The sequence below is a fragment of the Synechococcus sp. BO 8801 genome, from assembly GCF_002252675.1.
In the GTDB taxonomy this organism is placed as follows: domain Bacteria; phylum Cyanobacteriota; class Cyanobacteriia; order PCC-6307; family Cyanobiaceae; genus Cyanobium.
This window is the reverse complement of record NZ_NQKY01000002.1, coordinates 1-56287: the sequence shown is the minus strand read 5'-3', so window position 1 is coordinate 56287 and position 56287 is coordinate 1. Positions and strand designations below refer to the sequence as shown.

General features: G+C 67.5%; 54 protein-coding genes and 1 tRNA gene (1 of these 55 cut by a window edge). 19 read left to right on the top strand and 36 right to left on the bottom strand.

The features are described from left to right. Positions 1-415, top strand: partial view of a GNAT family N-acetyltransferase gene (locus CJZ86_RS01795; RefSeq protein WP_094584267.1) — the 3' portion only. It extends 50 nt beyond the left edge of the window; only the last 415 of its 465 coding nucleotides appear in the window; the start codon falls outside the window, past its left edge; it ends in the stop codon at positions 413-415. Here CJZ86_RS01795 and CJZ86_RS01790 read toward each other — a convergent pair. Further along, positions 407-478 (bottom strand) — tRNA-Gly (locus tag CJZ86_RS01790). The two genes, CJZ86_RS01795 and CJZ86_RS01790, sit on opposite strands and share 9 nt — an antisense overlap. A gap of 139 nt (positions 479-617) precedes the next feature. Here CJZ86_RS01790 and CJZ86_RS01785 point away from each other — a divergent pair. Further along, on the top strand, positions 618-2006 hold the full coding sequence (locus CJZ86_RS01785) for an exopolysaccharide biosynthesis polyprenyl glycosylphosphotransferase (protein ID WP_233133779.1): 1389 nt from the start codon (positions 618-620) through the stop codon (positions 2004-2006). A 58-nt stretch (positions 2007-2064) separates the two neighbouring features. Continuing rightward, on the top strand, positions 2065-3168 hold the full coding sequence (galE, locus tag CJZ86_RS01780) for a UDP-glucose 4-epimerase GalE (RefSeq protein WP_094584265.1): 1104 nt from the start codon (positions 2065-2067) through the stop codon (positions 3166-3168). On the opposite strand, the gene CJZ86_RS01775 is transcribed toward galE, so the two are convergent. The 24 genes from CJZ86_RS01775 to ribH form a co-directional block, all read right to left on the bottom strand. After that, positions 3150-3968, bottom strand: coding sequence for a glycosyltransferase (locus tag CJZ86_RS01775; RefSeq protein WP_094584264.1), 819 nt, complete (start codon positions 3966-3968; stop codon positions 3150-3152). The genes galE and CJZ86_RS01775 overlap by 19 nt on opposite strands. Continuing rightward, a complete protein-coding gene (locus CJZ86_RS01770) occupies positions 3965-4867 on the bottom strand; it encodes a hypothetical protein (RefSeq protein WP_094584263.1) in 903 nt (300 codons plus the stop codon). Before CJZ86_RS01770 ends, CJZ86_RS01775 begins: the two co-directional genes overlap by 4 nt. After that, the gene (locus CJZ86_RS01765; RefSeq protein ID WP_094584262.1) at positions 4867-5829 is read right to left on the bottom strand and encodes a glycosyltransferase family 4 protein; all 963 of its coding nucleotides are present in this window, start codon (positions 5827-5829) and stop codon (positions 4867-4869) included. Before CJZ86_RS01765 ends, CJZ86_RS01770 begins: the two co-directional genes overlap by 1 nt. Before the next feature lie 15 nt (positions 5830-5844). Beyond that, on the bottom strand, positions 5845-6162 hold the full coding sequence (locus tag CJZ86_RS01760) for a glycosyltransferase (protein ID WP_094584261.1): 318 nt from the start codon (positions 6160-6162) through the stop codon (positions 5845-5847). A 23-nt stretch (positions 6163-6185) separates the two neighbouring features. Then, positions 6186-6932, bottom strand: coding sequence for a class I SAM-dependent methyltransferase (locus CJZ86_RS01755; RefSeq protein WP_094584260.1), 747 nt, complete (start codon positions 6930-6932; stop codon positions 6186-6188). A gap of 30 nt (positions 6933-6962) precedes the next feature. Then, positions 6963-7898 carry an NAD-dependent epimerase/dehydratase family protein gene (locus CJZ86_RS01750; protein ID WP_094584259.1) on the bottom strand — a complete coding sequence of 312 codons (936 nt, stop codon included), beginning with the start codon at positions 7896-7898 and terminating at the stop codon, positions 6963-6965. After that, on the bottom strand, positions 7895-8905 hold the full coding sequence (locus tag CJZ86_RS01745) for a glycosyltransferase family 2 protein (RefSeq protein ID WP_094584258.1): 1011 nt from the start codon (positions 8903-8905) through the stop codon (positions 7895-7897). Before CJZ86_RS01745 ends, CJZ86_RS01750 begins: the two co-directional genes overlap by 4 nt. Before the next feature lie 9 nt (positions 8906-8914). Continuing rightward, complete coding sequence (locus tag CJZ86_RS01740; RefSeq protein WP_143594009.1) at positions 8915-10456, bottom strand: O-methyltransferase; 1542 nt, start codon at positions 10454-10456, stop codon at positions 8915-8917. Positions 10457-10608: 152 nt separating this feature from the next. Further along, positions 10609-11502: a glycosyltransferase family 2 protein gene (locus tag CJZ86_RS01735; RefSeq protein WP_094584256.1), complete on the bottom strand. Its 894-nt coding sequence runs from the start codon at positions 11500-11502 to the stop codon at positions 10609-10611. Positions 11503-11583: 81 nt separating this feature from the next. Further along, on the bottom strand, positions 11584-12795 hold the full coding sequence (locus tag CJZ86_RS01730; RefSeq protein ID WP_143594008.1) for a class I SAM-dependent methyltransferase: 1212 nt from the start codon (positions 12793-12795) through the stop codon (positions 11584-11586). Continuing rightward, complete coding sequence (locus tag CJZ86_RS01725; protein WP_233133778.1) at positions 12746-13399, bottom strand: phytanoyl-CoA dioxygenase family protein; 654 nt, start codon at positions 13397-13399, stop codon at positions 12746-12748. Before CJZ86_RS01725 ends, CJZ86_RS01730 begins: the two co-directional genes overlap by 50 nt. A 170-nt stretch (positions 13400-13569) precedes the next feature. Further along, positions 13570-14265 (bottom strand): WbqC family protein, encoded by a 696-nt coding sequence (locus CJZ86_RS01720; protein WP_233133777.1) that lies wholly within the window; start codon positions 14263-14265, stop codon positions 13570-13572. A 23-nt stretch (positions 14266-14288) separates the two neighbouring features. After that, positions 14289-14789 carry a GNAT family N-acetyltransferase gene (locus tag CJZ86_RS01715; RefSeq protein WP_094584252.1) on the bottom strand — a complete coding sequence of 167 codons (501 nt, stop codon included), beginning with the start codon at positions 14787-14789 and terminating at the stop codon, positions 14289-14291. Continuing rightward, entirely contained in the window at positions 14786-15532 is a 747-nt protein-coding gene (locus tag CJZ86_RS01710) for a cephalosporin hydroxylase family protein (protein WP_094584251.1), read from the bottom strand. Before CJZ86_RS01710 ends, CJZ86_RS01715 begins: the two co-directional genes overlap by 4 nt. Positions 15533-15591: 59 nt before the next feature. Next, positions 15592-16716 carry a DegT/DnrJ/EryC1/StrS family aminotransferase gene (locus CJZ86_RS01705; protein WP_094584250.1) on the bottom strand — a complete coding sequence of 375 codons (1125 nt, stop codon included), beginning with the start codon at positions 16714-16716 and terminating at the stop codon, positions 15592-15594. Positions 16717-16719: 3 nt separating this feature from the next. Continuing rightward, positions 16720-17961 (bottom strand): class I SAM-dependent methyltransferase, encoded by a 1242-nt coding sequence (locus tag CJZ86_RS01700; RefSeq protein ID WP_094584249.1) that lies wholly within the window; start codon positions 17959-17961, stop codon positions 16720-16722. Then, positions 17958-18506: a dTDP-4-dehydrorhamnose 3,5-epimerase family protein gene (locus CJZ86_RS01695; protein ID WP_094584248.1), complete on the bottom strand. Its 549-nt coding sequence runs from the start codon at positions 18504-18506 to the stop codon at positions 17958-17960. The genes CJZ86_RS01700 and CJZ86_RS01695 overlap by 4 nt, the downstream gene beginning before the upstream one ends. Position 18507: 1 nt before the next feature. Continuing rightward, positions 18508-19494, bottom strand: a complete 987-nt coding sequence (locus tag CJZ86_RS01690) for a class I SAM-dependent methyltransferase (protein ID WP_158219481.1) — start codon at positions 19492-19494, stop codon at positions 18508-18510. A gap of 66 nt (positions 19495-19560) precedes the next feature. After that, complete coding sequence (locus tag CJZ86_RS01685) at positions 19561-20667, bottom strand: ABC transporter ATP-binding protein (RefSeq protein WP_233133776.1); 1107 nt, start codon at positions 20665-20667, stop codon at positions 19561-19563. Positions 20668-20816: 149 nt separating this feature from the next. After that, the gene (locus CJZ86_RS01680; protein ID WP_094584245.1) at positions 20817-21635 is read right to left on the bottom strand and encodes an ABC transporter permease; all 819 of its coding nucleotides are present in this window, start codon (positions 21633-21635) and stop codon (positions 20817-20819) included. Positions 21636-21687: 52 nt separating this feature from the next. Then, positions 21688-21876, bottom strand: a complete 189-nt coding sequence (gene psbZ / locus CJZ86_RS01675) for a photosystem II reaction center protein PsbZ (protein ID WP_094584244.1) — start codon at positions 21874-21876, stop codon at positions 21688-21690. 86 nt (positions 21877-21962) lie between these two features. Further along, positions 21963-22562 carry a dTDP-4-dehydrorhamnose 3,5-epimerase gene (gene rfbC, locus CJZ86_RS01670; RefSeq protein ID WP_094584243.1) on the bottom strand — a complete coding sequence of 200 codons (600 nt, stop codon included), beginning with the start codon at positions 22560-22562 and terminating at the stop codon, positions 21963-21965. After that, positions 22559-23467: a glucose-1-phosphate thymidylyltransferase RfbA gene (gene rfbA, locus CJZ86_RS01665; RefSeq protein ID WP_094584242.1), complete on the bottom strand. Its 909-nt coding sequence runs from the start codon at positions 23465-23467 to the stop codon at positions 22559-22561. The genes rfbC and rfbA overlap by 4 nt, the downstream gene beginning before the upstream one ends. Beyond that, positions 23464-23952, bottom strand: coding sequence for a 6,7-dimethyl-8-ribityllumazine synthase (ribH, locus tag CJZ86_RS01660; protein ID WP_094584241.1), 489 nt, complete (start codon positions 23950-23952; stop codon positions 23464-23466). The genes rfbA and ribH overlap by 4 nt, the downstream gene beginning before the upstream one ends. Positions 23953-24062: 110 nt before the next feature. On the opposite strand from ribH, the gene mutS reads away from it, so the two are divergent. Beyond that, positions 24063-26891 (top strand): DNA mismatch repair protein MutS, encoded by a 2829-nt coding sequence (gene mutS, locus CJZ86_RS01655; protein WP_094584240.1) that lies wholly within the window; start codon positions 24063-24065, stop codon positions 26889-26891. Here the strand turns inward: mutS and CJZ86_RS01650 are convergent. Then, positions 26867-27529 (bottom strand): precorrin-8X methylmutase, encoded by a 663-nt coding sequence (locus CJZ86_RS01650; RefSeq protein WP_094584239.1) that lies wholly within the window; start codon positions 27527-27529, stop codon positions 26867-26869. The two genes, mutS and CJZ86_RS01650, sit on opposite strands and share 25 nt — an antisense overlap. Positions 27530-27661: 132 nt before the next feature. On the opposite strand from CJZ86_RS01650, the gene CJZ86_RS01645 reads away from it, so the two are divergent. The 7 genes from CJZ86_RS01645 (at position 27662) to mscL (ending at position 35462) form a co-directional block, all read left to right on the top strand. After that, positions 27662-28336 (top strand): type II toxin-antitoxin system prevent-host-death family antitoxin, encoded by a 675-nt coding sequence (locus CJZ86_RS01645; protein ID WP_158219480.1) that lies wholly within the window; start codon positions 27662-27664, stop codon positions 28334-28336. After that, positions 28336-29346, top strand: coding sequence for a DNA polymerase III subunit delta (gene holA, locus CJZ86_RS01640; protein WP_094584237.1), 1011 nt, complete (start codon positions 28336-28338; stop codon positions 29344-29346). Before CJZ86_RS01645 ends, holA begins: the two co-directional genes overlap by 1 nt. 28 nt (positions 29347-29374) lie before the next feature. Then, entirely contained in the window at positions 29375-31186 is a 1812-nt protein-coding gene (locus tag CJZ86_RS01635) for an aspartate kinase (RefSeq protein WP_094584236.1), read from the top strand. A 26-nt stretch (positions 31187-31212) separates the two neighbouring features. Further along, a complete protein-coding gene (locus CJZ86_RS01630) occupies positions 31213-33060 on the top strand; it encodes an MBL fold metallo-hydrolase (RefSeq protein ID WP_094584235.1) in 1848 nt (615 codons plus the stop codon). Then, positions 33033-34190, top strand: coding sequence for a PQQ-dependent sugar dehydrogenase (locus CJZ86_RS01625; protein ID WP_094584234.1), 1158 nt, complete (start codon positions 33033-33035; stop codon positions 34188-34190). The genes CJZ86_RS01630 and CJZ86_RS01625 overlap by 28 nt, the downstream gene beginning before the upstream one ends. A 61-nt stretch (positions 34191-34251) precedes the next feature. Beyond that, on the top strand, positions 34252-35037 hold the full coding sequence (locus CJZ86_RS01620) for an EAL domain-containing protein (RefSeq protein WP_158219479.1): 786 nt from the start codon (positions 34252-34254) through the stop codon (positions 35035-35037). Between the two features lie 32 nt (positions 35038-35069). Beyond that, positions 35070-35462, top strand: coding sequence for a large conductance mechanosensitive channel protein MscL (mscL, locus tag CJZ86_RS01615; protein WP_094584232.1), 393 nt, complete (start codon positions 35070-35072; stop codon positions 35460-35462). A gap of 21 nt (positions 35463-35483) precedes the next feature. Here mscL and uvrB read toward each other — a convergent pair whose 3' ends face one another. Genes uvrB through CJZ86_RS01600 form a run of 3 tightly spaced genes read right to left on the bottom strand, consistent with a single transcriptional unit; the run spans position 35484 to position 38765 of the window. Beyond that, on the bottom strand, positions 35484-37493 hold the full coding sequence (uvrB, locus tag CJZ86_RS01610; RefSeq protein WP_094584231.1) for an excinuclease ABC subunit UvrB: 2010 nt from the start codon (positions 37491-37493) through the stop codon (positions 35484-35486). Between the two features lie 51 nt (positions 37494-37544). Further along, positions 37545-37967 carry a phage holin family protein gene (locus CJZ86_RS01605; RefSeq protein ID WP_094584230.1) on the bottom strand — a complete coding sequence of 141 codons (423 nt, stop codon included), beginning with the start codon at positions 37965-37967 and terminating at the stop codon, positions 37545-37547. A gap of 27 nt (positions 37968-37994) precedes the next feature. Then, positions 37995-38765, bottom strand: a complete 771-nt coding sequence (locus CJZ86_RS01600) for a DUF561 domain-containing protein (protein WP_094584229.1) — start codon at positions 38763-38765, stop codon at positions 37995-37997. Positions 38766-38788: 23 nt separating this feature from the next. Between CJZ86_RS01600 and tilS the strand changes: the two genes are divergently transcribed. Together tilS and CJZ86_RS01590 are read left to right on the top strand one after the other, a co-directional pair. Continuing rightward, positions 38789-39820, top strand: coding sequence for a tRNA lysidine(34) synthetase TilS (gene tilS, locus CJZ86_RS01595; protein WP_233133775.1), 1032 nt, complete (start codon positions 38789-38791; stop codon positions 39818-39820). Then, positions 39813-40559, top strand: a complete 747-nt coding sequence (locus CJZ86_RS01590; RefSeq protein WP_094584228.1) for a hypothetical protein — start codon at positions 39813-39815, stop codon at positions 40557-40559. Before tilS ends, CJZ86_RS01590 begins: the two co-directional genes overlap by 8 nt. Positions 40560-40633: 74 nt before the next feature. On the opposite strand, the gene CJZ86_RS01585 is transcribed toward CJZ86_RS01590, so the two are convergent. The 3 genes from CJZ86_RS01585 to CJZ86_RS01575 form a co-directional block, all read right to left on the bottom strand. After that, on the bottom strand, positions 40634-42511 hold the full coding sequence (locus tag CJZ86_RS01585; protein ID WP_233133774.1) for a ribonuclease J: 1878 nt from the start codon (positions 42509-42511) through the stop codon (positions 40634-40636). A 72-nt stretch (positions 42512-42583) separates the two neighbouring features. Continuing rightward, entirely contained in the window at positions 42584-43513 is a 930-nt protein-coding gene (dapA, locus tag CJZ86_RS01580; RefSeq protein WP_094584227.1) for a 4-hydroxy-tetrahydrodipicolinate synthase, read from the bottom strand. After that, positions 43510-44592 carry an aspartate-semialdehyde dehydrogenase gene (locus CJZ86_RS01575; RefSeq protein ID WP_094584226.1) on the bottom strand — a complete coding sequence of 361 codons (1083 nt, stop codon included), beginning with the start codon at positions 44590-44592 and terminating at the stop codon, positions 43510-43512. Before CJZ86_RS01575 ends, dapA begins: the two co-directional genes overlap by 4 nt. A gap of 264 nt (positions 44593-44856) precedes the next feature. Here CJZ86_RS01575 and tig point away from each other — a divergent pair, with 264 nt between their 5' ends. From tig to CJZ86_RS01545, 6 genes are all read left to right on the top strand, one after another. Further along, the gene (tig, locus tag CJZ86_RS01570) at positions 44857-46311 is read left to right on the top strand and encodes a trigger factor (RefSeq protein ID WP_094584225.1); all 1455 of its coding nucleotides are present in this window, start codon (positions 44857-44859) and stop codon (positions 46309-46311) included. Positions 46312-46452: 141 nt separating this feature from the next. Beyond that, positions 46453-47094 carry an ATP-dependent Clp endopeptidase proteolytic subunit ClpP gene (gene clpP / locus CJZ86_RS01565; protein WP_094584457.1) on the top strand — a complete coding sequence of 214 codons (642 nt, stop codon included), beginning with the start codon at positions 46453-46455 and terminating at the stop codon, positions 47092-47094. Positions 47095-47202: 108 nt separating this feature from the next. Further along, positions 47203-48576, top strand: coding sequence for an ATP-dependent protease ATP-binding subunit ClpX (gene clpX, locus CJZ86_RS01560; protein WP_094584224.1), 1374 nt, complete (start codon positions 47203-47205; stop codon positions 48574-48576). A 3-nt stretch (positions 48577-48579) separates the two neighbouring features. Next, positions 48580-49563: a glycosyltransferase family protein gene (locus CJZ86_RS01555; RefSeq protein WP_094584223.1), complete on the top strand. Its 984-nt coding sequence runs from the start codon at positions 48580-48582 to the stop codon at positions 49561-49563. An 83-nt stretch (positions 49564-49646) separates the two neighbouring features. Further along, a complete protein-coding gene (locus CJZ86_RS01550) occupies positions 49647-50381 on the top strand; it encodes a lecithin retinol acyltransferase family protein (RefSeq protein ID WP_094584222.1) in 735 nt (244 codons plus the stop codon). Positions 50382-50408: 27 nt separating this feature from the next. Beyond that, on the top strand, positions 50409-52226 hold the full coding sequence (locus CJZ86_RS01545; RefSeq protein ID WP_094584221.1) for a DNA polymerase III subunit gamma/tau: 1818 nt from the start codon (positions 50409-50411) through the stop codon (positions 52224-52226). Between the two features lie 250 nt (positions 52227-52476). Here the strand turns inward: CJZ86_RS01545 and CJZ86_RS01540 are convergent, their stop codons facing one another. From CJZ86_RS01540 to CJZ86_RS01525, 4 genes are all read right to left on the bottom strand, one after another. Further along, positions 52477-52758, bottom strand: coding sequence for a hypothetical protein (locus tag CJZ86_RS01540; protein ID WP_094584220.1), 282 nt, complete (start codon positions 52756-52758; stop codon positions 52477-52479). Positions 52759-52782: 24 nt separating this feature from the next. Next, positions 52783-53211 carry a sulfotransferase family 2 domain-containing protein gene (locus CJZ86_RS17580; RefSeq protein WP_094584219.1) on the bottom strand — a complete coding sequence of 143 codons (429 nt, stop codon included), beginning with the start codon at positions 53209-53211 and terminating at the stop codon, positions 52783-52785. A 213-nt stretch (positions 53212-53424) separates the two neighbouring features. After that, entirely contained in the window at positions 53425-54873 is a 1449-nt protein-coding gene (locus CJZ86_RS01530) for a glycosyltransferase family 2 protein (protein WP_233133772.1), read from the bottom strand. Between the two features lie 13 nt (positions 54874-54886). Then, a partial coding sequence (locus CJZ86_RS01525) for a SpoIID/LytB domain-containing protein (protein ID WP_094584218.1) occupies positions 54887-56287 on the bottom strand: 1401 nt, incomplete at its 5' end.

Sequence of the window (56287 nt, the reverse complement as noted above, 5' to 3'; positions counted from 1 at the left end):
GCTGGTCCGCCACGGCCGGCTGAAGCTGCGCCTGCGCTGGCGGATGGCGGCTCTCCGCACCCTGCTCGATGGCCACAGCTTCTGGGCCACCGGCCGCCGGCCCGCCCAGCTGGGGCGGATGCTCGGCGGCAGCCAGGTGGTGGTGAGCGCCTGGCAGGCGGGAACCCTGGTGGGCTTCGGCCGTGCCACCAGTGACGGGGTGTTCCGCGCCGTGTTGTGGGACGTGGTGGTGGCCGAGGACCAGCAGGGCCGGGGGGTCGGCCGGCGGATCGTCGAGACGCTGCTGGCCAGCCCGGAGGTGGCGGCGGCCGAGCGGGTCTACCTGATGACCACCACAGGCGAGGGCTTCTACGAGAAGCTGGGCTTCAGCCGGGTGGACAGCCAGCGGCTGATGCTGAAACAGACAAGCGGATGAAGAGATTCGAACTCTCGACCCTCTCCTTGGCAAGGAGATGCTCTACCACTGAGCTACATCCGCAGTTCGGCCCCTTGGCCGGATCGAAGCATGCCCCATGGGGGGCCCCTCGGTCAAATGGGGACGCCGGGCGCGGATCCGGCGGCCGGGGAAGGGCGGCGACAGCGCCCATAAAGTCGGGCGGTGGCGGTGGCGGCAAGGCATGTGGTGGCGGACTCCCTGGCTGAGACAGCGACGGCTGCTGCTGGGGCTGGCCCTGTTCGACACCCTGCTGCTGCTGGGGACCTACAACAGCCTGTTCCTGCAGCGGTTCGACCGCTGGGCCGGCATCACCGGCTCGATCGTGGGCCTGACCCTGCTCTGGGTGGGAACGTCCTACCTGCTGGGGCGCTACTCCAAGCCTGACCAGGGCCAGCGGGATTCCCAGCGGCGACGGCTGGGCGCGACCGCCGTGGTCGCCCTGCTGGTGCTCGCCGTCGTCGTCGTGGGTCTCAACTGGGGCCTGAAGGTGGAGGATCCGCGGACGTTCCGGAACTTCATCCTCCCCCTGCTGGCGGCGGTCACGCTGGCCTCGGGAACGGCGCAGCTGGTCGTCACCCGGCTGCTGAGCCGCCGCCAGGCCTGGCTGCTGGTGGGGGAGACGGCGGAACTGACGGTGGTGCGGCGCGAGCTCGAACGGGACGGCGGCCACACCCAGCTGGATCTCCACTACTACGACTGCCGTGCCCTGGAGCCGGCGTTCGAGACCATCCTGCTGACGGTGGACGGCATCGCCGTGAGCGAGGCGGCCGAACTGAGTGACGTCCTGCTGCAGAAACTGCTGGCGCGGCGCGAACGGGGCGCCAGTGTCTGCAGCCTCGTCATCTGGGCCGAGCACCACCTCCAGCGGGTCCCGCCGGAGCTGTTCTCGAGCCGCTGGCTGCTGCAGGCCGACGGCTTCGAACTGCAGCCCAACCGTTGGGGATGGCGGCTCAAACGCATGGGGGACGTGGTCGTCGCCAGCCTGCTGTTGATCATCACGGCGCCGGTGCTGCTGGTCTCCGCCCTGGCGATCCGTCTCGAGGGTGGCGGGGGGATCCTCTACCGCCAGGTCAGGACAGGTCTCTACGGGGAGGCCATCGAAGTCTGGAAGCTGAGGACCATGTGCGAGGAAGCGGAGGCACGGGGTGCCCGCTGGGCCTGCCGCGACGACCCCCGCGTCACGCGGGTGGGAAAGCTGCTGAGACGGCTGCGCATCGATGAACTTCCCCAGCTGATTGCCGTGCTGAAGGGTGAAATGAGCCTGATCGGCCCGAGGCCGGAGCGTCCCGAAATCGAAGACACGCTGGAGCAACAGATCCAGCACTATCGCGTGCGCCACTGGGTGCGTCCCGGACTTAGCGGATGGGCGCAGGTTTGCTATCCCTATGGCGCCAGCATCGAGGACAGCAGGATGAAACTCAGCTACGACCTCTATTACCTGCGCAATGCCAGTCTGATGCTGGACACACTGATCCTGATCAAGACGATTCGCCTGCTCGTCAGAGCCAGGGGCGCCCAGCCGGATGTGCACCCCCGGGGCTCCATGGCCCGGTTCAAGGCTCTTCCTTGAGTCTCACGGGATGGACGGCCCCTAACCGCGTAGGATCACCAACCCTTGGTCATGGTCCTTGGCGACTGTACTGATCACTGGAGGGGCTGGCTTCATTGGCAGTCACACCTGTCTGGTGATGATCGGTGCCGGCCACGACGTGGTTGTCATCGACAACCTGCATAACAGCAGCGTCGAAGCGCTCCACCGGGTGGCGGAACTCTGCCAGCTCAGCCCCTGCCGGCACGCTGTTGATCAGGACGGCGTGCATCAGGCCTGGGAAACCGCCACGGGTGATCGCCTGCTGCGCTTCATCAACGGTGACATCCGAAGCCCGGAGGCCCTCGATGGGGCGTTCCGCGCCAGCGGCGGCGGGGACGTGGCGGCCGTGCTGCATTTCGCCGGCCTCAAGGCCGTGGGTGACTCGATCCAGGAGCCGCTGAGCTACTGGCACGTGAACGTCGAAGGCACCCGCTGCCTGCTCGAGGCGATGCGGCGCCACGGCTGCCGGACGATCGTTTTCAGCAGCACCGCCGCGCTCTACGGCTGCCCGCAGGAGCTGCCGATCCCTGAGAGCGCCTGTGTCCAGCCGGCGAATCCCTACGGACAGACCAAGGCGGCGGTGGAGCGGATGCTGGCCGACACGGCCGCCAGCGAACCGGGTTGGCGGATGGCCAGGCTGCGCTACTTCAACCCCGTGGGAGCGCACCCCAGCGGACGCATCGGCGAAGACCCCAACGGGGTGCCCTCCAACCTGTTCCCCCTGATCACCCAGGTGGCCATGGGACTCCGGTCCCACGTGCAGATCTTCGGCTCCGACTGGCCCACACCCGATGGCACCGGCATCCGTGACTTCATCCATGTGATGGATCTGGCCGAGGGCCACAGGCAGGCCCTGGATCTGCTCCTGACGACGGACGAACAGATCCTCACCCTGAATCTCGGCAGCGGTCAGGGACACTCCGTGCTCGAAATGATCGAGGCCTTCGAGCGGATCAACGGCGCTCCGGTGGCCTACGAATTCGCGCCCCGCAGGCCCGGCGATGTGGCGGAGAGTGTGGCCGATTCAACCGCGGCGCAGCAGCTGCTGGGCTGGTCCACCACCCGCAATCTGGAGGACATCTGCCGTGATGGCTGGGCCTGGCGACAGCAGAACCGGCACGGTTACCGCAGCCGGAGGTAGAGCCATTTCTGCAGGACCGCCGGCAGGAGGCGCAGGCCGAAGGCCGCCATGGCCCACAGCAGGTTGGGCGCTGAAAACAACCGCAGCTCCCGCATCGCCCGGATCCGCACATGCAGGTCGGCCCAGGCCTGCCGCCAGCCACCACGGCGCCCGAAGAACCCGGAATCCCGCTGGAAGTTCAGCAGCGGTTCCGCCAGGTTCGCGAACACGAAACCCGATCCCGCCGCCGAGATCCAGAGGTGATAGTCCTCGGTGCGTTTCACATCCTCCCGGTACCGCAGGCCGGATTCAAAGACACGGCGCCGCAGCATCACCGTGGGGTGGTTCAGGGGGTTGCTGCGCGGCAAGGTGGCCACAATCGCCCGGTGGCTCAGGGGCATGCGCTTGAGCTGCAGATAGGCGCCGTGCTCATCGACCTCGTGGCAGGCCGTGCCAAGGATGTCGACCTGCCGGTGCTCCGCCAGGAACCGGCGCTGGCGCTCCATCCTTCCGGGAAGGGATTCGTCGTCGGCATCCATCCGCGCGATCAGGCCGATAGCGGGGTCGCGCAGCACCTCCTCCACCAGCTGGTTGAGGCCGTGGGCCAGCCCCCGTCCCTCGGCGGCCTCCCGGAGCACCAGCCGGGCGGGGGCGGCGGCGGCACGGAACAGCTCTGGATCGCTGAGGGTCCCCCCATCCACCCGCAGGTAGAGGACATCGCCGGGGGCCAGGCTGGCGGCCGTGCTGCGGATGGCCCGCAGGGCCAGGGCCGCAGGGGTGTCCCCCTTCATGCAGAGCAGGGTCGCGATGGGCGCGGTCACAGCGCCGAAGCGGACTGCAGGGGAAGCTCGATCTCCTCGTGGGCGGCCCGGGGAACGAAATCCTTCAGGGCCGCCACATCCACCCGCTGCCCCGCGAGGAAGCGTTCGAGCAGGGCCTCGCTGGAGTAGTCATCCGAGGCGCCGGCCCGGTTGTCGAGGATCGTCTGCACCTTGTTGATGGGTGCGCAGAAGGCCACCGACTGCTCGAAGCAGAGCAGGTCAGGCTTGCCCAGGGCGAAGAGGGAACTGGAGGAGGAGAGCACCTGTTCCAGGCGGTTGGGGTTGGTGTAGGGGAGCGTCCGCAGCAGGCCGATCAGATCGGCGAGGCGGTAGACGGAACTGGACACCTCGACCGGGTAGCCGAAGTCGCCGGTCTGGCCCACCCAGCGAAAGCGCAGACCCGAAGCCACCGGCTGGAAATCCGGCAGCGGCTGGGCACAGTTCATCGAATAGCAGCGCGTGGTGTTGCGGCCGACGCGCAGGGAGAAGCCGATGACGGAGGGCTGCTGCTCCAGGGCCTCCACGATCGATCCCAGCGAAAAGGGCCGCACGAAGATGTTGTCATCGACGAGAAACAGCAGCTGGTCACAGCGCGGACGCCAGGAGCGCAGCCGCAGCCGATCCAGGATCCGGCGCCAGCGGGACGGGGCCGGTGGTTGCCGCAGGCAGGCCAGCAGATCGTGGCGAAAGGAGCGCTCCTCCACCCAGTCGATCAGGAGCCGGCCCTGGAACTCCGCCCGCAGCTGGGCGTACCCGCGGGAGAACGGCTCAGAGCTGGCCCGGTAGAGCACCGTGATCGGCGTCTGCGCCGCCTCCCGGCAGTGCAGGGCGAACGAGGCCAGGGTCGCCTGCAGCTGCAGCGGCCGATCCTTGGAGAAGATCAGGGTGAGGAGGCGCATCAGAGCTGGGGGGGAGCCGGGAACTGGTCGTGGATCGCCTCACCATCCAGAAGGGAGCGGTACAGCCGTTCGTACTGGTCGGCGATCCGCTCCCAGGTGAAGTGGGCCTGCCAGGCCCGGTGGGCGGAGTCGGCCATCCGGCGGCGGCCGGGAGCATCGGCCACCAGGGCCTCCAGCCGCTGGGTTCCGGCGGCCACATCGGCCCGCACACTGCCTTCCCGGTCGTCACTGCGCTCGCCGGGCAGCAGCTCGCCTCCCCCGGTCCAGGCGATGATCTCGGCCGCATTACCCACCGGCGTGACCAGGAACGGCGTGTGGGAGGCGGCCGCTTCGAACAGCACCAGGGGGGAGCACTCGATCCAGGAGGGGAACAGCAGCAGGTCGGCCTCGAGGAAGGCGCTCACCGTGTCCTCGCGGGAGAGGGCATGGCCGAGGACCTGGCGGCCGGCCGCCGCGTTGCGACGCCGGTTGAGGCGCTTCATCACCTGCAGCTGGGTGGGGAAGGCGAGGGCCCGGAGCCCCTTGCCCCGCAGCAGGTGGTAAAGGCCCCGGGCCAGCTGCCGCGGCGTCAGGGAACGGGCCAGGGACTGGGAGAAATCCGGGCTGACCAGCAGCAGGGTGGCCTGGCGCAGCTGGGAGCGGGAGAAGATCTCGAGGGCCTCGGCCTGCCCCTTGGCCACCGACAGGTAGCCGGAGACATGCAGGATCAGGAGATCGTCTTCGGGGATGCCGAGCCGGGCCCGCAGGGCGGGATCCCGGGGACGGACGAACTCCTCCGCCGCCGCCCCGTTGGGAATGATGGCGATGCGATCGACACCCTCACGGCGGGCGAAATCGATGTCGCGGTAGGAGTCCGAAAGAAAGACACAGGTGTCATAGCTGCGCATCCATTCGCCCATGGCGGCGAAGTAGCCGGCGAAGGTGGGGTCGCCCAGGGCGGAGAACCCTGTGGGGACAAACACCTTGCGGGCCTTCAGCTAGGGCAGCAGCGGCAGCATCAGATCGGTGGCCCACTGCTGCGCCGCGAAATTGACGATGACGTCGGCATCGGAGCCGAGCAGGTAACGCTGGTAGCCGGAGACATCCCCCCAGACCCCCACCGCACTCTTCCCCTGCACATCGAAGCCCCTGACCTTCACCCCCTCGATGCTGTCGCCGGTGCGGGCCGGGTCGGAGCGGGTGGCGACGGTGACGTCGTGGCCCCGGGCCACCAGCCGCTCGGAGATCTGCCGCACCACCTCCGACATGCCATGGCGGGCCGGCAGATAGGACTCGACCGTATGGAGGATCTTCATGGGCCGGCGGGGCTGGGGCGAACCTACGCCGCTGCCGGGGCGGTGGAGTAAAGCAGGGTCATGCCCGGCAGGCTGAGCCCGGAATGCACCGCCTGGAAGCGGCCGGGGTAAGCGGCCAGGGACTCCTCGACGGCCTGGCGGGGCCCGACGTTGTAGCCGGACTGGGGGGACTGGAGGAAGGTGTCGTGCAGCAGCAGCACCGGGTCGGGGACGGCCGCCAGGATCCCGTCGATCTCACGCCTGACGCTGGCGTGGCTGTGGTCGCCATCGAGGAAGAAGAGGGGAGAAGGGGGACGCCCCGCCCGCTCCCAGAGGCCCAGGGAGGTGGTCAGGCCGTCTCCCTGGTGCAGCTGGACACCCTCCAGGCCACGCACCATGGCGCCCCGCTGGGCGTGGGGGTGTTCCACGTGGTCGACATCGTCGGGGAGATCGCAGGAATGGATGGTGGTGGGGATATGGAAATACTGGGCGATTTCATGGAAGATCCGCGCCGATTTGCCGATGTTGGTGCCCCATTCGAAGATCAGGGAGGGCTGGAAGCGACACACCGTCGCCGTCATCAGCATCAGTTCCTGGAGGGGGAAGGGATGGACGCCGACGACGGGAACCAGGGTGCGGGCCACGAACGCGGAGGTGACCCAGCCGTCCACCTCAAACTCCCCACAGGCAGGATTGCGGGAGGGATTGGCGGTGCTGAGGAAGGGATCCAGGGATGTCGAACGTTCGGCGGAGGACCCACGCAGATCCAGCAGCCGAGTAAGGAGTCCCATGGTTGTGAATCGGGCGGGCAGGGGGAGTCCTCAGATGGTGGAGGACGCCATCAGGGCATGATCCCACATCTCTGCGAGACCACGCTGGAGAGATACATCCGGACGCCATCCGCAGGCGGAGCAAAGCTTCCGGGCATCCAGCACATTGGCCTCCACATCGAATCGCCGTGAGGGCAGATGGCGAACCTGGATGGTGTGTCCGGCCGCCTCGGCCAACGGGCGAAGCAGGGCGATCACATCGAGATTGCTGGCGCCGATGCCGGTGCCCAGGTTATAGATTTCACCATCTTTCCCGAAGTCCAGGGCCGCAAGAATGCCGCTGGCCACATCACTGACGTGAATGTAGTCGCGGATGGTTCCGGCATCACCATAGATCTCGATCTCGCGTCGCGAAATGATGGCGTCGATGGCTGCGGCGAGGAAACCCTGGCCGGTCCGGGAACGCTGCTGGACGCCGTAGGCATTGGCCGGCCGCACCACCACCACCGGCAGGTCGCGAGTGTGATGGAACATCAGGGCGTAGTGATCGATGGTCAGCTTGGTGATGCCGTAGGGGCTGATGGGGGCCGTCGGGTGGGATTCCGGAATCGGCAGGGTGCAAGGGGGGCCGTAGACCGTGCCCCCGGAGGAAACGAGCAGCAGACGGCGGACCCCCACGGCCATCGCCTCCTCAAGCAAGCCGACGCTGCCGGGCAGATTGGCGAGCAGATCGAAGACGGGGTCGCCGTAGCTGGTCTTGGGGACGGTGGCATAGGCCAGGTCGATCACTTCACAGCCCGGCTCGAGGATCTCCCGCATCTGGGCCCGGTTACCGAGATCGGCACAGCGATAAGCGCAAGCCAGGGCGGCCGTGTGGGCACCTGGGGGACGCCGTCCCACGACGGTCACCTCCCGGCCGGAGGCGATCAGAGCCTGGCTGACCAGGGAACCGATGAACCCGGCACCGCCGATGACGATGGTCTTCATTGGGGCCCCCTGAGCCGTTGCGCCAGGCGCCAGAGGCGCTTGGCGAGAGCCCGGAAGGGTCCCGACCTGTGCAGGAGGTCATAGGCCGGTGACTCCCGCACCATCCAGCCGGCCTGCATCGCCTGGACGCGGGCCAGCGCATCCTGGCGCAGGGACGCGGCGAGGGACTCGGCCGCCGAGGCCTGAATGGCGCCCAGGAGGATGGACTGCATCCGGGAGAAATCGGGACGGGTGGAAACCTCCTCCACCCCCCCGTGGGTGAGGGCCGCGATGGCCCGGATATCGGGATCGTCAGCGGAAAGGCCCGAGGCGGCCGCAAGGTTCTCTGAACAGATCGTGATCAGGCGACGGCGGAATGGGGCCGGACCGACGCGCGACATGCTGCCGGGGATCTCCCTGTAGGCGAGCAGAACCTCGCCGAGGTTGGCGATCCCTCCCGCACGGGCAAGGCGTGACCAGAGCTCGAAGTCCTCCGGAGGCTGCCGCTCCGGGTCCGTCGTGTAACCACCGACTTGGGCAAGTGCGGTCCGGCGCAGCATGACGGAGCTGTGGACGAACGGGTTGTTGAACAACATCAGATACCGAAGCTCCGCTTCATCGACCGGATGGCGGTGGAAGCGATTGACGGCACGGTCAATCTCCATGATCTGTGCCCAGGTACCGAGCAACACACAATCAGGATGGGCCTCCATGAAGTCGACCTGTTGACCCAGACGCTCGGGGTAGGAGAGGTCGTCCTGGTCCTGGCGAGCGATGTACTTGCCGGTGGCAAGACCAATGCCTCGATTGAGTGTGGCGGCCAGCCCGCAATTCTCTTGCTGGATGATCCTGATCCGCTGATCCCTGAAGCCAGCCATCACCTCAGAAGATCGGTCCGTGGACCCATCGTCAATGATGATGAACTCGAAGTCACAGAAGGTCTGGGAAAGGATGCTATCGATAGCGTCGGCTAGATAACGCTCGCAGTTATAGACAGGAAGCAGGACGGAAACGAGGGGATCAGCCAATGTCCTACCTCAGAGCACGATGCGGATGACGTCGTCCTTCACGGAGAAATCAGCCTTAGGATAGGCCCCGTGGACATAATCCCTGAGCGAGGAGAGCGTGGGGTAATCGTGGGTGCCATCAAAGTTGCGGGCATCATCGATCAGCACGACATGGCCGGGAACCGGATGGTTGAGGATGGCTTCCATCTCTGCAGACACGGGTGTTTCACGCTCGCCGAGTGCCGTATTTCCAGCCGAGTAATGGCCGTCAAGCCAGAAGAGCGTAGGAACCTTCAAGCCATCAAGAATGTCGGGAAGAACCTCGGAGCTGTCCCCTTCGATAATGGAGACATGGGGGAACTCTCGGAGGCGCTGCTGGGCCCGCGCACAGAGCTCAGAGCTGAGCTCGATGGAAATGATGGTCTTAAAGCGCTTGCGCAGAGAAAAGACCATGTCACCAAGATAGGTTCCTGTTTCCACCAGCGTTGAAAGTCGGTAGCGAGAGGCATAGCTGGTCAGCAGCTTCTGCTTGTAGAGATGGGGTGGCGGGACCGGACTGCCCGAGTGCCGCCAGGCCCTGATCAGTTCGCGGTCCATCGCCCGCCGCTGCAGGGCCTGAACGAGGCGCCCAACCAGCCGATACGGGGGCAGGGCCGTCACAAGGGACACGATGTGATCCGAGGACATGGTGATCGTCCGGGACAAGGTGGCCATCACACGGTCCTTGAGGCTGCGGCGCCGCAGGGTCGACTCCAGCACCAGGCTGACGGGCTGCAAATCCTCAACCGGAAGGATCGTCTCACCGGCCGCAGCGAGGAGATTCTGCCTCAACCTCTCCCACCAATAGGCAAAAGAGGCCAGCGGCAAAGGACGCGAGTAGACAGGCTTGGTCGCCAGAAACGTTCGGCCGTCATAGGCGTTGATGACATAACACAACTGGCTCCTGTCAAAACCAGTGCACAGGTCGAGCTCAGGGATGCCGAGGGCGGCAAAGTCATCCCGATGTACATAGATGCAATTGGTGGCCGTGCAAGCTGCCAGTCCATAGCCCTTCTCCCTGGCCAGGCGCGTCAATGCGGCTGCGGAGGCGCCGAAATACTCCCCCTGTCGCTGCACAAGATCAAGCTCAGGCGGGATCGTTGGATTGTATTCAACGACAACGACCCTGGGTCTATACGTGGTCAGGGATGACCAGACATGATAATCGTCGCCATCAATATCAATCGACAGAAGATCCACACCATCAGGGGACACCCCCTCCCTGCTCAGCAGTCTGTCCAAGGTGTTGGGACCAGTGGCCGCGACGAACGCATGGACAGCTGTCACCGAGGGAAAGCTGGTGATTGACTGCTCAAGTTGCAGGAATCGCTCACGGTCACCTTCGATGAGCACGGCAGACCAACCCGACTCGTGCCAAAGCGCCCACGTGTTGCTCAGATGCTTGCCGTCCCAGGCACCAAATTCCACACACCTCCTTGATCGAGGCTCGATACGCCGAAAGATCTCTGCGAGAATGCCATCCTCGCCATTCTGGGAAACGATATTGCTTGCGTGCTGATCCAGTAGCGCCATGTATTCCGCTGGGGGCTTCCTATAGCTGATGTTACTACCTCCGCTGCCAGCCTCCGTCTGCATGAGATTCCTCAGGGATGACGGACACCATGTGAATCCTGTTGCGTGTTCAGGCACCAGGAGGCATGAAACAGAAGGAACTGATCCACCGTTCAATGAACCGTGAGATCCTGCTTCAGCCAGCGGAGAGACAGCGGCAACAGGCGGTAGAGAAACTTCACGATCAACGACGGACTGGAACCGGGCGCCAGTACCATAATTCGCAAATAGGTTGCGAAGTATTGCAGGTGGCTCATCGCCAATCCCCACTGGCGCCGAGGGCGATGGGTTATGGGAACGGCTTGATCGACAACGGCAGGCACGGGAGCTGGAAACGGAATGCCTACCGAATACAGCTTGTCAGGGACAAGGCTGAATGACCATCGCGATAGAACGTCGCACACGAAAAGCATGTCAGCCCCCCATGCTTTCGAATGAAAGTAACTGTCGACGGAGTCGTCAATCAAAGCCTCGCGTCGGAAAAGTCCGTAAATCAGGTTGGCCTTGCCTCGTTCAGGAGCCTGAAGGGCATAAGAAGAAACACGGCCGGGACCGGTGTCGCGAAGAAAGTCCTCATAGGCCTGATAGAACGAACCATAGGAAAGGCATGCTGTTCCATCGGGGTAGCGAACATCAAAGTCGCAGAAAGCCAAGCCGCAGGAAGAATTTCTCAGCAAAGCCTGCAACAGCTTTTCGATAAATGATGGGTGCCATTCATCATCATCTGCTGCCCACATAAAAAAAGAGCCCTTGGCCTTACGCAGAACAAAAACAAAATTCGCACTTGGGCCGATATTCGAATCTTGGCGGAAATACCTGATGCGCGGGTCTTGCTGCGACTTTGCCAACACAAGCCGTGAAACACTGGGATCGGGAGAGGCATTGTCTGAGACAACAATATCAAGGTTTTGATAAGACTGTGCGCGAATCATGGCGAGAGATCGCTCAAGCTCTTGAGGCCTGTTGTACGTCGGCATTCCAACAGTCACCAAAGGAGTCTGGTTCATTTAGACGGCGACGACAGAGTCAGTCCAGACATCACAGAAAGACCTCAGCAATGGCGTTGCAGCCGTGATCACCACCCACGGTCATTGATCAGCTAGATAGTGGATCTTTGCGGCTGGCGGCTTCCAGGTCTCTGCATCCGCGAGGATGGCTCTGGCATGGAGTGGATTCAGGCCAGGATAGATCCTCCGAATCGAGTCAGGGCAATCCTCAGGCGCAAGGACAGCAACACCGAGATAGTCCTGGCCTTGGAGGTACTTGTTTCGATCCAGAAAGCAGAGCGGTTTCTGATGAAGCCGCGAGGTGATCAATGCACCGTAAAAGCCAGCACCATAAATCGCTGTCGGTACATGTGCCTCAACGTGCTGATCAGCGTCAAGGGAACCCAGAGCCTTGGACCAGAAAGCCAGAGCATCAATGGCTTGAGTGATGTCTGAACCAACATCAGTCCGTAGACCACCACTGGACGAGGCAGAAACCACCGCTCGCTCCGCAATGACAACGTAGGCACCACGGAACAGCTCACGGGAGAGCGTATGCGCGACAAGGCCAGCAAGCTCACATGTCCGCATCAGGCTCGAGGCCGTGAAATGGTTGACATGATCCACCACCAGAAAGTCACCCGTGTTGCTCAGAGGATCGGGAACCGTGAAAAACACCGTGCCACCAGGAGCCAACAATTCAGCAAGACACTTCAGTGTTCCGATGGGATCGACAACATGCTCAAGCACAAAATGGGCCGTGACGAGGTCAAAGCGACCTTGCCACTCTGCAGGAAGACAATGGGTTGCCTGTTCGGACGCGGGGACCCAGCCCTGCCAGAAGCCGATGTAATCATCACTGACATCAAAGATGGATGGACGCAGATCGGGCCTTGACTCCAGGAAGGTCCGCAGAGTTGTTCCTTTTGCGGCACCAAAGTCGAGTACCCGTGCATTCAGGGGCAGACCAATGGCCCCCAGCATCTCGGCTTGCCGCTGTGTACGAAAGACAGGCTGGCCGTCACGGACCTCATAGAGTTGGTCGTGTTGATCCGATTGCAACGAAATACGATACTGCGTGTCATAGAACTCTTGAATCTTTGGCAAGTCTGGAGATTGTCCATGACCACAGATTCGACAGATATAGGTCTGGGTGGGAATCACGAGATGGGTGGAGATCGAAGTGATCGCTGGCGCAGCGGCAGAGTAGTCAGGGGGCGAGAGAGTTGCGCCACAAATACGACACTGGGTCATCATATTGCTTTCAGATCGCGACTTCTGCTTGATCAAGAATAGCACGGAAGTCTTGGCCACCCGCAAACGAGCCCTTCCAGCTGATCTTCACTCCTAATGGATTCGCAAAGTTGAAGTAACGGAATTGGATCGACCATCGAGGATAGGCATCGACATTCTCGCCGGACTGATGCAGTGTGAGAAAGTCCATCAGCAGCAGATCTCCGGGTTCCGTAAGCGGAGATTGACGCTGGTACTTTGCCAGCCGATCCTCCTCACCGACAAGGCGAAGGGCGTAGGCCCCCTGCTGAGCAGAGTCCGACGCTGTATGGACAGGAACGATGCCTTCACGATGGGATCCGATACAGACCTCTACCGGGCCCAGCGATGGTCGGATCGAGACAAGGGGTGTCCAATAGACAATGCCATCAAGACTGCGCAACTGGGCAGGAAACTCCTGATGCCAAGGAGCACGGAATGTGGACTCACCTGGACAATCGATGCGAATGCCATAGCCGCCAGCAGCCAGTCCGGGTATGGATCCTGAGCGAAGTTCACGAAACAAGCATGAATTCCGCATGTCGCTGACAAGCTGCATGAACTCCGGGATCTGCTTGACCGCGTCATACACTTCTCCGCCGTAGGCACGATCACGCCGGATCAGGGCCATGAACCCCTCGGTCATGGCGAGATCAGCAGTCTGCGTGGGGGCGTCAACCTGGTACTTGAAACACAAGAGTTCTATGATGACTCTGATTCCTTCAAGAATCGGGGCGACTTGGATTGATTGATCGTAGAACCCCTTGAGGAGCAGAATTCCACTATCCCGAAACGCGTCTATCTCCAGGTCCGTGACTAACGACATTCCAATCTCCTTAGATGCTCTCTCCAACCGACAGTGGCTGGGCGAAGATGCTGCAAGGCAACCGAGGGATCGACGGAAGAATAGAGGTCGAGATTGGCAACGTAAGGTGTAAAGAAGACATCACCCTGATCCCACGGAACTGGATCATAAACCATATACTCCACCCCAATGGACGCAGCCTCAAAAGCCTCATGGCAAAGGTAAGCAGCGGCTCCATGACCCGTTACGTAACGCGTTCCTCCAACCGCCTGCACCAAGCTGAGCACACGGTTCCAGGAGGTGCCCTCCACACCCATGGCTGAGGATCTCATCCTCCTGGCTGGCAAAATTCCCCAGCGCTCGCAGGGAATCTCAGCGCTGGCAATCAGCCGACCAACCACGGACCCGGGGACCATCGTCTCATCGAAGAGCTTGAGGGCCTGCTGCCGATAGGGTCGGACCCTCAAGCTCTGTGACAGCAGGGCGCGATGGGCCAGAAACAACTCCTCCCCCGGCAGCCCCAGATCCATGATCCGTGGAAACGATGCGCCACGCACCAAAGGGATTGTCATCCACTTGGTCGTCTGACCATATCTGACCTGCACTCGATTCGTAAACGAGCCCTTGGAGAACTGAGCATCATCCAGCCAGATCAGAACATCCGCCAAAGCCATCTGGGCCATGAAGCCGACCCAGGGGTAGTACATGGGCTGACTGATGACAACCGTAGTCATACGGTCTCCAGAAGCATCTCCATCATCGTGACATCATGGTAGTGATTCCCATCATAATAATGCTGCTTGAGATGGCCAACCATCCGATACCCAATCGAGGCGTAAAGGTGTAGGGCGATCTGATTATCCGTCCTCACCTGCAGCATCAGCTTGCGAAGGCCCAGATGGTCTCTCGCCTCTTCCGCCAAGGCCACCATGGCGCGGCGGCCCCAGCCAGATCCTTGCCAACGGGGATGCAGGGCAATGCCCACCCAGGCGTACCGATCCAGACCATGGCGGTCCGTCAATTGCACAAAGCCCGCGGTGCTACGGCCATCCAGCTCGATCACCCGAAACCAGCCCATGGTTTCTCTTCGGCTGACCCAGGCCTGGACATCGACCGTCGCCTCAGGGTCAGGATGGGCCAGAAGCCGATGCTGCAAGGGGATGTCCGTGCGCAGCTCCCTGAGGACCTCTTCATCGGCGTGGGGGATATACCGACGCAATTGAAGGGTCATGATCGGCAGCGCAGGTAGCCACCGGGGGATGAGGAAAGGACGAGCTTTCCATTCAGGACCGGATCCGGCTCGAAGCGATCCTGCTCCTGCAGGTAGTCCCGTAAGGCCGACAGAGGTTCGTCTCCCTTGTACCAGATTTTGGAGCGCTTCTTCGGCGCCTGGTCCTCCTCCACATGGCCCACCAAGGTGTCGGCAACCACCAGATAGCATCCCTTGGTCACCATTGGGCCATAGGCGCGGCACTCCTCAAGAACATGCTGGCGGCTGTGATCGCTGTCAAGCACCACCATCACTCGTGCCCCTTCAGGGATCAGACGACGCACCTGCTCAAGGGTTGGGATGTCAACCGATCCACCCTCAATCAGATCCACCCTGTGGGCCAGTGGATGGCTCTGAATCGCCTCGCGATTGTGCGGTCGAATGTCGATATCCACTCCGATGACCCTGCCATTGCCAAGGATCTCCAGGATCGAGGCCATGAACAGGACCGACCCACCCCTGGCGACTCCGGTCTCAATAATGATGTCGGGCTTGCTGTTCCAGATCACTTCCTGTGTGGCGAGGACATCGGCTGGCATCTGGATGATCGGGACACCCATCCACGTCCAGAGATAGGAGTAGTCGTAACGATCAAGTTCGGTGATCAGCGCAAGCGAATGGGAGAACGCCTCATGATCCTGTCCTAAAGCCAGGCAGTTTTGCTCTCTGGACTGCTCAAACTGCTGTCGGTCATCAGTCGTCATGGGGTCAGAGTCGGTGATAAGGAGAACAAAAATGCAGAACAGGTGATTGGCGGATCCCCCTATCCCGTCAGGTGCTGTTGCACGAGTTGATGAATACGCTCTGCGTCCTGCTGGGAAAAACCAGAGTAACTAGGCAGATTAATACTTCTCATATGGATTGTCTCGGAAAGAAAAGGCTGAGAAGAGGCCTTTCGCCCAGGAACAGACGTGGAACTTAGAGGCCAGAAAAAGACACGACCATCAATTCCATGCTCCTGAAACTGCTTCAGCAGTTGATCCCGGTCAAAGGCCACCGAAGGATCCACCACCATGGTCGGCATCCAGTAACCATTGACCACGTGGGACGGCTCCGGGTTCATCTTGACAGGGAGAGATGAAAAGAGCTTGTGGTAGCGGGAGAACGTCTGACGCTTCTCATTGATGAGTTCATCAATTCGCTCTAGTTGCGCACAACCTATGGCAGCCTGGATGTTACTCATCTTGTACTTGAATCCCACCCGCTCAGGCCAGAACTGCCTGGTTTCACCTTTGGCACGGCCATGGTTGGACAAGGTGAGCACCTGTTCGTAGAGCTGGCTATCGTTGGTGACGAACATGCCACCTTCCCCGGTGGTCAGTGTCTTGGTGCCATGAAAGGAAAAAACACCGAAACGGCCCAGGCTTCCTGCCCGCCTGCCATGCCACTGGGAGCCAATCGCTTCTGCGGCATCTTCGATCACAGGGATGCCATAGCGCTCACCGATCTCCAGAAGCCGATCCATGGCGCAGAGGTTGCCGTACAGGTGAACCGCCACAATCGCCTTGGTTCTTGCCGTAATCCCCGCTTCCACCTGATCTGGGTCAAGGCACCAGGTATCGGCAAGAATGTCGACGAAGACCGGCTGGGCCCCCAGATGGACGATGGGCGCGGCCGTGGCCACCCAGTTGGTGTCCGCCATGATGACTTCGTCTCCAGGGCCGATCCCAAGGGCGTGCAAGCCCATGTGCAGCGCTCCCGTACAGCTGCTCGTAGCAAGGGCATGGCCGACGCCGAGGTGCTGACGAAAAGCCTCCTCAAAACGGACGATATAGTCGTAGCAATGCTCACCCCAACCATTGCGGGCAGCATCCGTGGCGTAGGCCACCTCCAGCTCCGTGATTGACGGCCTTGTGTAGGGAATCCTGGGGGGGGAGAAGTCGTCCATGACTCAGATGGCCGAGAGGATGGGGATCGCCACCTTCACGGGTACGTCGATCCTGCCTCTGAGCTGGGCCTTCACTTCGCCCGCCAGGTTCCATGGAAGCACAAGGAGCTCATCAGGCTGCCGCTCCAGAAGATCATCAACATCAATGATGGGAATGTGGCTTCCTGGCAGCCATTTTCCAATCTTGCTGGGGGCCAGATCGGCCACCGCTTCCAGCAGGTCGCTGCGGATCCCGGCGAAATTCAGCAGGGTATTTCCCTTGGCCGCGGCACCATAGGCAAGCACCCGCTTCCCGGACCGGCGGGCAGCCAGCAGATACTCCATCAGCGCAAACTTGGCTTCCAAGGCGCGCTTCTGGCAGCGGTCGTAAGCCTCCAGGGACGTGAGCCCGGCCGTGGACTCCTCCGCAAGGACCCCCTCCACAGCCTGCCGTTCCCGCGGCGTCTGGGCAGCAGCCGCAGGATCTCCGCTACGGGCAAGCCATACCCTCAGGCTGCCGCCGTGGGTGGTGATCTGCTCGGCGTCGAGCACCATCAGCCCGGCATCCTCCGCCATTCGCTGCAGAGTCGTAAGGCTCAGGTAGCTGTAGTGCTCGTGATAGATCGTGTCGAACTGGTTGCCGTCAAGCAATCGCAACAAGTGGGGAAACTCCACAGAGGCCACACCAGATGGCTTGAGAACACGGGAGATTGCCGCCAGGAAGTCATTGATATCTGGGACATGAGCCAGCACGTTGTTGGCCACTAACAGATCGGCCCTGTAACCCTGGGACACCAGCTCGGCGGCAAAATCTCCACCGAAGAATCTCTCGAGTGTGTCGATACCTTTGCTTCTCGCAGCCTCCGCCGTAGCGCGGGTTGGCTCGATGCCGAGGCACGGAATCCCTTGCGCCTTCACGTACTGGAGCAGATAGCCATCGTTGCTGGCCACCTCCACAACCAGACTGCCTGGACCGAGCGAAAGTCGATCGACGGCCGCCTTGACGAACCGCTCAGCATGCTGACACCAGGTGATCGAAGTGCTGGAGAAGTAGGCATAATCCGCGGTGAACAACTCATCGGCTGGTGCATGCATGGGCAGCTGCACGAGCCAGCAGTTCGAGCACACATACACGCGCAGGGGAAAGGTGACTTCCGGCAGACTCAGCTTCGCCTCGCACAGGTAGGCATTGCTGGGCGGCTGATGGCCGAGGTCAATGACTTCATGCTCCAGTGGAGTCCCGCAGTGTCGGCAGTGGTGGGTCACGGCAGGCTCTCCAGCAGGGGCAGCGACCGGTCACGCTCACTCAAGTCCCTGGGCTGCATCGGCCAGTCAATGCCGAGTTGGGGATCGTCCCATCGCACACCGGTCTCCTCCGAAGGGCGATAGGGAGCTCCGTGAAGGTAAAGCAAGGTGCTGTCAGGCTCCAGCACCTGAAACCCATGGGCACAGCCCGTAGGGATCAGCAGTGAGTTCCCGGCTTCGGCGCTGAGGTCCACCGCCACCCAGTGGCCACGCGTGGCGGAGCCCGGCCGCAGGTCAACGGCCACGTCCCAGACACGCCCCACCACGCAGGTGACCAATCGGACCTCCGGAGGCGCCCCCCGTTGGAGATGCAGGCCTCGAAGCGTTCCGGGGCTTGGGTTGTGGCTGAGATTGACCTGCTCGATCGGCCGATCCCCTCCCCAGAGCTGGCTCCAGTCCTCTCGCCGGAAGACATTCAGGAAGCGGCCACGGTGATCGCCATGCGGCCGGCGGCTGATCTCCACCACACCCTCGAGGGCCGTGGCGCGGTGGCTGGTCTCGGCCATCTCAGGCGAGAGCGGGCCGACGCAGCACGGTGAAGGCGTCGAGATCCTCCAGACCCCAGCCATCGGCGATGCCACTGAGGCGCTGAAACGCCACGTCCAGACCGGCCTCCTCTGCAAACCCTCGCATCCGCTCGGCGGTCATGTCGCTGCGGTTGCCGGGATTGTGGGCCCAGTCGCTGTTAGGAGCCACCGTCCCGTAGTTGGAGTGGTGCAGGAACGCACTGCCACCGGGCCGCAGGACGCGCGCAATCTCATGGACATAGGCCCGCACCACGGACGAATCGAAATGAACCATGGAATCAAAGGTATAGACAAGCGACTGGGAACTCGAATCGACCATTGAGAGGGAATCGCCATCGGTAACGAAGTAGCGGAATTTGCAGCCGTCACGCTGCTCACCGAACCGCTCCCTGCAGGCCTCGATGCAATTGGGATTCACATCAATGAGCGTGATCGATCCAGCCAGGCTACGTAAATGCTCTGTATTGCGGCCATGGCCCGGAGCAAGCTCAAGTACGTCAGTGAAGTCAAGATCCTTGATGATGGGCCAGATCACTCCTTCCCACTGCTTCTGGATGTAAGGCTCAGCGTCTCGGTAATAGTTGCCTTCTGCATGGGCGTCACGACACTGGGCAATGGTTTTGAGACGAATCATCTCAAGTGCCACATCACCGCAGACGGAAGCCGCATCCTCCTGATCCAGCCGCTTGGAAGCCTGCAGAAGATCAGCAGCCATTCGATTCTGAAGCTCCTCCTGGAAGCAGAGAACCACGCCACGACGTGTCAGATCATGGGACAGAACCTGTTCGCGGAGGCTGTCGGGAAAGTCAGCCTTGACGAGCCCGATGAGATCAAGCCAGGGCACCAACCGGCCCGGACTTTTCTGGACCCGCTCGATGGCCTGCCTCCTGGAGGACGGAGGACGACTGGCCGACGCTGCGGCGATACGACCCAACTTCCTCCGGATCCTGGCCACCAGCGAACGCATCGAAATCCGATCCACGTCAGAACTCCATTCTCCCATGACATCTGCCCGGGTGCCAGACAGGAGCCATCAGCGCATGCTCCAGTCCAGCTGCGGCCTGACAGCCCCAGGGACTTTATGCACGGCCCCATGGCGGGCTTCATCATGAAGATCCTCGATCACCTCAAAGCAGAACTGATCCTGAACATGGAAATGACAACACTGGGGTATCGGAGTGGTAGCAGCGAAATTGACAGAATAGGTTCCTTCATTGAGAAATCTTGCCGGCAACCAGACCGTCGCTTGGTGGCGTCCCGATGAGGCGGGAGGCTGGGGAAGGGGACTGCTGATGAAGGCACACTGACCCGCCGTGAAAAAATGGAAGTTCGGGATCACCGGTCCCGTGGAAGGATCCAGGAGCTCGTAGGTCATCTCGATGCCGACCTCCCTGTCGATATGGGCATAGCTGACACTTTCACCGGACCGGTCCACCATCCGTGCTCCGACCATGCGGCAAAACCTGTCGCCGGGCGGATCCGCCGTGAGATCGAGAAGCGAGCCTGCCGTTTCCTCGCTGCTGGCGAAATAGGAGGCCGTCACGGACTCCGTGGGGCCGATCTGGGTGACCCTGCCATTCTCCAGCAACATGCACGTATCGCAGAGACTGTTGACCGTGCTGAGGCTGTGGCTGACAAAGAGAACCGTTCGACCCTGGCCGGTGACATCCTTCATCTTGCCGAGGCACTTCTTCTGAAACTGAAGATCACCCACGGCCAGCACTTCATCGATGATCAGGATGTCCGGCTCCAGGTGGGCGGCAACGGCGAACGCCAGACGAACATACATGCCACTGGAATAGCGCTTCACCGGGGTATCGATGAAGCGGTGCACCTCGGCGAAATCAACGATCGCATCGAAGACCTGATCAATCTGCCGGCGTCGCATTCCCAGCAGCGTGCCATTGAGATAGATGTTCTCGCGGCCGCTGAGCTCGGGGTGAAAACCGGTACCCACTTCCAGCAGGGAGCCCACCCGGCCGCGGATCTCGGCCATGCCGGTGGTGGGCTCCGTGATCCGGGACAGGATCTTCAGCAGGGTGCTCTTGCCCGCCCCGTTCCGGCCGATCACACCAAAGACCTTCCCCCGGGGAACCTCGAAATCCACATCCCGCAAGGCCCAGAAGATCTCGCTGCTCATCCGCTGCCGCGGCCCCTTGCCCTGCCAGGGCCAACGACGCCGGGAGCCACCCTCGGCGGCCTCGACTGGGGGTTCCGCCAGGCCCAGATGGTCAATCTTGTAGGACTTGCCTAGGGAGCGAACGGTGACGGCAATATCTGAAGTCGCAGTCATACGATATCGGCGAAGCCCCTTTCAATCTTCTGGAACACGGCCATGCCGATCGCCAGGGAAGCGACCAGCCCCGACAGCATGCTCGCCATCATGGTGACGGTGATCGGCACACCGCCGAGCACCGACCAGCGAAATCCTTCAATCAGCCCCACCGTTGGATTGAGCGAATACAGAAATTGCCAGCGCTCAGGGATCAACGAAGAGGAATAGACGATCGGTGTCAGATAGTTCCAGGCCTGCAGGGCAAACGGCACCGCATAACCGAAGTCCCGATGATAGACATTCAGCGAGGCCACGATCAGCGTCAGCCCCAGGCCCATCAGGAACGCCGCCAGCAGAAAGAAGGGGGCGGCCAGCAGATGCCAGCCCAGGCCGATGCCGAAAAGCGCCAGCAGCACCACCAGGACCCCAAGGCTGACCAGGCCATCCACAACCACCGACCCCATCGAGGCCAGAGGAATGATCAGACGGGGGAAATAGATCTTGGAAAGCAGACCGGAATTGGCCACCAAGCTGGTGCCGGCCCTGCCGATCGAGTTGCTGAACAGCCCCCAGGGAATCAGGCCCGTGAACACCATCAGCAGATAGGGCTGACCATTGCTGGGCAATCGGGCGAAGTTGCCGAACAGCACGGCAAAGATCACGGCCGGCACCAGCGGCTGCAGGATCACCCAGACCGCTCCTAGGCTCGTCTGCTTATAGCGCAGCTTGATATCGCGAAGAGCCAGGAAATACAGGAGATCGCGATACTCAACGATCTCCTTCCACTCGAAGAATGAAAAGCGGCGCCTGGGCTGAATGCGAGTGACGCTCATATTGCGGGACTGGGTGATCAGGGGAGGCTGTCACGCCGTCACCCTGTCGACCTCAGACCACCAGCAGGCTCATGCCCCAGTTGACCAGCACCAGGGCCACCCAGGCGGCGCCGCCGATCAGGATCAGGCGGTTGGAGCGGCCGCTGTCCTCGGTGCTCGCGTAGAGCACCGGCACCGCCACGATCAGGGCGAAGGACATCACCACCAGGGCCAGAACGGTGAGGGTATTGAGGATCTGCATGGGGCAGGAAGGCTCGGGGCCGGATCAGGCAGCGTTGGGGATCCTGCCATGCAGCGCGGGACCCTGCCCGCCGCCGGAGCCATCCTTCACACGTTGTCGGGCGCGAACAGATCCCCGGCGGCGGCCAGGGCCCCCAGACCGGGGGCGGCGGCGTCCTTGGGGGCCAGCAGGGGCTGGTGGGGCGCCGGCAGCTCCCCCAGGGGCCAGTCGATGCCGATGGCCGGGTCGTTCCAGGCCAGGGAGCGCTCGCACTCCCGGCTCCAGTAGCCGGCGGTCTTGTACTGCACCTCGGCCACCGGGCTCAGGGTCAGGAAGCCATGGGCGAAGCCCACCGGCACCCAGAGCTGGTGCTGGTTCTCGGCGCTGAGCCGCTCGCCCACCCACTGGCCCAGGGTGGGGGAGTCCCGGCGCAGGTCGACGGCCACATCGAAGACCTCCCCGACGGTGCAGCGCACGAGCTTGCCCTGGGGGTGCGGCGCCCGCTGGAAATGCAGGCCCCGCAGCACCCCCTGCACGGAGCGGGAGTGGTTGTCCTGCACGAACTCAGGGGCGTCGGCGTCCTCCTTGCCGAGGGCCTCGGCGAAGCGGCGCCGGTTCCAGCTCTCGCTGAACCAGCCGCGCTCATCGGCGTAGACCGCCGGGGTGAGCAGCAGGGGGCCGTCGATGGCCAGGAACTGAACGTTCATCGTTGGGGCTCCAGGGCCTGGTGGTCGCTGGCGGCCTCCTGCAGCAGGCGCAGCAGGTAGTCGCCGTAGCCGGATTTCTTCAGGGGCAGGGCCAGCCGCTCCAGCTGGCCGTGGTCGATCCAGCCCAGGCGCCAGGCCACTTCCTCCGGGCAGCCCACCTTGAGGCCCTGGCGCTTTTCAAGGGTGCGGATGTAGCTGGCGGCCTCGTGCAGGGAATCGGGTGTGCCGGTGTCCAGCCAGGCCATGCCGCGGCCCATCAGCTCCACCCGCAGCAGGCCCTCATCGAGGTAGAGCTGGTTGAGGTCGGTGATCTCCAGCTCGCCCCGCGGCGAGGGACGCACCTGCCGGGCCCGCTCCACCACCGTGTGGTCGTAGAAGTACAGGCCCGTGACCGCATAGCGGCTGCGCGGCTGGGGCGGCTTCTCCTCGATGCTCAGCACCCGGCCATCGCCGCTGAACTCCACCACCCCGTAGCGCTCCGGATCGCTCACCGGGTAGGCGAACACGGTGGCCCCGGGCCGCTCGCCATTGGCCCCCTGCAGCTGGGGGATCAGGTCGTGGCCATGGAACAGGTTGTCCCCCAGCACCAGGGCCGCCGGTGCGCCGTCGAGGAACTCGGCGCCGATCAGGAACGCCTGGGCCAGCCCATCGGGGCTGGGCTGCACCGCATAGCGGATCTCCATGCCCCAGCCAGATCCGTCTCCGAGCAACCGCTCAAAGGCCGGCTGGTCGGTGGGGGTGGTGATCACCAGCACCTCGCGGATGCCCGCCAGCATCAGGGTGCTGAGCGGGTAGTAGATCATCGGCTTGTCGTACACCGGCACCAGCTGCTTGCTGACGGCGGTGGTGAGGGGGGCCAGGCGCGTGCCGCTGCCCCCCGCCAGGATCAGTCCCTTGCGGTTCATGGCGTCGGCTGCGGCAGTGCGGCCATCAGGCTGCCCATCTCCAGGGCCTGGAGGCCGTAGCTCCAGCCCAGGTTGCTCTTGATGCCGGCCCGCTCGAGGGCCTGCTGCAGGGTGTCGGTGGTGAGCACCCCGAAGATCACCGGCACGCCGGTGTCGCGGGCCACGGCGGCCACCCCCTTGCTCACCTCGGCCACCACCACGTCGAAGTGGGGGGTGTCGCCCCGGATCACCGCCCCCAGGGTGATGACCACCTGGTAGCGACCGCTGGCGGCCAGCCGCTGGGCCACCAGGGGAATCTCGAAGCTGCCCGGCACCCAGGCCACGTCGAGCTGGGTGCTCTCGGGGCTGACGTCGATGCCGTGGCGGGAGAGGGAATCGAGGCAGCCGCTGAGCAGCTTGCCGGTCACCAGATCGTTGAAGCGGGCGATCACCAGGCCGATCCGCAGACCGGCGACATCGGTGAAGCGACCTTCGAAAACCGTCAAGGGGTCAGACCATGAAGAAGCTCATGCCCCAGTTGAGCAGCACCAGGGCCACCCAGGCCAGCCCCCCGACCCGATCCCCTTACGATCGGGACGCTCCTGACGGCGGACCCATGGCCAGGGAAGTCCAGCAGCAGCTCACGCTCGCGGACGATCCGGCCCTGCAGGGGGACCTGTTCGGGGGCACGCCCGAGCCCACCGTGCTGGCGCCGGAGTCGGCTTCAGCGTCGGAGTCGGATGGGGACGCCCCGGACGACCAGGCCCTGCTGGCCGACGCCAGCGCCCGGCCCCGCCCCCGACGGCAGCGGCCAGCGGCCACGGCCACCGGCACCGAGGGCGACGGCGAGCAGGCCGGTGACCCGGGCGGTGGCGACGCCAGCGGCGCCCCGACGCCGCCCGGCGACGCCGACCCGGAGCCCGATGGCGACCTGCCCCGCTGGCACCACCATTCCCTGGTGGACCCGGAGGCGCTCACGCCGGTGCTGCGGCACTACGTGGAGCTGAAGGCGGCCCATCCGGACCGGGTGCTGCTCTACCGCCTCGGCGACTTCTACGAGTTCTTCTTCGAGGACGCGATCCTGCTCTCGCGTCTGCTCGAGCTCACCCTCACCGGCAAGGACGCCGGCAAGGCCCTGGGCCGGGTGCCGATGGCGGGCATCCCCCACCACGCCGCCGAGCGCTACTGCGCCGACCTGGTGCGCCGCGGCCTCAGCGTGGCCCTCTGCGACCAGCTGGAGGCCACCCCCGCCAAGGGGGCCCTGCTGCGCCGCGGCATCACCCGGGTGCTCACCCCCGGCACGGTGCTGGAGGAGGGCATGCTGGCGGCCCGCCGCAACAACTGGCTCTGCGCCGTGGTCCTCGACGGGGACGGCAGCGCAGCGGGCCGCTGGGGTCTGGCCGTCGCCGACGTCAGCACCGGCGAGTTCCGGGTGACCGAGCGCACGGGCAGCGGCAGCCTGCATCAGGAGCTGCTGCAGCTGGAGCCCGCCGAGGTGGTGTGGCCCGGCCCGGCGGAGGCGCCCGCCTGGTGCCCCGAGGGTCTGCGGCTCACCCCCCTGGCCCGCACCCCCTTCGACGCCACCGAAGCCGACGCCCTGCTGCGCCGCCGCTTCCGCCTGGCCAGCCTCGATGGCCTGGGGCTGGGGGAGGCGCCCCTGGCGCTGCGGGCCGCCGGGGGCCTGCTGGCCTACCTGGACACCACCCAGGCCGAACCTGCGGCCATCCCGCTGGAGATGCCCCGGCTCTGGCACGCCGGCGACCAGCTGGTGCTCGACGCCCAGACCCGCCGCAACCTGGAGCTCACCCGCACCCAGCTGGGCGGCGCCCTGCAGGGCTCCCTGCTCTGGGCCCTCGACCGCACCGCCACCGCCATGGGGGGCCGCTGCCTGCGCCGCTGGATCGAGGCCCCCCTGGTGGATCGCGCCGCGATCCTGGAGCGGCAGGAGGCGGTGAGTGAGCTGGTGGAGCAGCGGCCCCTGCGGCTGGGGCTGCGCCGGCTGCTGCGCCCCATGGGGGATCTGGAGCGGCTGGCGGGGCGGGCCGGCGCCGGCAGTGCCTCCGCCCGCGACCTGGTGTCCCTGGCCGACGGCCTCGAGCGGCTGCCCCGCCTGGCGGCCCTGGTGGCCCCCTGCCGCAGCGGCCCCCTGGCGGCCCTGAAAGGTCCCTGGCCCGAGCTGGCCGCCCTGGCCGAGGAGGTGCGCCACCACCTGGTCGACACGCCGCCCCTGTCGCTGAGTGAAGGCGGGCTGCTCCATGACGGGGTCGATCCCGTGCTCGACGGCCTGCGCAACCAGCTCGACGACCAGGAGGCCTGGCTCTCCCGGCAGGAGGCGATCGAACGGCGGGCCAGCGGCAACCCCAACCTGCGCCTCCAGTACCACCGCACCTTCGGCTACTTCCTGGCCGTGAGCCGTGCCCGGGCCGCGGCCGTTCCGGACCACTGGATCCGCCGCCAGACCCTGGCCAACGAGGAGCGCTTCGTCACCCCGGAGCTCAAGGGACGCGAGGGCAGGATCCTGCAGCTGCGGGCCCGGGCCTGCCAGCGGGAATACGACCTCTTCTGCGACCTGCGCCGCCGGGTGGGGGAGGCGGCCGGGCCGGTGCGGGCGGCCGCCCGGCGGGTGGCGGAACTCGATGCCCTGGCCTCCCTGGCGGAGGTGGCGGCCACCGGCGGCTACTGCCGGCCCGAACTCAGCGAGGGCCGCGAGCTGGTGATCGAGGCGGGGCGCCATCCGGTGGTGGAGCAGCTGCTGGTCGATGCGTCCTTCACCGCCAACGACCTGCAGCTGGGGTCTCCGGAGGCCGACGGAGCACCGGCGCCGGACCTGATCGTGCTCACGGGCCCCAATGCCAGCGGCAAGAGCTGCTATCTGCGCCAGAGCGGCCTGCTGCAGCTGATGGCCCAGATCGGCAGCTGGATCCCGGCCCGCTCCGCCCGCCTCGGCATCGCCGACCGCATCTTCACCCGGGTGGGGGCGGTGGACGACCTGGCCAGCGGCCAGTCCACCTTCATGGTGGAGATGGCCGAGACCGCCAACATCCTTCACCACGCCAGCCCCCGCTCCCTGGTGCTGCTCGACGAGATCGGCCGGGGCACGGCCACCTTCGACGGCCTCTCGATCGCCTGGGCCGTGGCGGAACACCTGGCCGAGGGCATCGGCGCCCGCACGATCTTCGCCACCCACTACCACGAGCTCAACGAGCTCGCCGAGCTGCTGCCCAACGTCGGCAACGCCCAGGTGCTGGTGGAGGAGACCGGCAACGACCTGGTGTTCCTGCACCGGGTCTGCCGGGGAGGCGCCAGCCGCAGCTACGGCATCGAGGCGGCCCGGCTGGCGGGCGTTCCCGCCTCAGTGGTGCTGCGGGCCCGCCAGGTGCTGGGCCGCATCGAGGCCAACAGCCATGTGGCGGTGGGACTTCAGGGGGGACCCAGAGCGGCCTGATCCAGCCAGGCCCGCCGCAGCAGGGCATTGGCGGCGGCGCCCACCAGTCCGGCGCCGCCCTTGCTGCCCTCCAGGCGGATCTGGGGGAGGGCACTGGCGGCGAGATGGCGCTTGCTCTCGGCCACCCCCACGAACCCCACCGGCATGCCGATCACCAGGGCCGGGGCGGCGATGGTTCCGGCCTCCACCAGCTCCAGCAGCCGCTCCAGGGCCGTGGGGGCGCTGCCCACCAGCACCACCGCGCCCGGGTGCTCCACCAAGGCCCGCTCCATGCCCGCCGCCGCCCGGGTGCCGCCGGCGGGGGCGACGGCGGGGGCCCAGGCCAGCACGGAAAGGACCGGATTGGCGAAGGTGCGCCGGGCCATGGGCGCCACGGCCGCCGCGGCCATCGCCGTGTCGGTGAGGATCGGCGCGCCGGCCGCCAGGGCGTTGAGGCCGGCGGCGCAGGCCCCCGGCCCAATACGCAGATCCGGCGCCAGGGCCAGGTCGCCGCTGCTGTGGACCAGGCGCTCGAGCACCTCCTGCTCCACCCCCTCCAGGCCGGTGGGCCCCAGCCAGGCGCGGATGCGGCGCACACTCTCCCGGAAGATCGGATGGTCGAGGGAGGCCTCGAAGCTTTTGCTCGCCTGGCGCGGCATGGGGGCACCGGGACGGTAAGCGGCGAGGCTACGAGATGCGCCCTGGCCGTACTCCCGGTGGGCGGGGGCCTCTGCCGAGCCAAATCAAAACCTGTACATTGTGTACAGAACTCGAATTCGGCCGCCAACACCATGGACACCCTCGGCGTCCTGGAGGCCAGGAAGCGTTTCCCCGAGCTGCTTGATCGTGCCCACGGGGGCGAGGAGACCCTGATCTCGCGCCACGGCCACCCGGTGGCGGCCCTGGTGCCGCTCTGGCGTCGCCACCGTCCCCAGCGGCAGGCCCTGATCGCCCTCAACGGCAGCGGCCGCGACTGCTGGCCGGACCCGCTCCCGCCGAGCCAACCTTGGCCGCCCCAGCCCCTCAAAGGCGCCGGCGCACTGGCCCTCGGATCGGCCGTGGCCATCGACGCCACGGTGCTGATTCCCTGGCTGCGCGGCGATGCCTCCAGCCGCCGGCACGAGCCCCTGATCGCCGCGATCGCCGCCGGCCACTGGCGCGGGGTCCTGAGCATGGCCACCCTGAGGACGCTGGTGGAGGGGCCGCTGCTCCGGGGGGACGAGACCCTGGCGGCCCGCTACGAAGCCGTGTTCAGCGATCCTGCGGCCTGGACCCTGGTGAGCCTCACGCCCCAGGTCGCCCTGGCGGCGGCACGCCTGCAGCGGCCCGGCACCGGGCCGGCCCTGGGGCCCGATGGCGCCCTGGAGCTGGCCTCGGCCCTGCATGGCGGGGCCACGGCGATGATCAGCCGGGACCCCCGCCTGCTCGCCTCCCTGCCCCTGCCGGCGGGGCCGCCCCTGCCCTGATGCCGATCCACCTCTACTGGGGCGACGACGAGGCCGCCCGCCAACGGGCCCTGGCGGACCGGATCGAGGCCCTGGTGGATCCCGCCTGGGCTTCGATCAACCTCAGCCGGCTGGATGGGGCCGATGCCGTCCAGGCGGCCCGGGCCCTCGAGGAGGCCCGCACCTCCCCCTTCGGCGCCGGGGCCCGGGTGGTGGTGCTGCAGCGCAGCCCCTTCTGCCAGGCCTGCCCGGCGGAGCTGGCGGCCCAGCTGGAGGCCTCAGTCGCGCTGATCCCGGACGACTGCCACCTGTTCCTGGTCAGCGACGGCAAGCCCGACGCCCGGCTGCGCACCACCAAGCGCCTGCGGACCCTGGCCGAGGAGCAGTCCTTCACCCTGCCGCCGATCTGGGATGGGGCCGGTCAGATCGAACGGGTGGAGAGCGCCGCCCGGGCCCGGGGCCTGACCCTGGCGCCGGCGGCGGCCGAGGCCCTGGCCGAGGCGATCGGCAGCGACGGGATGCGGCTCGCCAGCGAGCTGGAGAAGCTGGCGCTCCACGCCGGCGGCGGTGGCAGCGGCCGTGGTGGGCCGATCACCGCCGAGGCGGTGGCCGCCCTGATCGGCGGCCAGGTCACCAGCAGCCTGGCCGTGGGCGACGCCCTGCTGGCCCAGCACCCGGCCGAGGCGATCGCCCTGGTGGAGGCCCTGCTGGAGGTGGGCGAGCCCGCCCTGCGCATCGTGGCGGCCCTGGCCAGCCAGATCCGGGGCTGGCTGTGGGTGTGCCTGCTGGAGCGCAGCGGCGAGCAGGACGTGGCCGTGATCGCCAAAGCGGCGGGGATCGGCAATCCCAAGCGGATCTACGTGATGCGCAAGCAGATCCGCGGCCGCAGCCCCGAGCAACTGCTGGCCCTGCTGCGCCGCCTGCTCGACGTGGAGGCCGCCCTCAAGCGCGGCGCCGACCCCGGCGACGCCTTCCGGGACGGCTTCCTGCTGGCCGCCCTGGCGCAGCCCGGGAGCGCCCCGCGTCGATAATCGGCCCGGATGCGCCGGCAACGCGGGAATGGCCCTGTTGATTCAGAAGTTCGGGGGGACCTCGGTGGCGGACACCGAGCGGATCCGGGCGGTCGCCCGCCGCATCGCCGCCAGCCGCGAGGAGGGCCACGAGCTGGTGGTGGTCGTGTCGGCCATGGGTCACACCACCGACCAGCTGACCGGCATGGCCGCCAGCCTCTGCAGCGATCCCCCCCGCCGGGAGATGGACATGCTGCTGGCCACGGGCGAGCAGGTGTCGATCGCCCTGCTGTCGATGGCCCTCCATGCCGAAGGCGTGCCCGCCGTCTCGATGACCGGCACCCAGGCCGGGATCATCACCGAATCGGCCCATGGCCGGGCCCGGATCCTGGAGGTGCGCACCGAACGGCTGCGCCGCCTGCTGGAGGACGGCCATGTGGTGGTGGTGGCCGGCTTCCAGGGCACCAGCAGCGGCCACGCCGGCACCCCGGAGATCACCACCCTGGGCCGCGGCGGTTCCGACACCTCCGCGGTGGCGCTGGCGGCCGCCCTCGGCGCCGACGGCTGCGAGATCTACACCGACGTGCCCGGGGTGCTGACCACCGACCCCCGCAAGGTGAGCGATGCCCAGCTGATGGACAGCGTCAGCTGCGACGAGATGCTGGAACTGGCCAGCCTTGGAGCCGCGGTGCTCCACCCCCGGGCCGTGGAGATCGCCCGCAACTACGGGGTGCCCCTGACGGTTCGCTCCAGCTGGAGCCAGGCCCCCGGCACCCGGCTGACCAGCGGTCCGGCCCGGCCGATCGGCAGTGAGGGGCTGGAGCTGGGCCGGCCCGTCGACGGGGCGGAGCTCGAGGCCGACCAGGCCGTGCTGGCCCTCTCCCACGTGCCCGACCGACCGGGGGTGGCCGCCACCCTGTTCGAGGCCCTCGGCGGCGCCGGTCTGAACGTGGACCTGATCGTCCAGGCGATCCACGAGGGCGCCAGCAACGACATCGCCTTCACCCTGGCGGCGTCGGAGATGGAGCGCGCCCACCAGGTGTGCCAGGAGGTGCTGGCGGCCATGGGGGCCGATGGGGCCATGCTCTCGGCCGAGGCGGGCATGGCCAAGCTGAGCATCGCCGGGGCCGGCATCCTGGGCCGCCCGGGCGTGGCGGCCCGCCTGTTCGACACCATGGCCCGCCTCGGCATCAATCTGCGCCTGATCGCCACCAGCGAGGTGAAGGTGAGCTGCGTGGTGGATGGCCAGCTGGGCGCCCGGGCCCTGCGGGCCGCCGGCGAGGCCTTCGAGCTCGCCGACCAGCAGCTCCGCCACGATCCGCCCCCCTGCCACCTGGGGGATCCGGCGGTGCGGGGCGTGGCCCTCGACCGCGACCAGGTGCAGGTGTCGGTGCGGCGGGTGCCCGACCGGCCGGGGGCGGCCGCGGCCATCTGCCGGGCCCTGGCCGATGCGGGCATCAGCCTCGACGCCATCGTGCAGTCGGAGCGCACCCACGGCGGGCCGGAGGACCGGCGGCGGGACATGAGCTTCACCCTGCGGCGCGACGACCGGCCGGGGGCCGAGCGGGCCCTGGCCCCGATCCTGCGCCAGTGGGACGGCGCCTGCTTCGAAGAAGGCCCGGCCATCGCCAGGGTCAGCGCCGTGGGAGCCGGGATGGCCTGCACCGCCGGCACGGCGGCGCGGATGTTCCGTTCCCTGGCCGATGCGGGCATCAACATCTCCCTGATCGCCACCAGCGAGATCCGCACCAGCTGCGTGGTGGCGGAGGCCGATGGGGTGCGCGCCCTGCAGGCGGTGCACCAGGCCTTCGGCCTCGGTGGCGCGACTCGGCATGCGGCCCAGGGGACAGAAGCTCCCTAGGCTTGGGGCCGCGCCAGGGTCGGGGCATGTTGGTTCGGTTCTGGGGAACCCGCGGTTCGATCGCCAAGCCCGGCCCGGACACCTTCCGCTTCGGCGGCAACACCTCCTGCGTCGAGGTCCGCTCCGACGCCGGCACCCTGCTGGTGATCGACTGCGGCACCGGCGCCCACGGCCTGGGGCAGGCCCTGATGCAGGAGCGGCCCGACGGCATCGAAGGCTCGCTGCTGATCAGCCACACCCACTGGGACCACATCCAGGGCTTTCCCTTCTTCGCCCCCTTCTTCGCCCCTGGCCACACCTGGGACGTCTTCGGCCCCAGCGGCCTCTCGGGAAGCCTGCGCAGCGTGCTCTCCGGCCAGATGCAGCACGCCTACTTCCCCGTCACCCTCGAGCAGTTCGCCGCCACGATCCGCTACCACGACCTGCACGAGGGCACCTTCCGGATCGGGGACGTGACGATCACGACCCACCTGCTCAACCATCCCGCCCTCACCCTGGCCTACCGGCTCCAGGCGGACGGGGCCACGGTCATCTACTGCTGCGACCACGAACCCCACGCGCCCGAACTGGCCAGCGGCATCGGTCCGCTCTCCGGCCAGGACCTGCACTACGCCGAGTTCATCGAGGGGGCCGACCTGGTGATCCACGACGCCCAGTACACGGCCCTGGAGTTCCCGGCCAAGCTCGGCTGGGGCCACAGCTCGGTGGAGTACGCGGTGCGCATCTGCGAGGAGGCCGGGGTGGCCCGGCTGGTGCTCACCCACCACGACCCGCTGCGCAACGACGCGACCATCGACCTGATCCTGGCTGGTGTGCGCGCCGATCTGGCCGAGCGGGGCGCCCCCCTCGAGGTGCTGGCGGCTTCGGAGGGCCTGGTGCTGCGCACCACCCCCCGCACACCCGAGGCCGCAGCCGGCGCGCCTTCGGCCGAAGCTGGGGCCGAAACGGGGGAGGCGCCCGGACCCGGGGCCCTCAGTGGCGATCCCGGCGGCCCCCCGGCCCTGGTCTGGGTGACGGACAGGGATCTGGAGGCGGCCCTCACCACCGCCCTGCGGCTCGAAGGTCTGCCCTTCCATGTGGCCGGCGGCGAAGCCGATCTGGAGCAGCGTCTCGAGCGCGACGGGGCGTCCCTGCTGCTGCTGGAGCAGGCACTCCCCGTCCGCGATGGCCCCGGGCTGGTCCGCCGGCTGCGGGAGTCCGCGGCGACGGGGCTGGCCGAGACCCCGGTCGTGATGCTGGCGGCCGTGGAGGAGCAGGCCCGCTACGACGATCCCCTGGTCAGCGAGTGGCTGGTGCTGCCCGTCTCCGAGAGCTTCCTGCGGGCCCGGCTGCGGGCCTGGAGCCTGCGCACCCCCTGCCGCTGGGAGCGGGCCCGGCCGCCGCAGGACGAGGAACGGCGCCTGCGGCGGCTGGCGGAGCTGGGCCTGCTTGACACAGAACGGGAGGAGCGCTTCGACCGGCTGACCCGGATCGCCGCAGCCGCCTTCGATGTGCCGATCGCCCTGATCAGCCTGATCGATGCCGAGCGGCAGTGGTTCAAGTCCTGCCATGGCCTGGCCACCTGCCAGACCTCCCGCGATCTGGCCTTCTGCGCCCATGCGATCCTCCAGCGCTCGGACCTGCTGGTGGCGGACACCTGGCTCGACGAGCGCTTCGCCGAGAATCCCCTGGTGCTGGGGGAACCCCGGATCCGCTTCTACGCCGGCTCGCCCCTGATCCTCGAGGACGGCACCTGCCTGGGCACGCTGTGCCTGATCGACACCCGCCCGCGTCAGCTCAGCGGCGCCGAGCTCTCCCTGCTCCACGACCTGCGCGATCTGGTGCTTCTGGAGCTGTCCCCCCAGCCATGGCCCGTCGCCGTCCACCATTCCTGAACGGGCTCGCCGGGGTCCTGCTGCTGCCGGCCCTGGCCAGCTGCCAGCCCGCAGCCGTCTCCGCCCCGGTGCGCAGTGTGCCGGTGGTGGGCGGCCTCGAGCACCCCTGGGCCGTGGCCTGGCTGCCGGGCGGCGACCTGCTGATCACGGAGCGGCCGGGCCGGCTGCGCCTGGTGCGGGGCGGTGTGCTGCAGGCCGAGCCGATCCGCGGCGTGCCGGAGGTGCTGGCCGCCGGCCAGGGGGGCCTGCTGGACGTGGCCGTCCATCCCGACTTCGCCACCAACCGCTGGATCTATCTCACCTATGCGGCCGGCAGCGCCGAGGCCAACCACACCCGGCTGGCCCGGGCCCGCTTCGACGGCCGCGCCCTCAGCGATGTGCAGGTGCTGTACGCGGTGCCGCAGCGCAAGAGCGGCGCCCAGCACTTCGGCTCCCGCCTGCTCTGGCTCCCGGATGGCACCCTGCTGCTGGCCATCGGGGACGGGGGCAATCCTCCGATCGAACTGGAGGGGCAGCCGATCCGCACCCAGGCCCAGAACCCGGGCAGCGCCCTGGGCAAGGTGCTGCGCCTGAACGCGGACGGCAGCGCCGCCAGGGGCACCCCCTTCGCCGCCAAGCCTGGTGCCCTGCCGGGACTCTGGAGCCTCGGGCACCGCAACATCCAGGGGCTGGCCCTCGATCAGCGAACGGGCCGGGTCTGGGCCAGCGAACACGGCGCCCGCGATGGCGACGAGCTCAACCGGATCGAGGCCGGCGTGAACTACGGCTGGCCGCGGGTAACCCACAGCCGCGAGTACTTCGGCCCGCCGATCGCACCGGCCACCAGCGCCCCGGGCCTGCGGGATCCGGTTCTCGTCTGGACGCCCGCCATCGCCCCCTCCGGCCTGGCGGTCTACGACGGCGATCGCTATCCGGGCTGGCGCGGTGATCTCTTCGCCGGCGGACTGGTGTCGCGGCAGGTGCATCGGCTGCGCCTGGATCCGGAGGGATCGGTGACACCCCAGCAGGAGATTCCGATCGGCGCCCGGGTGCGGGACGTGCGCCAGGGACCGGATGGATTCCTTTATGTGCTCACCGACGGGGCCGGCGATGGCCAGCTGCTGCGCCTGGAACCCATCGGAGCTCCCTGATGTCTGGATTAGGGTTCAATCTCTTTCGAACCATCACCTTTCCCATGGGACGGAGATTCTCATGATCCGACCCGAGGAGATCGCGGAGGGCCTGGCGAAGGGTGAGTTTTTTCTCGAGTATCTGCCGATCCTGTCCCTCCCGGATCTCCGCTGCATCGGAGCCGAAGCCCTGATCCGCTGGCGGCGGGCCGATGGCTCTCTGGTGATGCCCGGAGAGTTCATCCCGTCCCTGGAGTCCACCCCCGCCGCGGGTGTGCTCACCTACTGGGTGATCGAGACTGCGGCGGCGGAACTCAAGGACTGGTTACGGCGCCATGCCGACGTGCATCTCAGTCTCAACGTTCCACCGGAGATCACCGGACGGGGCGGGGTCTATTACGCCGCGATGAAATCCGGCCTGGCCGACATGATTCCCCAGCTGATTCTGGAGGTCACCGAGCGGGGGCTTCCCGATGCCCTGGGCCTGGCGGGCATGTTCCAGGCCCAGCAACTCGGCATCAAGATGGCGCTCGATGACGTCAGCCTGCTGCGGGGCGCCAATCTCGCCATCCTCGGCCGTTGCCCCTTCGACATCATCAAGGTGGATCGCGAGATGCTGGCCATGATCACCCCGGAGACGCCCAATCCTGAGTGGCTGGACGGACTCACCGCCCTGATCCGCTCGTCCCGGCTGATGGTCATCGCCGAAGGGGTCGAGACGGACCAGCAACTCCAGGTGCTGATGCAGGCGGGGGTCCAGGCCGCCCAGGGCTTCCTCCTGTCCCCTCCGATCTCCGCCGCCGCCCTGATCGGCTTCCATCAGCGAACCAATGGTCCGCAGGACGCCGACGGGGACCTCCAGCCGTGAAGTAGGAAGGACGACATTCACGCAAGAATCCCATGGCCCGGCGCGCCGCCACCTCCTTTCTGAGCGACTTCAAGGCGTTCATCAACAAGGGCAATGTGGTCGATCTTGCGGTGGCCGTCGTCATCGGTGGTGCCTTCGGCAAGGTGGTGGATGCCATCGTCAGCCTGGTGATGACCAACCTGCTGGAGCCGGCCCTGAAGGCGGCGCAGGTGGATTCGATCAGTGCCTGGCCCGCCGGCACGGTGATCGTGGCCCTGATCAACTTCCTGGTGATCGCCTTCGTGGTGTTCCTGATCGTGCGGGCCATCGAGGCGATGAAACGCCAGGAGGAGATCAAGGCCGCCGATGCCGGGCCCGATCCCCAGGCCGAACTGGCGGCCGCCGCCAACCGCCTGGCCGAAGCCCTGGATCGGCGGGCGCTCTAGGCCGCAGCGGCGGTGGGTGCCCTAGGCCGCGGGCCGGCCCACCAGCTTGTGGCGCAGGTTCTTGATCCGGTCCCTCAGGTTGGCGGCCTCCTCGAACTCCAGGCTCTTGGCCGCCGCCTTCATCTTGTCCTCCAGCTGGGTGATCAGCTCGGGCAGGGCATCGAGGGGCACCTCGTTCTGCTCGGCCTGCTCGGCCGCCACCTCCAGCTGGTCGTCGGTGAGCCGGCGGGAGAGCTCCAGGAAGGAGAGGATCGCATTGCCCGCCCGCTTGCCGGCGGGGGTGGGGGTGATGCCGTGGCGTTCGTTGTAGGCGTGCTGGATGACCCGGCGCCGCTCGGTCTCGGAGATCGCCTTGGCCATCGAGTCGGTGAGGTTGTCGGCGTAGAGCAGCGCCACCCCGTCGATGTGGCGCGCCGCCCGGCCGATGGTCTGGATCAGGGAGCGCTCCGCCCGCAGGAAGCCCTCCTTGTCGGCATCGAGGATCGCCACCAGGGACACCTCGGGCAGGTCGAGGCCCTCCCGCAGCAGGTTGACGCCCACGAGCACGTCGTAGGCGCCATTGCGCAGGTCCTGGATGATCTCGATCCGCTCGATCGAATGGATCTCCGAGTGCAGATAGCGCACCCGCACCCCGTTCTCGGCCAGGTAGTCGGTGAGGTCCTCGGCCATGCGCTTGGTGAGGGTGGTGACCAGCACCCGCTCCTGCCGATCCGCCCGCACCCGGATCTCGCCGAGCAGGTCGTCCACCTGACCCTCCGAGGGGCGCACCTCCACGATCGGATCGAGAACGCCGGTGGGGCGGATCACCTGCTCCACCACCTGGCCCTTGCTCTGGGCCAGCTCCCAGGCCCCGGGGGTGGCCGAGACGAAGATGGTCTGGCGGGCCTTTTCCCAGAACTCGTCCCCCTTCAGGGGCCGGTTGTCGGCGGCGCTGGGCAGCCGGAAACCGTGCTCGATCAGCACCTGCTTGCGGCTCTGGTCGCCGTTGTACATGGCCTGCAACTGGGAGCAGGTGACGTGGCTCTCATCCACCACCAGCAGCCAGTCGTCGGGGAAGTAGTCGATCAGGCATTCGGGCGGCGTACCGGCCTCCCGGCCCGCCAGATGCCGGGCGTAGTTCTCCACCCCGTTGCAGTAACCCACCTGCTCCAGCATCTCCAGGTCGTAGGTGGTGCGCTGCTCGAGTCGCTGGGCCTCCAGCAGACGCCCCTGGCCGTTGAGCAGCTCGAGCCGTTCGCGCAGTTCGGCCCGGATCGCCTGGATCGCCCCCTGCAGCCGCTCCTTGGGGGTCACGAAGTGCTTGGCCGGGTAGATGTTGATCGTCTCCAGGCTCTGGAGGATCTCGCCGGTGGTGGGATCGACGTAACGGATCGCCTCCACCTCATCACCGAACAGCTCGATCCGCACCAGCCGGTCCTCGTAGGCCGGGCCGATCTCCAGCACGTCGCCCCGCACCCGGAAGCGGCCGCGGCTGATCTCGATGTCGTTGCGGGAGTACTGGTTGTTGACCAGATCCCGCAGGGAGCCGCGCAGATCCAGCTTGTCGCCCACCTCGAACTTCACGGCGGCCTTGAGGTATTCCGAGGGGATGCCGAGGCCGTAGATGCAGCTGATCGAGGCCACCACGATCACATCGCGGCGCTCGAACAGCGACCGGGTGGCCGAGTGCCGCAGCATGTCGATCTCCTCGTTGATCGAGGCGGTCTTGGCGATGTAGGTGTCCGAGACGGGAACGTAGGCCTCGGGCTGGTAGTAGTCGTAGTAGGAGATGAAGTATTCGACGGCATTGTTGGGGAAGAATTCCCGCAGCTCGTTGCAGAGCTGGGCCGCCAGGGTCTTGTTGTGGGCCAGCACCAGGGTGGGACGCCCCGTACGGGCGATCACGTTGGCGATCGAGAAGGTCTTGCCGGTGCCGGTGGCGCCGAGGAGGGTCTGGAAGCGTTCGCCCCCGTCGACGCCTTTCACCATCGCCTCGATGGCGGCGGGTTGGTCGCCCTTTGGTTCGTAGGGCGCGTGAAGCTGGAATGGCATCGGACCATTCTGGCGGTCACGAACGGGGAACGGCCCGGCAGGGAAAACCGGTCAGCCCACCCCGGAGGCCGCCGCCATCGCCCGGGTCAGGGGCACATCCAGGCCCATCCAGCCCAGCACCACGCTGCTCAGCACGCTGTAGGCCAGGGCCCCGAGGATGGCGCTGATCAGACCGTTGTGAAGCCGGAACCCCTTGATCAGCCAGGCGGCCAGGCTGAACAGGATGATCGTGATCAGCCAGTTGAACAGGAACGACACCGGGCTGATCAGGCCCCCCAGGGAGGAGACGAACCAGACCGGCCCCAGCAGGAGCTTCAGGGGGAGGATCAGCAGGGTGCCCAGCAGGGCGATGACAATGGCCGACAGCAGGGCGGCGGAAAAGCTCGCCAGCTCCACCCCCACGGGCAGTCGCGCCACCAGCAGCAGAATGAGGGCCCGGATCGGCCATTGAAGGAGCCAGGTGAGGGAGCCCATGGGGAGCGATGCCGCAACCCTTTCACCTTACTGAGGCTGTTCGCTTTGAACCATCGACGCCACGGGCAGGGCCTCCCGCAGGGCACGCACCACCGCCACCATGGCGAGCTCATCGTCGAGGCGGTTGACGGCGGAGCCCACGCCCACACCGGCGGCACCGGCGGCCAGGGCCATCGGCACCGTGACAGCGGAAAGCCCGGAGGCGCACAGCACCGGCACATCCACCGCCCGGCTGATGGCATGGGCGGCCGCCAGGGTCGGGGCGGCCTTCTCGATCAGGCCCAGGGCACCGGCGCTGAGAGGACGGGCGCTGGTCCCGCCCTCCGTCTGGATCAGATCGGCGCCGGCGGCCACCAGCTCCACCGCCAGCCGCTCCTGCTCGTCGAGGGGCAGGGTGTGGGGCACGGTGACCGAGAGCACGGTCTCCGGCAGCAGCGCCCGGGTGCGACGGGTGAGCGCGAGCACTTCGTCGGCACCGAAGATCCGCCCCTGGGGATAGAAGCTGTCGTAGTTGCCGATCTCCACCATGGCGGCACCGGCCTCGACGGCGGGCGGGAACAGGGCGGGATCCACGGCCGAGACGCAGACCGGCAGACCCGGTGCCAGCGCCACGGCCAGGCGGACGAGGGTGGGGTCACAGGCCAGATCCACCAGGTCGGCGCCGCCGGCGGCGGCGGCCCGGACCACCCGCTGCACCCGGGCCGCGTCGAAGTTGTCGAGGCCGGCGATGACCTTCAGCGCCCGCCCCTGACGGATCGCCTGCTGCAGGGCGGTGGGCAGGCTGGAAAGGCGGGTCATCGGCGGACGGAAGGACGCATGCTGTGATTCTCCCACCCGACCCCTGCCAGGGCCGGCGGCCCTGGGGAAGCGACCAGGCGCGCCTGCACCGGCACCTGCTGCGCCAGCCCGCCCTGCTGCCGGCGGGGGGGTCGCTGCTGCTGGCCGTGTCCGGCGGGCAGGACTCCATGGCCCTCACCACCCTCCTGCTGGACCTCCAGCCCCTGCACGGCTGGCGGCTGCAGCTGTGGCACGGCGATCACGGCTGGCGCCCCGACGCGGCCCAGCAGGCCGGGGAACTGACCCGGTGGGCCCGGAGCCAGGGACTGGACCTGAGGCTCGACCGGGCCGATCCGGTGCCCGGCAGCGAGGCCGCAGCCCGGGACTGGCGCTACGGCTGCCTGGCCGCGGCGGCCCTCCAGGGGAACTGCACCCATGTGGTGACGGGCCACACCGCCAGCGACCGGGCCGAGACCGTGCTGCTCAACCTCGCCCGCGGCAGCCACCTGCGGGGCCTGGCCAGCCTGGGGGCCAGCCGGCCCCTGGAAGCGGCCTCCAGCCCCCTGCAGCTGGCCCGACCGCTGCTGATCTTCGACCGCAGCGACACCGGCCGCCTCTGCCGGGAGCGGAGCCTGCCCGTCTGGACGGACAGCAGCAACGCGGATCTGCGCTTCGCCCGCAACCGGCTGCGCGCCGACGTCATGCCGGTGCTGGAGGCCCTCCATCCCGGGGCCAGTCGGCGGATCAGCGCCCAGGCGGAGCGCCTGGAGGCGCAGTTCGCGGCCGAGACGGAACTGCTGGACCTGGCCCTGGCGGGACTGCAGCAGGGAGAGGACACCGCTCGGTTGCCGCGCCGACGCCTGGCCAGCCTGGCCCCGGCCAGCCAGCGACGGCTGCTGCACCACTGGCTGCGGCGGCACCTGGGGCGGGATCCGGGAGCCAGAGGCCTCGAAACCCTGGTGGACCGGCTGGCCCGCGGGCGGAATCCGGGCCGGCTGGATCTGGCCGAAGGATGGCAACTGCACTGGGATCACAGCACACTGTGGGTCCGCCCACCCGACCCGCTCCATGGCTGAGACCAGCGCCAACGACGCCGCCCAGCGCTATGCGGTGATCGAGCAGGCCTACTCCAGGGAGAAGTGGGGCACGGTGGTGGGCGATGGGGGGGAGCTGCTGCAGGAACTGCAGCAATCGGACAACCCCCAGCTCACCGGGCTGAAGCTGCGGCTGCAGCTGCTGCTGGGCCACACCCAGCTCTACGGCTACGGGGACAAGGCCACCGCCGCCGGGTACTACGGAACCGTGGCCGAGCAGAACAGCGAGGCCGCCCTCACCAGGATCGCCGAGCAGGGTCTCAAACAGTGCGCCATCGAGGAGGCCGCCGCCGCCCCGACCACGGGGCCAGCGGCGGCTGGCAGCGCCGCGCCCTCCCCCGGTTTCCTCGCCGAGGGGGCCACAGCCCCGGCGGCAACCGCTCAGGCGGTCACCGGCCCGGCGGCCCCCTGGCTGACCAAGACGGGGGCCGCAACCGCGGCAGCGGCAGCCGCGTCCCCGGCCGCCGATCTGGAGTCGGCACCCGCAGAGGAGGGCCCGGATGCGGCGACGGCCGCGACGCCGGCGGCCCCCTGGAGCGAGCCCTCGCTGATCCCGGAGGTGGTGGAGGAGCCCGAGCTGATCGAGCTGCACCAGGCGGACCCGACCCTGGCCGACGACGTGGAACTGAGCTGGCAGGAGTCCAGCCCAGCCACGGCTGCGCCGATGAACAAGGAGGACGAGGAGCTGCTCAGCGGCCTGATGCTGGTCAGGGTCCGCTGAGCCTGCCCCCGGGCGATCAGCCCGCCGCCGCGGCCGAGCGGCGGCGACGGACGCGGCCGGTGGGTTCCGGCTCTTCAACGGGGGCCTTGCTGGCCGCCGCCACGGGGGCCGGCGCTGCGACGGTGGCCGTGGCCGTGGCGGCCGCCGCGGGGCGCCGGCCGGGTGTCTGGCTCGGCATCGGCCCGACCCTTGTAGGCCGGGGTGCCGGCGGGGGCGGGCTGCACCAGGCAGATGATCAGCGGGTCCACCTGCAGCTCGCGGCGCAGGCGGCGCTGCAGGCCCACCTCCACTTCCCGCTGCACGCCCACCCAGTCGACATCGGGGGCCTTGCCACCGGTGTTGCGGGCCAGCTGGTTCCAGCGGTTCTCCAGCACCCAGGTGATCTCCCGCTCGGCCCAGACCGAGAGCTTGCGGGCATCGGCGGCCGTGACCACACCGCGCAGGTTCACCCGCGGCGGCGCCGCCATCACACCGTCGGTGGTGATCACCGCCAGCAGGGTGATGACGCCGTCCTCGGCCAGCTGCTGGCGCTCCTTGAGCACCCGGGCATCGACGATGCCGTTGCGGGAGGCGTCGAGCAGCTCGATGCCGGCCTTCACCGGCTCACCCTTGTTGATGGAGTCAGGGGTGAGCTCGACCACGTCGCCGTTGTCGATGATCAGGATGTGATCGGCCGGGATCCCCATCGACTGGGCCGTCTTGGAATGGCAGACGAGCATGCGGTGCTCGCCATGCACGGGCACGAAGAACTTCGGCTTGGCCAGCGCCAGCATCAGCTTGTGGTCCTCCTGGCAGCCGTGGCCGGAGACGTGGATGCCCTCGCCCTTGCCGTAGACAACCTTGGCCCCCATCATCATCAGTCGGTCGATGGTGTTCACCACCGAGATGGTGTTACCGGGGATCGGGCTGGCCGAGAAGATGATCGTGTCGCTGGACTTCACCTGCACCTGGGGATGCTCACCGCGGGAGATGCGGCTGAGGGCCGCCAGCGGTTCGCCCTGGCTGCCGGTCATCAGCAGCAGGGTTTCGCGGTCGGGCAGGTCACGGATCTGCTTGATGGGAACGAACAGATCATCGGGGGCGCGCATGTAGCCGAGCTCCCGGGCCTTGGCGATCACGTTGAGCATCGAGCGGCCCAGCAGCCCCACCTTGCGGCCGTTCTTCATCGCCAGTTCCAGGATCATCGACACACGATGAATCGAGCTGGCGAAGGTGGTGATGATCACCCGGCCTTCGGCCTGGCTGATGTGGCGATCCAGGTTCGGGAACACGGCCCGCTCCGGCGGCGTGAAACCGGGGATCTCGGCGTTGGTGGAATCGCTGAACAGGCACAGCACCCCCTGCTCGCCGTAATGGGCCAGGCGCTGCAGGTCGAAGGCCTCGCCATCGACGGGGGTATGGTCGAACTTGAAGTCACCGGTGAAGATGACGACGCCGGCGGGGGTGGTGATGGCCAGCGTGAAGCTGTCGGCCATCGAGTGGGTGTTGCGGATGAACTCCACCTTGAAGTGCTGGCCCACATGCACCACATCCCGTGGGCCCACCGTCTGGATGGTGGTGCGGTCGGTGACGCCCGCCTCCTCCATCTTCCCCTGCAGCATCGACATGGCCAGCCGGGGGCCGTAGATGATGGGGATGTTGAAGTTCTTGAGGTGGTGCGGGATGCCGCCGATGTGATCTTCGTGGCCGTGGGTGACCACCATACCGCGGATGCGCCTCTGGTTCTCGCGCAGGTAGCTGGTGTCGGGCATCACCACGTTGACGCCATGCATGCCATCGCTGGGGAAGGCGAGACCGGCATCAACGAGCATCAGCTCATCGCCGTATTCGAAGACGCAGGTGTTCTTGCCGATCTCGTGCAGGCCGCCCAGGGGGATGACGCGCAGGCCCTGGTGCTTGGCTTTGGCGCCGTTGCCGGAGCGGACGATGGGATTGACGTTCTGACTGGACATGTAGTTAGGGACTCGGGGGTGGCGATGGAAAGGAACGGGAAGCGGAGATGACTCTGGACATCAGCCTTGGCGTCAGGTGGGACGCAGGGCAGCCAGGATCGAGGAAAGGCGCTGTCGCACGGCGGTATCGGCGGAAAGCAGGGGAAGTCGGGGGGCACCCACCGGCCAGCCGCAGATCTCCAGGGCGGCTTTGACGGGGATGGGGTTGGTGGTGCAGAAGAGCGCCCTGCACAGGGGCAGCAGCTGCTGGTGCTCGTCAAGGGCGGCGGCGACGTCGCCGCTCAGGAAGGCCTGGACCATGGCCCGGATCCGGGGACCCACCAGGTGGCTGGCCACGCTGACCACGCCCACCGCACCCACCGCCAGCATCGGCAGGGTGAGGGCGTCGTCGCCGCTGTAGATCGCCAGGCGATCGCCGCAGAGCTCCCGCAGCCGGCTGACCTCCTCGGTGGTGCCGCTGGCGGCCTTGAAGCCCACCACGTTGGCCTCGTCGAGCAGGCGGGCCGTGGTGTCCGGGGCCAGGCTGCAGCCGGTGCGGCCGGGGATGTTGTAAAGCATCAGGGGCAGCTCCGGGGCGGCCTGGGCCACGGCGCGGAAATGGGCTTCCAGTCCCTCCTGGGGGGGCTTGTTGTAGTAGGGCACCACCACCAGGGCGCCGTCGGCGCCCAGGGCGGCAGCCTCGCCGGTGGCTTCCACCGCCTCCGCGGTGCAGTTGCTGCCGCTGCCGGCCAGCAGGGTGGCGCGACTCCCCACCGCCCCCTTCACGGCGGCGAAGAGCTCATGCTGCTCCTGCCAGGTGAGGGTGGGGGACTCGCCGGTGGTGCCGCACAGCACCAGGCCATCGGAGCCGTGGCGGACCAGATGGTCCGCCAGCCGGGCCGCCAGCTCCAGATCGACGGCCCCGTCCGGCTGGAAGGGGGTCACCATGGCGGTGAGCACCCGCCCGAAGGGGGCCTCGGGGGAGGGAGCCGTGCTGGGCGCCTGCAGGGTGGCCGTGCTCAAGCGCCACCTCCGGCGGCGGCATCGGCCGCGGCGGGGTCCCGCAGCAGTTCGGCGATCTGGATGGCATTGAGGGCGGCTCCCTTGCGGATCTGGTCACCGCAGAGCCACAACTCCAGGGCACAGGGATCGCTGAGGTCCTGGCGGATGCGGCCCACGGCCACCGGATCGCGGCCGGTGACATCGGTGGGCATGGGGAAGCGGTTGGTCTCGAAGTTCTCGATCAGCTCGACCCCGGGGGCGACCGCCAGCAGCTCACGGGCCTCCGCCACGGGGAAGGGCTCCTCAAACTCGATGTTGACGGCCTCGGAATGGGCCCGCAGGACCGGCACCCGCACGCAGGTGGCCGTCAGGCGCAGATCGGGGAGACCCATGATCTTGCGGGTCTCGTGGAGCATCTTGAGCTCCTCCTCGCAGTAGCCGCTGGGCCGCAGGGGCGAGTTGTGCAGGAAGAGGTTGAAGGCCAGCGAATGGGGCAGCACCGTGCTCACCGGCTCGCCCCCCGCCAGCACGGTGCGGCTCAGGTCGCGCAGTTCCTCCATGGCCCGGGCGCCGGCACCGCTGGCCGACTGGTAGGTGCTGACCACCACCCGGCGGATCGGCCGCCGGGCCGCCAGGGGGGCCAGGGCCAGGGTCAGCAGGATGGTGGTGCAGTTGGGATTGGCGATGATCCCGCCGTGGGCGAAGGCGGCCTGGGGATTCACCTCGGGCACCACCAGGGGCACGGCCGGATCCATCCGGAAGGCACTGGAGTTGTCGATCACCACCGCGCCGGCGGCCACGGCCACCGGCGCCCACTGCCGGGACACCGAACCGCCAGCGGAGGCCAGCACCAGGTCGATGCCCTCGAAGGCGTCGGCACCGACCGGCTGCACCCGCAGGCGCTCGCCCCGCCAGTCCAGGTCCTGGCCCGCCGAGCGCGGCGAGGCCAGCGGCAGCAGCTCCGCCACCGGAAAACCACGCTCCTGCAGCAGGACCAGAAGCTCCTGGCCCACGGCTCCGGTGGCGCCAAGGATGGCGATGCGCAACGGCCTCGAGGGCAGGTGGCGCGGAGGGGAGGGGAGGGTCGCTGAGACGGTCAACGGGGGGAAACGGGACGGGTGGCGGGAGAGGGCCTGCTGACTGGAGACGGGGCCCGGAAGGAAACCCTGGGAGGGGATCGGGAAACGGATGGGGCGGGAGGGCCCGGGGACGGGAACCTGAGACAAGGCCTCCGGCCTGATGGCCGGATCGAACTCTTCAGTTGGAGATATGGGCGCGCCGATGCGTCGATCGCACAATACGTGGCGGAGGCCCGGAACGGCCAGTTTCTAGGATGGGGGGCTGCCCGAAGCGAGCCCCGTTTCATGAGTCCTGCCGCCAGCACCGAAGCCAACCTCCGGGTGACCACCTCCCCGCGCCCCGGAAGCCGTCTGGCGGTGGAGGTCGCCGTGCCTGCGGGGCGCAGCCAGAAGAGCTACGAGACCGCCCTCGAGAAGCTGAGCCGCAGCGTCAAGCTGCCCGGCTTCCGCAAGGGACGGGTGCCCCGGCCGGTGCTGCTGCAGCAGATCGGACCGCTGCGGATCCGCGCCACCGCCCTCGAGGACCTGGTCGATGCGGTCGTGCGGGAGGCGATGCAGCAGGAGGCCATCGAGGCCATCGGCCGGCCCGAACTCAGCGAAGCCTTCGAGCGCGTTCTGGAGCGCTTCACGCCCGGGGAGGAGCTCACCATCACCCTGGAGATGGACGTGGAGCCCACCCCCACCCTGCGCAGCACCAAGGGCTTCAAGGCCGAGGCGGAGCCCGTGCCCTTCGACCCGGCCCGGGTGGACGAACTGATCGAGCAGTCGCGCCGCCAGCTGGCCACCCTGGTGCCGGTGGAGGACCGGCCCGCCGCCGAGGGTGACGTGGCCCAGATCGCCTTCCGCGGCACCTTTGTCGATACCGGCGAAGCCATCGAAGGCGGCAGCAGCGACGGGATGGAAGTGGAGCTGGAGGAGGGCCGCATGATCCCAGGCTTCGTGGCCGGCATCATCGGCATGGCCGTCGGGGACAGCCGCGACGTCTCCTGCCGCTTCCCCGACAGCTACCCCCAGGAGCAGGCGGCGGGCCGGGAGGCCCTGTTCGCCATCACCCTGCTGGAACTGAAGACCCGGGAGCTGCCCGCCCTTGACGACGCCTTCGCCCAGCAGGCCAGCGACAAGCCGACCCTGGCCGAACTCCGCGCCGACCTGGAGACGCGCCTGCGTGACGACGCCGAGCGCCGCCATCGCGCCAACCGCCACGAGGCCCTGCTGGCGGTCCTGGTGGAGGAGCTGGAGGTGGAGCTGCCCGAGACCCTGATCCAGCAGGAGGTGCGCAACCTGATCGAGCAGACCGCCGGGCAGATCTCCCAGCAGGGCATGGACGTCAAGAAGCTGTTCACCCCCGATCTGGTGCGCAGCCTCATGGACACCTCCCGGCCCGAGGCCGAGCAGCGGCTGCGGCGCAGCCTGGCGCTCAAGGCCCTGGCCGCGGCCGAGACGATCGAGGTGCCCGCCGCCGACCTCGAGGCCAGGCTGGCCGAGATCCGCAAGGGCCTCAGCGACAGTGCCGCGATCGACCCGGAGCGGCTGCGCCTGGCGGTGGCCGAGGACCTGCTGAAGGAGAAGCTGCTGGAGTGGCTCGAGGCCAACAGCACGATCACCGACAAGGCCCCGGCCGCGGAGGAGACCGAAGCGGCGCCGACCAGCAGCGAAGAGCCGCCGAAGCCGGCCAAGGCCGCCAAGGCCAAGAAGGGAGCCGCCGGCGCCAAGGCCCGGGAGGACGACGCCCAGCCATAGATTGAGGCCACTCCCCCCGTCCGCCAGCGAAACCGCGTGATCGACGCCCGACCGCCCCTGATCCCCGACTGGCTGCCCGCCGCCCTGGCGGGCCCGTCGGGGACCCTCCCCCATCCGGTGACCAACCGGTGGCAGGGGCCGATGCCCTGGAACGGGATGGTCGCTCCGGGCCCCACCGCCGCCCCTGGGGTGCTGCCCACGGTGGTGGAGCAGTCCGGCCGCGGCGACCGGGCCTTCGACATCTATTCCCGGCTGCTGCGGGAGCGGATCATCTTCCTCGGCACGGGCATCGACGACCAGGTGGCCGATTCCCTGGTGGCCCAGCTGCTGTTCCTGGAAGCCGAGGATCCCGAGAAGGACATCCAGATCTACATCAACTCCCCGGGCGGCTCGGTGACCTCCGGCCTGGCCATCTACGACACCATGCAGCAGGTGGCGCCGGACGTGGTCACCATCTGCTACGGGCTGGCCGCCAGCATGGGGGCCTTCCTGCTCACCGGTGGGGCACCCGGCAAGCGGATGGCCCTCCCCAATGCCCGGATCATGATCCACCAGCCCCTCGGGGGCGCCCAGGGCCAGGCGGTGGACATCGAGATCCAGGCCCGGGAGATCCTCTTCCTGAAGGACACCCTCAACGGACTGATGGCCGAGCACACCGGCCAGCCGCTGGACAAGATCGCTGAAGATACGGACAGGGACTACTTCCTTTCCCCAGCAGAGGCGGTTGAATACGGACTCATCGACCGGGTGGTCGATGACGCCCCAGCCCCTGTCGTCCCCTAGAACTTCAGGAACGACTGACAAATCGACGGCTGGGGTCGATCCTGGAAGCAGGTCCATCCTGCCGCCATACCCAGGGCGACCACCGCCGCTCCCGCCGCCTCCTTGCCGATGGCCAAGTTCGACGCCCATCTGAAGTGCTCCTTCTGCGGCAAGTCCCAGGAACAGGTGCGCAAGCTGATCGCCGGGCCTGGCGTCTACATCTGCGACGAGTGCATCGATCTCTGCAACGAGATCCTCGACGAGGAACTGGTCGAGCACCACGGCCATGGCCCCCCGGGCCGGCCCATGGCCGACGGGGGCCGCAAGACCCCGGCGAAGAAATCGGCCCGACCCGCCCCCACCCTGGCCACCATCCCCAGGCCCCAGGAGATCAAGAGCTTCCTCGACCAGCAGGTGGTGGGCCAGGAGGAGGCCAAGAAGGTGCTGGCCGTGGCCGTCTACAACCACTACAAGCGGCTGGCCTGGCAGGGGGACGGCAAGGGCGAGACGGATCAGACAGCCACCCGCCTGCACAAGTCGAACATCCTGCTGATCGGCCCCACCGGCTGCGGCAAGACCCTCCTGGCCCAGTCCCTGGCGGAGATGCTCGATGTGCCGTTCGCGGTCGCCGACGCCACCACCCTCACCGAGGCGGGCTACGTGGGCGAGGACGTGGAGAACATCCTGCTGCGCCTGCTCCAGAAGGCGGATCTGGACGTCGAACAGGCCCAGCGGGGCATCATCTACATCGACGAGATCGACAAGATCGCCCGCAAGAGCGAGAACCCATCGATCACCCGCGACGTCTCCGGTGAGGGTGTGCAGCAGGCCCTGCTCAAGATGCTGGAGGGCACCGTGGCCAACGTGCCCCCCCAGGGCGGCCGCAAGCACCCTTACCAGGACTGCATCCAGATCGACACCAGCCAGGTGCTGTTCATCTGCGGCGGCGCCTTCGTGGGACTGGAGGACCTGGTCCAGAAACGGATGGGCCGCAACGCGATCGGCTTCCTGCCGGCCGATGGCCGCAGCCGGGTGCGCTCCGGCAAGGACAAGCAATCCAGCGAGGTGATGCGTCACCTCGAACCGGAGGATCTGGTGCGCTACGGCCTGATTCCCGAGTTCATCGGCCGGCTGCCGGTGAGCGCGGTGCTCGAACCCCTCGACACCAGCGCCCTGGAGGCGATCCTCACCGAACCGCGTGACGCCCTGGTGAAGCAGTTCCAGACGCTGCTGAGCATGGACAACGTGCGGCTCGAGTTCGAACCGGGGGCCGTCGAGGCCATCGCCGCCGAGGCCCACCGCCGCAAGACCGGCGCCCGGGCCCTGCGGGGCATCGTCGAGGAGCTGATGCTCGACGTCATGTACGACCTGCCCTCCCGCCGCGACGTCCAGACCTTCACCATCACCCGGGAGCTGGTGGAGCAGCGCAGCAAGGCCAAGGTGCTGCCGATCAGTGCCGCCGCCGACCTCGACGGGCTCCGGGGGGAACAGGCCACAGCCTGACCCATGGCTGTGCTCGATCAGGCGGTCTACCTCGTCACGGTGCGCGAAGGGTCGGAGGTCTACGCCGACATGGCGCTGGTCTCGATTCTGTCGCTGAAGCTCACCAATCCCTCCCTCCCCGTCCGCCTGCTCTGTGACAGCGAGAGCGCACGGTGGCTCCAGGAGAGCGGCCATCGTCTGCCGGGGCTCTGCGACAGCGTCGAGGCGGTGGAGACGCCGGAGGGATCGCTGATCTATCGCCATCGCTGGATGAAGACCCAGCTGCCCCGCTTCCTCCGTGGCGGCGGCATCCATATCGACTCCGACACCCTCGTTCGGGGATCCCTCACGGCCCTCCCCCAGGGCGACTGGGACTTCGCCGCCGTTCCTGACTACAACCGCTGGGACATGGACGGGCATCTCCGGACCCTCCCCCATGTCATCAAGGCCCTCGAGTTGGGCTGGCCACTGGACCTGACGCGGTATTTCAACTGCGGTGTGTTCTGCTGGAAGGACACCCCCGCTGTCCATGCCTTCTTTGCTGAATGGCATCGGCTCTGGCACGAGGGCGTGCGGGCCGGGGAGCTGCTGAAAGATCAACCCTCCTTCAACACCACCCTGCAGCGCGGCCTGGTGACCAGTGCCACACTGCCGAATGCCTTCAACACCATGGTCCTGCCGGCCTGGGATCTCTCCCCGGAGGCCGTGGTCTGGCACTTCTGGTCGGCGGGGGGCTGGAAGGACCACTCCTTCGCCAAGCTGGTGGAGCAGGCGAAGCACCTGAGCACGGAGCAGCTGACGGCGAACGTGCGGCGGGCGATCCGCTTTTCGAGGCCATGGCCGAACTCCGGCCGCGGCCTGGCCCGCCTGCTCGACTGGCGCGGCCACCGCTACGGCGGCTACCGGACGGTGGAGCGGCTCTGGCTCTCCGGGCAGCGGCGGGCCACCGTGCTCCACCTCCTCAAGCGCGTCCGGGGAACCGCCAGGGGCAGCGGCGCGCCCCGGTGAGCGGCTATCCCCACCCCGGAGGGAATCCCCGGCCACGCCGGTGACGCGATGCTGAGCGAATTCCCCCTGTTCCGCTCCGCTCCTTGGCCGCCGCCGATCACCTGCAGGCCCCCCGCCAGCACGGCCTGTTCCTGCACCACGGCATCGATCTGGGGGACGGCACCGTGGCCCACTACCTGGAGGGTCGGGAAATCCTGCGCAGCCCCCTGCAGGACTTCAGCCGCGGGGAGCCCATCAGCGCCGTGAGCTACCCGGAGGGCGCCTGCTCGCCGGTGGGGGTCACCCTGCGGCGGGCCATGGGCCGCATCGGGGAGCAGCGCTACAACCTGCTGTTCAACAACTGCGAGCATTTCGCCCACTGGTGCAAGACCGGCCGGCATCGCAGCGCCCAGGTGGAGGATTGGCTCCACACCGGCAGCCTCGGCGCCCTGGCCCTGGGCCAGTTCGTGCCGGCGGCCCTGCTCACCGGAGCCCGGGTGCTGCTGCGCCAGGGCCAGTCCCTCGCCGAGACCCTGGCCAGCGGCCTCGACCCCGAGCAGCTGGCCCGGGGCCGGGAACTCGCCCGGCGCAGCCTGGAGCAGCTCGATGGCCTGCGCCTCCGCCTTCAGGAGCGCCTGGAGGAGGAGCTGGCCCGGGCCGAACGGCGCTGGGGCGAAGGGGATGGCCCCATCACCTCGGGCAGCGACCCCTTCGAGCGGCTGCGCCTGGCGGGGCAGAACCTGGCCGACCAGCTGGCCGCGGTGGAGGAAATGGAGGACAGGCTGCAGCGGCTGCTGGAGCCGGCGGGTCCCGATCCGACCGAAGGCGGCCCGCCTTAGGCTCCCTATCCGGTCAGGGCAGGGTGCATGGTCCAGGCCTACGAGCCCCTTCATCACAAGTACCGGCCCCAGCGCTTCGACCAGCTGGTGGGCCAGAAGGCGGTGGCCGACACCCTCAGCCAGGCCCTGCTCCAGAACCGCATCGCCCCGGCCTACCTGTTCAGCGGCCCCCGGGGCACGGGCAAGACCTCCAGCGCCCGGATCCTGGCCCGTTCGCTGAATTGCCTGGCCAGCCCGGGACCGACCCCGGAGCCCTGCGGCCGCTGCCAGCTGTGCCTCGACATCGCCGCCGGCAACGCCCTCGATGTGATCGAGATCGACGCCGCCTCCAACACCGGCGTCGACAACATCCGGGAGCTGATCGAACGGTCCCGCTTCGCCCCGGTCCAGGCCCGCTGGAAGGTCTACGTGGTGGACGAGTGCCACATGCTCTCCACCGCCGCCTTCAACGCCCTGCTCAAGACCCTGGAGGAACCGCCGCCGCGGGTGGTGTTCGTGCTGGCCACCACCGATCCCCAGCGGGTGCTGCCCACGATCCTGAGCCGCTGCCAGCGCTTCGATTTCCGCCGCATCCCCCTGGAGGCCCTGGTGGGGCATCTGCAGTGGATCGCCGCCGAGGAGTCCATCGGCATCACCCCGGAGGCCCTGCACCTGGTGGCCCAGCGCTCCCAGGGGGGTCTGCGGGACGCGGAGAGCCTGCTCGACCAGCTCAGCCTGCTGCCGGCCCCGATCGCCGCCGACGCGGTGTGGGACCTGCTGGGCGCGGTGCCGGAAGTGGAACTGCTGCAGCTGGCCGAAGCCATGGCGGCGGCGGATCCTCTGCAGGTGGTGGAGGGCTGCCGCGAACTGCTGGACCGGGGGCGGGAACCGGCCGCCGTGTTGCAGGGGCTGGTCAGCCTGCTGCGGGATCTGCTGCTGGCGGGGGTGGCGCCCGACCGGCTGGAGCTCACGAGCGTGACACCCGAGCTGCGGCCGCGGCTGCCGGAGGTGGCGCGCCGGATCGGCAAGGCCCGCCTGCTGCGGTGGCAGTCCCAGCTCAAGGGCAGCGAACAGCAGCTGCGCCACAGCGTGCAACCGCGGCTGTGGCTGGAGGTGCTGCTGCTGGGCCTGCTCGCCGAACCGGCCACCGTGGCCGCCGCACCCGCCGCCGCCCCGGCGGTGCCGCACCCGCCCGGCGCCGAAGGCCAGCGGGTCGCCCGCAGCCCGGAGCCCGCGGGGGCCGCTGCGCCATCCCCACCGCCCACCCAGCTGGCACCGACCCCGGCCACGACCCCGGTAACGACCTCGGCGGATCCGGCCACCGCCCCGTCGGATCCGGCGCCCGCCAGCGAGGATCTGGCCGAGCTGTGGCAGCAGGTCCTGGCCGGGCTGGAGCTCCCCTCCACCCGGATGCTGCTCTCCCAGCAGGCCCAGCTGCTGCGGCTGGATGAGCGGCGGGCGGTGGTGCGGGTGGCCGGCACCTGGATGGCCATGGTTCAGAGCCGCCTGCCCCTGCTGGAGAAAGCGGTGGCCAGTGCCCTGGGCAGTCCGCGCCAGGTCGCCCTTGAGGCGGGGGGAGACAGCATGGGGCCCCGGCCGACGACCAGCCAGCCTCCACCGGCCCGACCAGCCCCCGCCCCTGCCCCTGCCGCCAGCCAGACACCCCTGACCAACGGCACGATCGCCGCGGACGGGCCAGTGGCGACCCCGTCATCTGTTGCAGCGCCGGCCGTCAGGGAGGAGGCCCGCGAAACCAGGGCGGCAGCACCCGCCACCAGCACCGCTGCCATCGATACGCAGGCCAGCCGGCTGGCTGAATTCTTCAACGGTGAAGTGATCAGTGGAATCATCGGAGATCCGGAGTAAAGGATCCTTCTCGAATGGAATCCTCTGCCGGAGAGACAACAGGACCCTGACCGAACACAACGCAGGAAAGCCCATCTCTGCCGGCTGGTCGCCGCGGATCGTCGGATGACCGGGAGGATCTTGATTCGTCCAGAGTTGATGCGTCAGGCGATGGCAAACAATGGGGTGGCGGCCTGCCTGCCGAAGGGATCAGCGAAGCTGCTGGCCATCTGCGAGCCGTCTGCGAGCGATCAGTGGTGGCGCTTGCCCTTCATGAGGACCCGAATACCCGGGCGAGCCGGGAACCAAAGCTCTGGGCCAGGGCGGACGCCATGGAATCGGGTTCCATGGGTGTGTGGCCAGGGTAGAACCGTTGATAATCCTCCGCATAGATCTCGGCGACCCTCTGCCTGAGCTTGCGCTCCTGGCGCGAGGAAAGCCGCTTCAATGGGGAGTCAGGGCCGTTGGCCTTCGGCAGGACCAGGGCCCTGCCCAGGCGCTGGGAGAGCACCTGCATGAGATCAGAAAGGTGCTCAAAATAGAAGACGTTCACCGTCGCAGAGCCTTCCAGAAAGCTTTACTGGGACCTGAGATGCAGCAGATCATGAGAGGCCGCGAGCTCCACATACTGCTCGAAATCAAGGGCATGCAGGTCAAGGCCGTAGTACCACTTTGCAAAATCAGCCATGGCCCGATCCTTACGCCGGAAAGAAGAAACCAGGCGCGTCCAAGGATCGCGAACCACGGTGAAAACCCAGCTATCTCGAACGAAATCAGGATGCAACTTCTCAACTTCACCCAAGCGAAGATGCTGGAGGAACTGGGAGCTCAACTCCAGCTTCATCAGGTCGGGAGAAGCGAGTCTGCCAAAGCAGACGCCTGGATTCTCAATGGCTGGATTCTCAATGGCTGGATTCAGGTCGAGGCCAAGAGCCAACTCGATCGATGTGCCAGCGGTTTTGGGAATATGGATGAACGTAATTCCTGGTTCACGGAATAATGGCATGACCAGCTAAATGGGAAATACCGATTTTCGAAATCGTACCATAACTGAACTGCCCGACCCCATCCAGATTAGATCATCAGCTCGATCATCGTCACCATGGGGACTGACGAGATGTCCTGATGACATCCCACTCAGAAACCATTCAGGACGTCACGTCCAGGGCGCAGAGCATCTGGAACGCAACCCCATCAGAGAGGGCGCCGTGGTGACGATTCAGACCCGACCTGTTTCCGCAGCAAATCCGGGCTCCTCGTCGGCGCTTTCTGCCTCGGCCTCCGCATCATGGGCTTCAAACGTTTCACCCAGATGCAGCGTCTTGACCCAGACCAGCTTCTTGGGCAGCAAAGCCATCTTCAGGGTCACCCAGGGGATCACCAGGAACCAGTGGACCAGGTAGACGATGCCCAGGCCGGCGCTGAAGGGGTTCATCGCCGGCAGGGGCGGACCCTCCGACGGCCGGCGGCAGCCGGTGGCGATCGCCATGCCCGAAAGGGCCAGGGCCACGATCGAGAACGGCCACATGGTGGGGGCCGTGCGGGTGAGCATGGTGCCGATCAGGTCGGCGCTGGCCACCACCGGCAGCACGTACTGCAGCAGGAAGAAGCAGGTGAGATCGAGCTTCTGGCTGAACCCCAGCCGGTTGGAGACCAGGCCCGGGCCGTAATCGAAGAAGCGCTGCAGGCCCCCCTCGGCCCAGCGCTGGCGCTGGCGCCAGAGGGCCGGCAGGGTCAGCACCGCCTCCTCCTGCACCGGCGGATCCCAGAGCACGCCGATCGGCAGGCCTTCGAGCAGCAGACGGAAGCTCAGGTCGAGATCGTCCGTCACCGTGTCCTCGTTGAAGCCCCCGACCTTCAGGAGCGCGTCCCGTGACAGCAGCTGGCCGTTGCCCCGCAGTTCGGCCACGCCGCCGTTGGCCAGACGCCCCTCCTGGATCATGGCGTCGAAGGCCATTTCCATCGCCTGGGCGGTGGTGAGCAGGTTGGTCCCGGCATTGGCCACCGCCTTGCGCAGCTGCACCGCCGCCCAGCCGCCGGCCTCCGCCCAGGGAACGAGGCGCTCCAGCACATCCGGCTGCAGATCGGCATCGGCGTCGAGCACGAGCATCCAGCGGCCAGCCAGTTGCTGCAGCACCAGATTCAAAGCCCCCGACTTGCCACCGCCCGCATCCCGGGGTCGGCGCAGCACCCGCAGAAAGGGATGGCGCCCCTGGAGCTCGGCCAGCAGCTCGGGCGTGCGGTCGTCGCTGCCGTCATCGACCACCCACAGGGCCAGCTGGCCCTCGGGCCAGCGCACGGCGGCGATGCGCTCCACCAGCCGGGCGATCACCGCCTGCTCGTCACGGGCGGCGACCACGACATCGACGGCCGGGCAGGTGCTCGGCTCAGGCATCGCCTGGGCCGTCGCCGCGGGCGCATCGCCGGGGCTGCGGCGGAAGGCCTGCAGCAGAACGGTCCGAAGGCTATAGCCACCGAGCAGGGTCGCCAGGGTGAGGGCCGGCACCAGGCTGCGGCCCGGGGGCAGCCAGTGGGGGGCGATTCCCACCAGGCCGCAGCAGGCGAGGAACAGGGCCGCCTTGGCACGGCGTTGATCGCTGCCACTGCCGCTGGGACTGCCGCTGGGACCGCTGCTGACACTGCCGCCGGCAGCCATGGTGAACCTCATCCAGGCGGTGACTCTAGGGGGAATCGCCGCCGGCCCCCAGGGGCTGGAGGGAGGTGCCCGGGTAGTAGTGCGCCAGGATCCGGCGCGCACTCCAGCCGCGACCGGCCAGGTCGATCGCCCCCTGCTGGGAGAGACCGGCCCCGTGGCCGAAGCCCCCACCGGTCAGCTGCCAGGACCCCTCACCCTCCGGCCGCAGGGTGAACAGGGTGCTGGGCAGGGTGCGCAGGGTGCGGCGGATCGCATCCAGCCGCAGCACCGTGCGGCCCGCTGTTCCCTGCACCTCCAGGGCCAGCACCCTTCCGCTGGGACCCCGGGCCAGCACCTTCAGGGCGGTGGGCCGTCCCACGCCCCGCTCCGGCCTGAGGGCCGCGGCGATCTGGGCAGCCGTGAGCCGCCGCTGCCAGCGGAACACGGGATGGTCGGCCCCCCAGGCCGCCTGGCCGTCGCGCAGCAGGGTCGGCAGGGCGGCGGCCGCCAGGGGCACGGGGAAGCGGGCCTGGAAGGGGGCGGGGCCGTCGGGGAAGGACTTCAGGTAGGGGACCGGCGGCCCGTTCCAGGCCTCCTGGTAGGCGGCGCTGATGCCGCCGTTGCTGGCGTGGTAGACGGCGTGGATCGGTCCATCGGCACCCACCAGCACGGCCAGCCGGGTGGCGGCGATGGCCTGGCGCACGGCAGCACCGGCGTCGCGTGGGTCGCTGTACACCTGGCACTGGGTGTCGGCGCAGAGGTGGTAGCCATCCGCCGCGAAGCGGTGCTGGTTGCGCACCGCCCAGGTGAGGGCCAGCACGGCCTGGGCCTCCAGGGCCGCCGCCGGCACCCCGGCTCCGATCTCATGGGGCACCACCCCCTCCAGGTAGCGCTCCAGGGGGACCTGCTCCACCAGGCTCCAGCCGCCGTGGGCGTCGCTCAGCAGCTGGAAGGGGCCGGCGTAGACCCCCCGGTCCCAGAGCAGGCCGCCGGGGGCCTCGATCCGGATCGGCCCGGCCAGGGGCACCGTCCCCTGGGCCCGGCGCAGCTCCAGGCCGACCCGCTCGCTGACCGTCCGCTCGTAGCTCCCCAGCCGCAGCCCCTCGGGCAGTCCGGCTGGATCGGGGGCGCCGGCGGGGGCCCACACCTCCCAGTCACGGGGCCGGGCGATCACGGCCGCCACCCCCATGGAACGCCAGAGCCCGGCCGCCTGCTCGGCGCTCTCGAAACTGGCGAACGGACCCAGCACCCGGCGCCGCAGCGTCACGGGCCCGGGCAGCAGCTCCCGACGCCAGTGCAGCGCCAGGGAGGGAGCCTGGAAGCGCTGGCCGCTGGCGTCGATCAGGGTGAGCAGGCCGCCGTTGCCGCGCAGGCGCAGGGGCGGGGCCGCGGATGCCTCCCCGGGCGCCGGACCCAGGCGGGCGGCCAGGGCCACCGCCAGCACCGG

Coding starts and splice junctions, on each gene's coding strand:
- CJZ86_RS01585 (WP_233133774.1), bottom strand. CDS start 42,511: ATGTCCAGTCAGAACGTCAATCCCATCGTCCGCTCCGGCAACGGCGCC.
- CJZ86_RS01785 (WP_233133779.1), top strand. CDS start 618: ATGTGGTGGCGGACTCCCTGGCTGAGACAGCGACGGCTGCTGCTGGGG.
- CJZ86_RS01685 (WP_233133776.1), bottom strand. CDS start 20,667: ATGAGCAGCGAGATCTTCTGGGCCTTGCGGGATGTGGATTTCGAGGTT.
- CJZ86_RS01755 (WP_094584260.1), bottom strand. CDS start 6,932: ATGGGACTCCTTACTCGGCTGCTGGATCTGCGTGGGTCCTCCGCCGAA.
- CJZ86_RS01735 (WP_094584256.1), bottom strand. CDS start 11,502: ATGAACCAGACTCCTTTGGTGACTGTTGGAATGCCGACGTACAACAGG.
- CJZ86_RS01740 (WP_143594009.1), bottom strand. CDS start 10,456: ATGGCGCTACTGGATCAGCACGCAAGCAATATCGTTTCCCAGAATGGC.
- CJZ86_RS01750 (WP_094584259.1), bottom strand. CDS start 7,898: ATGAAGACCATCGTCATCGGCGGTGCCGGGTTCATCGGTTCCCTGGTC.
- CJZ86_RS01590 (WP_094584228.1), top strand. CDS start 39,813: ATGGCTGAGACCAGCGCCAACGACGCCGCCCAGCGCTATGCGGTGATC.
- CJZ86_RS01555 (WP_094584223.1), top strand. CDS start 48,580: ATGGCTGTGCTCGATCAGGCGGTCTACCTCGTCACGGTGCGCGAAGGG.
- CJZ86_RS01625 (WP_094584234.1), top strand. CDS start 33,033: ATGGCCCGTCGCCGTCCACCATTCCTGAACGGGCTCGCCGGGGTCCTG.
- CJZ86_RS01715 (WP_094584252.1), bottom strand. CDS start 14,789: ATGACCCTTCAATTGCGTCGGTATATCCCCCACGCCGATGAAGAGGTC.
- psbZ (WP_094584244.1), bottom strand. CDS start 21,876: ATGCAGATCCTCAATACCCTCACCGTTCTGGCCCTGGTGGTGATGTCC.
- mutS (WP_094584240.1), top strand. CDS start 24,063: ATGGCCAGGGAAGTCCAGCAGCAGCTCACGCTCGCGGACGATCCGGCC.
- CJZ86_RS01650 (WP_094584239.1), bottom strand. CDS start 27,529: ATGCCGCGCCAGGCGAGCAAAAGCTTCGAGGCCTCCCTCGACCATCCG.
- CJZ86_RS17580 (WP_094584219.1), bottom strand. CDS start 53,211: ATGCCATTATTCCGTGAACCAGGAATTACGTTCATCCATATTCCCAAA.
- CJZ86_RS01770 (WP_094584263.1), bottom strand. CDS start 4,867: ATGCGCCTCCTCACCCTGATCTTCTCCAAGGATCGGCCGCTGCAGCTG.
- CJZ86_RS01760 (WP_094584261.1), bottom strand. CDS start 6,162: ATGAAGATCCTCCATACGGTCGAGTCCTATCTGCCGGCCCGCCATGGC.
- uvrB (WP_094584231.1), bottom strand. CDS start 37,493: ATGCCATTCCAGCTTCACGCGCCCTACGAACCAAAGGGCGACCAACCC.
- CJZ86_RS01605 (WP_094584230.1), bottom strand. CDS start 37,967: ATGGGCTCCCTCACCTGGCTCCTTCAATGGCCGATCCGGGCCCTCATT.
- CJZ86_RS01645 (WP_158219480.1), top strand. CDS start 27,662: ATGGACACCCTCGGCGTCCTGGAGGCCAGGAAGCGTTTCCCCGAGCTG.
- clpP (WP_094584457.1), top strand. CDS start 46,453: ATGCCCTGGAACGGGATGGTCGCTCCGGGCCCCACCGCCGCCCCTGGG.
- CJZ86_RS01695 (WP_094584248.1), bottom strand. CDS start 18,506: ATGGCCGAGACCAGCCACCGCGCCACGGCCCTCGAGGGTGTGGTGGAG.
- rfbA (WP_094584242.1), bottom strand. CDS start 23,467: ATGAACCGCAAGGGACTGATCCTGGCGGGGGGCAGCGGCACGCGCCTG.
- rfbC (WP_094584243.1), bottom strand. CDS start 22,562: ATGAACGTTCAGTTCCTGGCCATCGACGGCCCCCTGCTGCTCACCCCG.
- CJZ86_RS01620 (WP_158219479.1), top strand. CDS start 34,252: ATGATCCGACCCGAGGAGATCGCGGAGGGCCTGGCGAAGGGTGAGTTT.
- CJZ86_RS01710 (WP_094584251.1), bottom strand. CDS start 15,532: ATGACGACTGATGACCGACAGCAGTTTGAGCAGTCCAGAGAGCAAAAC.
- CJZ86_RS01725 (WP_233133778.1), bottom strand. CDS start 13,399: ATGACCGAGGGGTTCATGGCCCTGATCCGGCGTGATCGTGCCTACGGC.
- mscL (WP_094584232.1), top strand. CDS start 35,070: ATGGCCCGGCGCGCCGCCACCTCCTTTCTGAGCGACTTCAAGGCGTTC.
- CJZ86_RS01530 (WP_233133772.1), bottom strand. CDS start 54,873: ATGAGGTTCACCATGGCTGCCGGCGGCAGTGTCAGCAGCGGTCCCAGC.
- CJZ86_RS01635 (WP_094584236.1), top strand. CDS start 29,375: ATGGCCCTGTTGATTCAGAAGTTCGGGGGGACCTCGGTGGCGGACACC.
- clpX (WP_094584224.1), top strand. CDS start 47,203: ATGGCCAAGTTCGACGCCCATCTGAAGTGCTCCTTCTGCGGCAAGTCC.
- tig (WP_094584225.1), top strand. CDS start 44,857: ATGAGTCCTGCCGCCAGCACCGAAGCCAACCTCCGGGTGACCACCTCC.
- CJZ86_RS01690 (WP_158219481.1), bottom strand. CDS start 19,494: ATGCGTTCGCTGGTGGCCAGGATCCGGAGGAAGTTGGGTCGTATCGCC.
- CJZ86_RS01630 (WP_094584235.1), top strand. CDS start 31,213: ATGTTGGTTCGGTTCTGGGGAACCCGCGGTTCGATCGCCAAGCCCGGC.
- holA (WP_094584237.1), top strand. CDS start 28,336: ATGCCGATCCACCTCTACTGGGGCGACGACGAGGCCGCCCGCCAACGG.
- CJZ86_RS01600 (WP_094584229.1), bottom strand. CDS start 38,765: ATGACCCGCCTTTCCAGCCTGCCCACCGCCCTGCAGCAGGCGATCCGT.
- CJZ86_RS01720 (WP_233133777.1), bottom strand. CDS start 14,265: ATGTACTACCCCTGGGTCGGCTTCATGGCCCAGATGGCTTTGGCGGAT.
- CJZ86_RS01680 (WP_094584245.1), bottom strand. CDS start 21,635: ATGAGCGTCACTCGCATTCAGCCCAGGCGCCGCTTTTCATTCTTCGAG.
- CJZ86_RS01545 (WP_094584221.1), top strand. CDS start 50,409: ATGGTCCAGGCCTACGAGCCCCTTCATCACAAGTACCGGCCCCAGCGC.
- CJZ86_RS01705 (WP_094584250.1), bottom strand. CDS start 16,716: ATGGACGACTTCTCCCCCCCCAGGATTCCCTACACAAGGCCGTCAATC.